This is a genomic window from Streptomyces europaeiscabiei, from assembly GCF_036346855.1.
Classification (GTDB): domain Bacteria; phylum Actinomycetota; class Actinomycetes; order Streptomycetales; family Streptomycetaceae; genus Streptomyces; species Streptomyces europaeiscabiei.
Map to the genome: position 1 here is coordinate 10,567,038 of NZ_CP107841.1, position 57,671 is coordinate 10,624,708.

The following is a 57,671-nucleotide window of genomic DNA, read 5'->3' on the forward strand; positions in this document are numbered from 1 at the left end:
GCCGCGACGGAGGGGTGCCCCGCAGCACATCGAGAACCGACGTGGGCCAAGAGGGCTGGGCGTCCGTGGCCCACGCGGTGGTGGGTGACTTCGACGGCGACGGCCTGGACGACCTGGTGACCAAGGCCGCATACGACGAGGAGGACGTCCGCTTCGAGGAGGACATGCCCAAAGACGTCATCGACGCCGTGTTCTACCGGGGTACAACCCACGGGCTGAGGCCCGCCGGGGCCGTACCCGGCATCACGGGCCAGGCTCCCGGCCTGGCCGACGGCGCCGTCCCCGTAGCCGCGGGGGATTTCGACGGCGACGGCCGCGCCGACATCCTCGCGCAGCGGGGTTACCGGGAAGCCGTTGCCGTCTACGGCAGCGGCAAGGGGCCCGGCCGGGGCAGGACCGAAAGCGGGCTCGGCAAACTGGACGTCGCAGGCGCCCTCGCCGTCGGCGATGTCAACGGCGACGGGCGCGACGACATCGCCACGCAGTCCCCGGGCAACGATCGCCGCATCGGCCAGGTGGCAGTGGTACTCGGCGGCGAGGACGGGCTCAGCGCGGCCCGTACCGTCAAGATCGACCGGTACGCGATCGGTCTCGGCGGCTCCCCGCAACACTCGGGTGACCGCGACTTCTTCGGCTGGGACCTGCACCTCGCCGACCTCGACACCGACGGTCACGACGAGCTGCTCGTCGGCACGTTCGGCTTCAACAAACCCCGCAAGGACGCTGGTTACTGGGTCCTGCGGGGAACGAAGGACGGGCCGTCGAAGACGGACCGCCGCTTCGTCAGAACCAAGGACTTCGGCCGCAGCTGACCTCTCCCGACCGGCCGACGTAACGTCATTGCTTCGCGCGCCATCGCCCGCGGCCGGCACGGAAGGGTACGGCCGACTCACTCACGGTCGGCCGTCCTCCCGGAGATTGCGCAGCGCGCCGAGGGCGACAACGCCACGCCATTCGGCGCTGTGCACGGCATCCAGGGGAGGAAGGGGAAGTCCCCACCTCTGGAGGATGCGGAAGTCCCCACCTCCGTCGTCCGACTGTTCGCCCTCGAACCGCCCGAGATCGGCATCGATCTGAGCGGACATGAAGAGCGCCCGGCTCGGCGGCTCCACCAAGGGCGAGAGTCCGAGTGTGGCATTGCGTGCTCGTCCTCGATGCCACCCGGGACCGGGACGGTGCCGCCGAAGCGGATCGCCGGCCTCAGCCTCTCGATCGTGGCGGCCGCTCGGTTCAGGCCGGCCCGCCGCGTCGAGGAACTGCGAGCCGAACACCACGGAGCAGCCACCCGGGCCTCCTTCTGCGCTTGAGCTCCTGCCTGCTCCAGGCCATCGCGACGCCGAGCCACGCTTGCCAGCGGCCCCCGATCGTGCTGGTCTGACGTCGGCTGCACGGTGCACGCGTACGCTTTCCGAGTCCAGACGACACTGGTTGCGTGATTGTCGAACGCGCGTATGTCCATCTTTCCTCGTACGACGAGGAATCCTGGCCTTGGTCGGTGCCTTGCGTCCGACAGTTGCCCAACGAAGGGCCGGCATCGAGGTGCCGCGCCGTCCTGCCGTGCTCGACGCTGTCCGACGGGCACACGCACGCGGTGCGTGCCTGGTCGGCTTCTGCAGCGGCGCCTTCACACTCTCCGAGGCAGGAGTCCTCGACGGTCGCCGAGCCACCGCACACCGGCAGTGGGCGGATTCCTTCCGGGCCCGCTTCCTCTCTGTCCGGCTCGAATCAGACGTGCTGTTCGTGGATGACGGTGACATCCTCACCGCCGCGGGGAGAGCGGCCGCGCTCGACCTCGGGGTGCATGTGGTCCGCGGTGTCTGACGGGTGCCGGACCCGTGACAGTGAGCGACGTCGGGAGACGTTGGTGAATACTGCGCAACCCGCCCCGCAGTTCGTCCACGAACCGCACATCCCAGCGGCTGGGAGGGCTGAGTCGTCCCACAAGGGGTAGTCGGGCTGAAGGAGGCACTCGCTGGTACCGAGGGATGGAGTCGTATGCCACGCATGATGGAACGTATCAAGCAGTTCGCAAGGAGCCCCCAAGGGCGTCGTATGGCCGAGCAGGCGCGGCGGGCCGCTGCCGACCCCCGTCACCGGAGCCGGGCCATGAGCCTGCTGGGTAAACTCCGCGGCCGTCGCTGACCGCGTCCGCTCCACACAGAGTGCGTTGCGGAAGGTCACGAACAGGCAGCCTGGGCCGGCCATGGGTTGCGTCCGGGGAAGTGGTGTACGGGTTCGACCTGACCCGGGTGTTTGCTCCGGCGTCGGGCTGATGCCCGCATGGATGAACGGCCACCGGCTGATCTTCGAAGAGTCGAAGCCTCGAAGGAGATCAGCACGATGACCGCAACTGACAGTGTGCTCCTGCACGTTCTCGCCGAGGACAACCTGGCCGCGGCGAGCCCTGATTTGCTGCGCGCGATGGTCACGATGTTCGCCGACGCGCTCATGTCCGCAAAGACCGACGCCCTCTGCGGCGCCGAATACGGGCAGGTAAGCGACGAGAGAGTCAACCACCGGGACGGCTACCGCCCACGCGAGTGGCACACCCGCGCGGGCACCGTCGAGCCGGGCGTTCCCAAGCTGCGCCGGGGCGGTTACTTCCCGCACTGGCTCCTGGAACGCCGTCGGCGGGCTGAGCAGGCCCTGATCCGGTGGTCGCCACCGCCTTGATCTGCTGGGCGTCTCAACCCGCCGGGTGGAGAAGCTCGCCGAGTCCCTCGGTGTCACCCAGCTGTCGAAGACCCAGGTCAGCGCGATGGCCAAGCACCTCGACGAGTGGGTCGGACGCAGGACTTGGGATGGCGAGCGGTGTCCCGGACCCGCTCGTCGGCGACCACCGAGCGGGAGATCTCCTCCCGCCCTGCCAGGCTCGGCACGACCTCCGCCCTGTTGCGCTCGGGGGGATGGGAGTCACCCGTTCGCCGCCACCACACCGCGAATCGAGCCGCGACCTTGTCTGGCGTGGGTGACTTGCTGAGCCGTACGGGCAGGAGGTGCCCAAGGCCGGGGCAAGGCCGTGGATTGGCGGTAGGCGGTAGGCGGTAGGCGGTAGGCGGTAGGCGGGAGGCGGGAGGCGTTCGGTTTCGGGGATGGGTTCTTGGGTGCAATGGTTCCTGCCCGTTTCGGTCCTTCCGCCGGGACGGGGCATCCGTTACAACGAGTGTGCGGGGTGGCCCAGTTGGCAGCCGGGCAGGTCAGGCGGTGCAGGGCGGGCGCGGGACGGTGGGGTGTGGTGGAGAGCGGGGCGTTGCAAGGCTCGACGGCCAGTACCCGGATGCGGCACGAGGGCCCGTCCGGCGTGGAGAAGGGGATCGCGCAGTCCGCTCCCGAGGTTTCCGTCGTCGCACGCCTGGCTCATCTTCAGGAATCGGCGGGGAACTCCGCCGTCGTACGGCTGCTGGGCATGGGTGCGGCTGCCGGGGATGACGCCCTGGGGGCACCGGATCCTGCCTTTTAGGTCCTTCCGGTGGAGCGCAGGCTTCGACTACAACGGGTGGCGCGGCAGCTTAGTTGTCAAGGAGGACCATCTGTGAACTCCGTCGGTCGGGAACACCTCAGGGTCGGCGAGCGGGCATCGGGCACGACGCGCCGGACGCAGCCGCCGACGACGACCATGAGCGGTGCGTGGGTACGCCATCTGCAGCGCGTGGCTGAGGGCGGGGCCACCTCGTCGTCCGCCGGAGCCGGTCGGGAGACCGAGGCCGCCGATCGGTCCCAGGTGCAGCGGACCGCGGTGGACGAAGGCCTTCGGTCGCCGACGCGGCCCCTCGATCCCGCGCTGCGCGGCGAGATGGAACAGCGGTTCGGCGGCGCCGACTTCAGCGGCGTACGGGTGCACGACGGGCCCGTGGCGCAACGTGCCGCCGCGGCGGTCGAGGCCAGGGCGTTCACCAGCGGCGCGCACATCGTCGACGGCGGTGAGATGTCCAGGAAGGACTGGGCGCACGAGCTGGCGCACACCCTTGATCAGGCGGCGGGACCGGCACCGGGCACCGACAACGGCGCGGGCCTGCGTATCTCGGACCCGCGTGACGAGGGTGAACGCCGGGCTGTCGCCGCGGCCGACCAGGTCATGAGCGCTCGCGCACCCGTTCAGCGCCTGTCCGCGGAGCACGAGCACCCCAGTGGCCACGCGGAGCACGATCACGCGCACCCATACGCCGGTTCAACGTTCGTCCAGCGGGTCCAGCAGAGCGCCGTGACCGAGGAGCCCGTCGCCGAACAGGCTGAGGGGCCCGAGCAGTCCGGGCAGCAGGCCAAGGGGGCGGAGATCATCACCCGCCTGAGCCAGTCGATCGAACAGCACACGGTCCAGAGCAAGGTGAAGAAGAACGTCTTCGCGCCGGGAACCTGGTGGCCGGAGCAGTGGATGGTCGTCGGGCCGGCCCGGCTCAGGAAGACCCTCGACCGGCGCGTGATGCGCGGCGAGACGTTCAACGACCAGGACCTGGACGACATCAAGCACCTCTCCCAGGCGAATGCCCAGTGGCTCGAAGCGGTAGGCATCGGCACCTACGAGCAGGCCGAGAAGTACGCCCAGGGCCGGTTCGACACCTGGCTGACTCTTCCTGCGGGCAAGCGCGTGCTCACGGCCACCCTGGCCGTTCGCGCCAACCATCCGGACGTACGCGAGGCGGGCCGGCGCACGCCGATCTCGCCGGACTACACGCTCGGCCGGTTCATGCTCACCCAGGCCCCCGACACCTCGCCGGAGGAGAAGCAGAGCCTGGAACGAGAACGCGACCAGCAGATCCGCGAGACGGCCGTCGACACCCTGCACCCGGCAGGGATCCCGTCCGAGCGCCTGCACCCGGCTGGCATCCCCGAAGCGAGCCCCACGACGGCCAAGGGCAAGGGCAGGAGTACGGCGTCGGACTTCGTGGCGAAAGATGCGCGGGCTCGCGAGATGCTCACCAAAGTGCTGCTCATACTGCAGAACGGGCTGAAGCTGTACGACCCGAAGGCCGGGGCACACGTGGCCGACTACGAGAAGGATGTCATCCGAGCCCTTGCCCACGGCGGGCGGGTCAACATCCGTATCCCCGCTCTGCGTTCCGCGGACGAACCGGCCTACTCGCTGCCGGAGTTCCTGGGCGTGACCCAGGACGACCGTACGAACACCCGCGCGGGGGACGTCATCGACCGTGGCTTCGCCACGCACCGCACCTCCATCGGGGCCAACAAGGAGGACAAGCCCGGCGCGTTCAAGGAGAAGGGCGGCCCCTTGGCGTCGGTCACCAACATGCTGTCCGTCGGGTCCGGCCGCCCGGACCTGTGGGGACAGAACATCTCCGGCGGTGGCCTCGGCTCCAAGGACTGGAACGGCGACGTGGTACTGCCGAACGGGTCGTACGGCCACATGCTGCTGGTCCACCACCGGCCGACCATGAGGAAGGACGGTTCGCTGCAGATCGGCATCGAGACCCTCGCGCCGCATGCCACCAGCCCGGTGGGCTACGAGCACGACTTCCGCTCCACCGAGGCCACCGCCAACCCGGAGTCGGTCATGCACGGCCACAAGGGCGACAAGGTCGGCTCGGGCGGCCTGGGCAAGAACGAACGTCTGGTCGAACTCGGGGAGATGGGCAAGGCCCATTCCAGCGGCAACTGGCGCACCTTCCTGGACGAGATCAAGAAGCAGTGGGACGCCGCGCTGGTGGAGACCGAAGACGGCTCCCAGGCACGGCGGGTCTTGTACGAAGGCTTGGTCGGCCCACGGACCCAGCCGAGATCCTGACCACAACAGCCCGGCTGTCGAGAGAAGCCGACGGCGTTTGGGTGCGTCCGCAAGGGGAGTGGTAGTCCCGCCCCGTGGGTGTGTCGACGGGAGCGGCAGCACCGGGCGGGGTACGGCGACGGGCGGGTGTATCCCTCGCGCACTGCGGCCAGGACATGGGCCGGCGTGAAACGCGGCCGTCTTCCGGAGGTGACCTACGGCTACCCTCCTCCATGTCGAGGAGGGGCAACGCGGCAAGGGGTATGGGCGGGCCGCGACGGCGGCCGGTGAGCAGTCCCTCCGCACCGCAGGTGACAACGCGCCGATGGTCACCGGAAGGGGCTGCGACCACGTCGCGATGAACCTCCGCACCGGCGTCGGCCACCACGTCGTCGAGGACAACCGCTTCCTCGACCTCGGTGACGACATGCCCTGAGGCCGTCGGCCGCGCCTCGCCGCAGTAACCCGCCGGGCGCGGCCGGCAGCCTCAGTCCCCGTCCTTGCTGATCGCGTACACCTTGCCCTCGTCGTCGCCCACATAGACCGTGCCGTCGGCCACTGCGGGCGCGGAGCCGGCCGAGGAGGTCGTGGTCGAGGTCCAGTTCGTGTCGCCCGTGGTCGCGTCGACCGCGTACACGTGGTCGCCACTGACCACGTACACGACGCCCTCGGACACGACCGGGGCGTAGGGGGTGCCGTAGCCGACGGAGGTGCTCTGCCATGTGCGGCGGCCGGTCGCCGCGTCCAGGGCCATCAGTTCGCCCTCCCCGGAGACGTAGACGGTGTCACCGACCACTGCGGGCGCGGAGCCCTGCCAGTCGCCGCTGGCCACGGACCACTTCTCCGTGCCGGTCGCTGCGTCCAAGGCGTAGAGCGTCTCGTCCCGGCTGCCGACGTAGAGCGTGTCACCCGACAGGACCGGTGCCGACTCGATCCAGTCACGGGTGGGATACGTCCACTTCTTGTCGCCGGTGGCCGCGTCCAGGGCGTACACCTTGCTGTCGCCACTGCCGACGTAGACGGTGCCGCGCGCCACCACGGGGCGTGTCTCGACGGATCCTTCGGTGCGGTGCGCCCATTTCCGGGCGCCGGTCCGTGCGTCGAGCGCGTACACTTGGGCGTCGCCGCTGCCGACGTACACCGTGCCGCCGACCTCGACCGGTGTGGACTCGACCCCGGCCCCGGTGGTGTAGGCCCACTTCTTGTCGCCGGTGGCCGCGTCCAGCGCGTACACCTTGCCGTCGCGGCTGCCGACGTAGACCGTGCCGCCCGACACGAACGGCGAGGCCTCGATCGCATCGCCGGTGCGGTAGGCCCACTTGCGGGTGCCGGTGGCCGCGTCCAGCGCGTACACCTTGCGGTCGTTGCTGGTCACGTAGACGGTGCCGCCCGACACCACGGGCGCCGACTTGACGGCTCCGGTGGTGGCGAAGGTCCATCGGTTGCTGCCTGCAGGCGAGTCCTCGGAATCGTCGCCGCCGTACACGCCGGAGAGGACCGACATGAGGGTCACCCCGCCGGCAACGAGGCCCGCGACCACGGCTGCGGCTGCCAGGCCACCCACCAGTACCGGGGCCCAGGGGCGGGTGCGCCGGGCTCCCGGCCCGACGGTGACCGACACGGACACCGGGTCCGCGAAGGGGTTGCCGCTGGGCGGCAGGGGTGAGGCCGGGGCGGTCTGCGTGGCCCATCCCGGGATTGCGAACGTCACGGAGTCCGCTGCGGAACGCCTCTGGGGCGGGGTGGCCCACGTCGGCGCGGTCGGTGTGAACGCGGCGACGGTGGGGACGGCCGTAGGGGCGTCATCGTCGACAGCCGGGCCGCGCCCGGCTGATCCATCCGGCGCCCCGGGCGGTCCCGGGCGGCGGGGTCGCGCGGGAGTGGCCGGCTGTGTCGCCGCGGCCGGACCGGCGGGCATCGTCGCGGCGGCCGACCCGGACTGCGGGGAGGCCGGCAGGGCGGCACGCAGTCGGTCACGGACCTCACCCGCCGTAGCGGGACGTTCGTCGGGATCCTTCGCCAGCATCTCCAGCACCAGCGAGTCCACCGCCGGTCCGAGGCCCGGACGCACCTGGCTGGGAGCCGGCGGAACCTGCTGCAGGTGGGCCACCAGCAGTGCGGCGGTGTCCAGATTCCCGAACAGGCGCTCACCGGTGAGGAGTTCGTACATCACGCAGCCCAGCGAGTAAAGGTCCGCCCGGTGGTCGCCCGCCCGGCCGGCCAGCCGCTCCGGCGGCAGGTAGGCCACGGTTCCCACCACCGCGCTGCTAGCCGTGGTCGTGGCCGCGTAGCGCGCGATGCCGAAGTCGAGAATCTTGAGCATGCCGGCGTCGGTGAGCATCAGGTTCGCGGGCTTGAGGTCGCGGTGCACGATCCCCGCGGCATGGGCGGCAGCCAGGGCGTCCGCCGCCTGGGCGATCCAGCCGAGCGCGTCCGCCACCGGCGGCGGACCGTCCTTGCGGAGCACGGTCGACAGATCCCGCCCCGAAAGCATCTCCATGACCAAGAAGAGCGTGCCGTCCGCGTCCTCGCCCAGATCGTGGACGGTGACGATGCCAGGGTGGTTGAGGCCACCGGCTGTCCGCGCCTCGCGGAAGAACAGCCGGGTTCCTTCACCGCCCTCCAGGTGAGACTGGAGGAGCTTGACTGCCACCCGCCGCCGTATACGGGTGTCATGCGCGACCCAGACCTCGCCCATTCCCCCGCGCCCCAGCAACACCTCCAACTCGTAGCGACCCGCCAGCATTCGCCCCGTCATGACGCTCCCTCAACCACACGACCCCGGAAGACCCCCCATGCGGCACCCGGGCCACGCAGGACACGCGGGCGATCGTAGTGCCCCGCCCGCTCGCTCACGGCCCGTAAATAGGCACCCGCGGAAACCGCGCGCCACAAAACCGGACGCATACGCGCGCACCGGTGCGAGTACAGGGGCGATGGAGGCCCTCTGGCCGACTCCGGTGCGCCACCCTGGACTGGCTGCCGATGCCGTCGCTCACCCCTCCCTGGCCGCCGCCAGGTTGCGGGAGACCACTGGTGTACTCGCCTCCCCCCGACCTGGACTCCGAACAGCGCATGCACACCCACTACGCCCGCGCCGCGAAGGCCCTGCACGTCCAGACCGAGTCGGGCGGGGAGTTCTGGGGGTGGTGGTCCGGACGCACCCTGGGCGCCCCGGACCGCACGGCCGCCGGCGCCCCGGTGCCGCTGCGACTGGTGTCCGCCCCGGAGGCCAACGCTTCGGGCTGCCGATGTCCCGCCCCGCAGGGCCGGTGAGGAAGGGGAGGGGCCGGTCCTGCTGTCTGAACGGAGCGGTGCCGGATTCCTCGGATGTACGGCTCGCAGCGTGGGGTTCCTACCGCGGTAGGAACCCCACGCTCGCAGTGACTGGCGCTGGATCTCAGCTCTTGTTCCGGCAGGGCATGCTGTGGTGCGCCCGTTCTCACGGCTGCGTCGGTGGCCGAAGCTCAGGAGTCGGCACCGGCGAAGCCGGATGAACCGGCGGACAGGACCGAGCCAGGCAGCCTGATTCTCACCAGTGAGGCAGTCGACTTGGTACCAGTGGACGACCACCACTGCCACCACGCCCTCAAGCCGATGCCACGCTCACGCCGAGCACATCGCCGGAGCCATCGTGAAACTCCCCCACTCGATGACTCGATGGGGGACTGCACGAGGGCCGATATGACCGCGAGGACGGCTCCTGCGACCGTGCCCAGCTCCCGTTACCCACTACGGATACGGGAAAGCCCCTCAGATCCGCCAGGAGCGGAGCGCGTCCGCGACGTCGTAGATGCTCAGCCGGGTCTCGCGGACCTTTCTGATCAGGTCGGACAGGGCGCCATAGGGAGCGTCGATGCCTTCTCCGGACTGGTCCATGTACTGGCTGGTGACGAAGCCGGCGAAGAGGCTGTTGCGGTGGGGGAGCGGTTCGAGACGCACGATGGTGTGCAGGAGCGCGGCCGCGCGCCATGCGGCGTCGGGGTTGGACGTGGCGAGGGTCGGCATGCGTGTCTTGTGGCGGGCGACAGCCGCTACAAGAGCCGAGTAATCGGTGACCGACACGTCGTCGTGGCCAAGAGCGACGTCCTGGACGTCCAGGAGCCAGGAGACGTCGATGTGCAGGATCTCGCTCATCAGGCGGCGGTGGCCCCTTGGCCGCGCCCGGACGCGGGAATCTCATCCGGGAACGCCTCGTCGAACTCGGAACGCAGCCTGTCCGCCCACGAGGCGGCGCCGGCCACGAACCGTTTGCGATGCATCTCGCGGACACCGAGGTCGTGCAGGTACTGCTTCAGGCTCTTGCCCTCAGCCGCAGCAGCCGCGCGCACGCCTTCCATTTCTTCCTCAGTGAAGGGCACATTCAGTGATGGCATACCGGCATGGTACCTACTTGGTACCTGCTGGGGCGACCCCCAGGCTGATCGCCGAAGGCGCGAGGGCTGTTGGAACGAGTCGGCCAAGGACGTCGCAGCGATGGCCAACACCCGCGGCGGCCTGATCATCTACGGCGTTCAGGACGAGACGTGCGAGCTGGTCGGCATCAACCCAGGTGGACGTGTACACCGAGCAGTACGCCCAGCGGGTTCGCAAACGTCGCCGAGCGCGGCGACGTCCCGCCCTTGTCCGCGGTGAAGCGGACCGTCTGCACCGCCAGCCGGCACAGCTGCTGCGCCAGGCACCTGACGGCCGCTCGAGACCGGCGCCGGCGGCTCCTCCGGCCCGCAGGGCCCCGTCGGCCGCGCTGTGAACCTTCCGCGCGCGGGACGCGAACGGGCTCAGGGCTCTCACTCGGTCGCAGGCAGCCGAGGGTTCACGTCCACGAGGCGCTGCACAGGGCGTATTCGTACTGGAATCCACCCCGGGCCCAGACACGCACTGGTCGCGGGCCTCCATGGCCGCCCGAACCGGGCTGTCGAAGTCCACCATCAGGCGGATCTGGGGGAAGTTCGACCCGCTGCAGCCAGAGCCGAAGCAGAGAGCTGCGTTTCAAGCCGTCTGCGCCTGCCCGGCTCCCAGGGCACCCGCACGCCGCGCGGCCTCAAGAGTGTTGAGCGACCGTGCGATCAGGTGCTGCTGTCCGTCTCAAGGGGGCGGGACTTCGGGTTTCGTACGGAGAGGGCCGCGATGTCGTCGTCCAGCCTTCCGCCGCTGAAGCGGAGCAAGTCCTGGTGAAGCCGGTCGAGCAGTCCGTGGGACGACACCGGGTTCTGCTGTCGCATCCAGTCCTGCAGCGGGAAGAACTCGCCGGCGGAGTCCCGGGTCTCCGTCACGCCGTCGGTGTAGAGCAGGAGCTGGTCGCCCGGGGCGAAGGGCGCGGTGTCGGTGCGGTAGTTGTCTTTGACGAGTGCCGCGAGGTTGAGAGGCGGCGAGGGTTCGCTGGGCTCCAGGACGTGCATCTCGCCCTGGTGCACGAGAAGCGGTGGGGGGTGCCCGCAGTTGAGGAGCCTGACGTGGCCGCCGCCGGGCGGGATCTCGGCGAGCAGAGCGGTGGCGAATCGTTCTGGGAGATCCTGGGAGGGGTAGGCGGCACTGTGACGGCCGATGCTGATCTCCAGGCGCTGGATGACGCCCGTCAGGTCGGGTTCGTCGTGCGCGGCCTCTCGGAAGCAGCTGATCAGCGCAGAGGCCGCCCCCACTGCGGCGAGGCCCTTGCCTCGTACGTCTCCCAGGAGCAGCCGGACGCCGTGAGGTGTCTCGGCCGCCTCGTAGAAGTCGCCGCCGATCCGCGCCTGGGCCTGCGCCGCGACGTACAGCGAGTCGATCTCGATGCCCCCGAGGCGGCTCGGCAACGGTCGCAACAGGACTTGCTGGGCGGCGTCGGCCACGAGCCGGATCTGGAGGAGGGCCTCCTCCCGCCGGAGCCGGACGTGGCTCGCGTAGGCGGCCGCCAGGGTGACGGCGGCGATTGCAGCCGCCGTGTAGGGAGTCCCCAGGTCGGTGTAGACGAGGCTCAGACCGAACATGATCAGCGCACAGAACGCGCCCAGGAGGATCGTGGGGAGCACGGGCCACATCGAGGCGGCCAGAGCGGGCGCGGCAGGCAGGAGGCGGCTGATGGCGATGTCCCTTGGTGTCGCGAACGCCAGCGCGCCGATGAGGATGGTGAGGATCACCGGTGACAGCCGGACAGCGTCCCATCGGTCACCGTGTGGCCGACGGCGTCGCTGTCGCCTCAAAGTAGGCACGAATGAATCGTAACTACAATAAAGCGGTCATCGAGTCAGGCGGGAACGCATGTTCACGCCCGGCTTATTGCCATGATCGCCGGACTTCGCCTCACCCAGGCGGCGCTCGCCGACGAGCAGCCTCACAGGCCTGGCAGGGGAGCTGGCGGGACCGCGCAGCAGCGCCACGCCCTTGGCCTGGGCTGCCTCGACCGTCAGGTTCTCCATCCCGATCATGGCGCGGAACTGCGAGCAGCCCTCGGGCGCACGAGATCGGCCAGCGCACCACGACTGCCGCGTACGTCGAAGCCGCGCAGGAGGGGTGTGCGCTCCTGCGCGGCCCCGCAAAGCGTGCACAACCGCGTTGCTGAGTTCTCCGCGACGTTCAGGACGTGTTCCAGATCGAGCAGTGGCGCGCCCTGCGGGGCTCCCTCAGCACTCATCCCGAAGGCCGAGGAAGTCGCGGACCATCGACTGCGGCGGCGGATGAAGGAGCCCGGTTGCGACCTGGTTGTAGTCGATGCCGTCGACCGGCCGCACATGACTCGGGAGCGCGCACCCATACCCGGTACTCCGCCGCCTCCACATTCCCTTCCTCACAATCTCGGAACGATGGAATCCCCACGAAATAGGCCCAGCCCACTTCCGACCTGTTCCTGGAGCCGCTGCCTGCACCGCCGGGAAGATGGCCGTGCTGCTGCACACTGGAGCGGGTCTCGCTGCGGCGGGACACCAGCCACCAGGGGAGGGAGCGCAGATGGATGTGGGCTCGGTGTTCGGCAACATGGGTCGGGTGGCGGCTGGTGTGGGCCGGCTCCTGTGGGAGGTGATGACCGCGCCGACCACGGGCACGGAGAATGACGCCCGGGACGAGATCGGCAGGCTTGCGCAGAGGATCGCGGACGAGGTACCGGAGGAGCTGCGGGACCGGGCGTGGGGTCTGGTCCTGCAGGCGCTGTACGAGGTGCCTCGGGAGATCGAGCAGTTGGTGCAGGAACACCAGGGCCCGGACGACGAGGAGGCCGAAGAGCCGCCAGCTCCCCGACGAGCATGACCGCCTGGCCGCCGCGCTCTTCGAGGGCGACTGGACGGCCGAGGACACCGCGCTGTCAGTGCCTCGCCGTAGGGTGCCGGGCATGGCCCCTTATCGGCCTCGACCCGCAGTTGAAACCACCCACCGGCCCCCGCACCGCGGCCCGGAAAGCCCGACAGAGAGCAGATCCCGCTGTGTTCCAGGAGACCCCCATCTTCAGCCGCCTCGTCGACGAGCGCGGTGACGTCCCCGCCCAGGTGCGCGGTGAAGCCGAACGCATACGCCGTGGCCTGGACCAGCTACTGCGCCGGTCGCCCGGACCAGACCCGAGCGCACCGCCGAACCTCCCCGGCCCGAAAGTTCCTTCCGCCAGCCTGTAACGCGAAGAAGGCGCCGGGAACCGGCCGCGCCGGGGTTCTCTGGTTGAATCCGGACGCGGCCTGACGCCGTCCGGTCCGACAGCAGACGCCGCCTTGAGGACCCTGTCCGGCCCTTCCCAAGGCGCGGACCCTGGCTGGCGGTTGCTTTCCGTCCTGCGGGACATCTTGTCGGCGACGGCCGCCGCTCTGACCGGGACGCGAGCCAGGCAGGTGAACGGGTTGGCTCACCACTCCAGATGCGCTGCCGTGTCGTAGCGGTCCATTCTCCGAGCGTAGACGCCGGTACTCCCCAGCGGGGCCGCTCGTTGCGCCGAGTACCTGCGGCGCCGAGGGATGTGGCTTCGACGCGGTCGGGACTGACCGGGTTGGAGGCGCTGGAAGGCTGCACGACCCACGCGTCACGGGCGGCGGGACAGACCGATACGGCGGGCCGTATCGCCCTCGGTCACTGCGCCGACCTGACGGCTCTGACCGGGCGCTGCCACCTGACTGTCCCCTCATCCCTCCACGACGGCGGGGAGCGCGAGTGACTCGTCCAGGAACTCACTTACGTACGCCAGGACTTGCTCGCGGCCCGTGCCGCGTAGACCGATGGCCACGTGGATGGAGAAGCCGTCGAGCAGGGCGCGCAGCCGGGCGGCGAAGCGGTCGGGGTCGACGGGGCGGAACTCGCCGTGCGAGATGCCCTCGGCGAGCAGCGCGACGAGGTCGCGGTGCCAGGCGCCCTCGATGGCGGCCTGGCGCTCGCGGGCGTCCGCGTCGGCGGCGGCGCTCTTCGAGCGGTTCCAGACCTCCAGCCAGAGGGTCCAGTGCGGGTCGCGATGGCCCTCGGGGACGTACAGGCCGACGTACGCGTCGAGCCGTTCGCGGGCTGACGATGCCCGCACGAGCAGCCGTCCGCGCTCGGTGCCGAGCTGCCCCTCACTCCACTCCAGGGTGCGCAGCAGCAACTCGTCCTTGGAGTGGAAGTAGTAGAGGAGGTGGCCGCTGCTCATGCCGACCTCGAGACCGAGTGCCGCCATGGTGAGCTTCTCCAGACCACGCTCGGCGATCATTTCCATGGCCGTGGCGAGTACGTCCTCGCGGGGTGGTGCGGTGTTGCGCCGATGGGGGGTCACGGGGCGGACTCCACGCGGACGGCGTCCGGGACGAGCCGGGTCTCGTAGCCGCCCGAGCAGTCGGAGGCCTCGATGGCGACCTCGGCTCCGCAGGAGCAGACGCGATTGACTCCGTGGTACGGACTCAGGCCACAGCAACCGCTGATGCGCGAGGTGTGGGGGTGAAAGCCGAGGTCGACGACGTCGAGCGGGTGCAGGACGTACGTGCCGCACGACCCGGCGGAGACGAGGAAGCCCCGTTCGTCGGACATCCACATCCCGCCTGGCACGATTCCGTCGTACGCGTCCTCGTCCTCGTCCGCGCACGGTTCGAACGGCGCCCCGAACGGCAGCGGATCGACCACGTAGACGCCGCGCGGCACGCTAGCCTGGCCGTGTCGTCGTCCCTCCGCGTCGGGCATGCCGTCCCAGCCGGGGTACTCGGGCATCTCGTCGATGCGCCGGACGGGCTCGGTCAGACGGAGCCCGCAGGCGGCGCAGCACAGTACGTTCACTTGTATGTTCTACCTGACCTTCGTGGTCCTCAGACCTTCGGCTGCTGCTGCGTGATGCAGTGGATGCCGCCTCCACCCGCGAAGATCGCACGGGCGTCGACGAGCGTGACCGTCCGCTCGGGGAACAGCCGGCGGAAGATGCCGGCCGCGAGTTCGTCACGCGGATCGTCGAAGCCGCAGAGCACGACCCCGCCGTTGCAGAGGTAGTGGTTGATGTAGGAGTAGTCGGCCCAGTGGCCGTCGGCTTCCAGGGCCGTCGGGGCGGGGACCTCGACGACCTCCAGGCGGCGTCCCCCCGCGTCGGTCTCCGCCGCCAGCAGTCCGATGATCTCCTTCGACACCTCGTGGTCGGGGTGCGCCGGATCCGGCTGGGAGTGCGCGACGACGACTCCGGGCCGGGCGAAGGCGGCGACGATGTCGACATGGCCGAGTGTCCCGAAACCGTACGGAGGATAGTCGCCGGTCAGTCCGCGCGGCAGCCAGATCGCCTTGCGGGTGCCGAGCAGACCGTGGATCTCGGCTTCCACCTGCGCGCGGGTCCAGCCGGGGTTGCGCTCGGGTCCCAACTGTACGGTCTCCGTGAGCAGGACCGTGCCTTCTCCGTCGACGTGGATCGCGCCGCCCTCGTTGACCAGCTTCGAGGCGTACGTCCGGGCCCCGGCCAGGTCGGACACGTGTGCCGCGATCCTGGCGTCGTGGTCCCAGCGGGCCCATTCCTGGGCGCCCCATCCGTTGAACGTCCAGTCCACGGCGGCCAGTCCACCCTTGCCGTCGGTGAGGAAGGTGGGGCCGATGTCACGCATCCAGGCGTCGTCGAGTTCACGCTCGACGGTGTCGATGCCGGGGCCCAGAAGGGCTCCGGCCCGGGTGGCCTGGCCCGGGCCGCACACGACGGTGACCGGCTCGAAGCGGCTGATCGTCCGGGCGACATCCGCCCAGGCCAGGCGGGCCTCGGCGAGGCCCGCAGGGTTGTCGAAGGTGGGGTTCGGGCCCGGCCACGCCATCCAGGTGCGTTCGTGCGGGGTCCACTCGGGAGGCATGCGGAAGCCGTCGGCGGCGGCAGACGTGTCCATGGGGGTCCTTAGAGGAAGTACAGACGGTTGAGGGACACGGACTCGGCGGGCTCGGAGTGCAGAGGTTCGCCGTCGAGCGTGACTAGGCCGGTGTGCGGATCGACATCGACGATTCCGGTACGGGAGTTGAGGTGCAGGTCGGCGGGGCCGATGCCGCGTGTGCCACGAACGGCCACTCGGCGGCGGCGCGTTGGCATGGCGTCGTTTCCCTGGTCGAGTGCGGCCCGCGCCACGAAGGCCACGGAGATGTCGGCGGGCGTCGTACCGTGTGCACCGAACTGCGGTCCCAGAACGAGGGGTTCACAGGTGTCGGTGGCGGCGCCCGGGTCACCCACGACGCCGTACGCCGGGAAGCCGGACTTCAGCACGAGCTGCGGCTTCGCGCCGAAGTACTCGGGCCGCCACAACACGATGTCGGCGAGCTTGCCCACCTCAATGGAACCCACCTCATGGGCGAGACCGTGGGCGATGGCGGGGTTGATGGTCAGTTTGGCCAGGTAGCGCAGGACGCGCGCGTTGTCGTCGTCGGCGCGGTCCCCTCCCAGGGGGCCCAGCTCCGCCTTCATCTTCCCGGCCATGGCGAAGGTTCGGCGTACGGTCTCGCCCGCGCGCCCCATGCCCTGCGCGTCCGACGAGGTGATGCCGATCGCGCCCAGGTCGTGCAGCACGTCCTCGGCACCCATCGTCCCGGCCCGGATCCGGTCGCGGGCCATGGCGGCGTCACCGGGCAGGTCGGTCTTGAGGTCGTGTACGGAGACGATCATCCCGTAGTGCTCGGCGACCGCGTCCCGCCCGAACGGCAGGGTGGGGTTGGTGGAGGAACCGATGACGTTCGCCACGCCTGCCATCTTCAGCACGTTCGGCACGTGCCCGCCGCCGCAGCCCTCGATGTGGAAGGCGTGGATCGTGCGCCCGTCGAGCACGCGCAGGGTGTCCTCGACGGACAGACACTCATTCAACCCGTCGCTGTGCAGGGCGACTTGGACGTCGTGTTCCTCGGCGACCCGCAACGCCGTGTCGAGGGCGCGGGTGTGGGCACCCATGTCCTCGTGCACCTTGAAGCCGGACGCGCCGCCTTCGGCGAGCGCCTCGGTCAGGGGTGCGTCGTGGGACGACGAACCCCGGCCCAGGAAGCCGATGTTGACCGGCCAGGCGTCGAAGGCGTTGAAGGTGTGCCGCAGCGCCCAGGGCGAGTTGACGCCGACGCCCCACACCGGCCCGAACTCCTGGCCGATGATCGTCGTCACGCCGGAGGCGAGCGAGGCCTCCATGATGCGCGGCGACAGCAGGTGGACATGTGTGTCGACGGCACCCGCAGTGGCGATCAGCCCCTCACCCGACACGATGGACGTACCCGTACCGACGACGACGTCGACACCGTCGAGGGTGTCCGGGTTCCCGGCCCGCCCGATCGAAGCGATCCGACCCTCTCTGATCCCGACCGACACTTTCCGGATACCCTGCACCGCGTCGATCACGACCACATTGCTGATGACGACGTCACAGGTCTCCCGGACGGACGCGGCCTTGAGATGCAGCCCGTCGCGGGCGGTCTTGCCGAAGCCGACGAGGAACTCGTCCCCGTATCGCTGGGCGTCCGACTCGACACGGATCGTCAGCCCCGAGTCGCCGAGGCGGATGCGGTCACCGGCCCGAGGGCCGTGGGCGGCGGCGTACTCGTACGGGTTCACCGCTCGGCCTCTTCGGTTGTCTGGGCCCCGGCTCCCAGATATCCGCAGGCGGCGGCTCTGCGCAGGGCCTCCTCCCGGGCACCGGGTGCGTCCAGGGGGCCGTCCACCAGCCCGGCGAACCCGATGGCGATCCGCTCACCTCCGATCGGCAGCAGTCCGACCTCGACGCTCGCCCCCGGCGCGAAGCGCACGGACGACCCGGCGGGCACGGCGAGTCGCATCCCGTAGGCCACCGCCCGGTCGAAGTCGAGCCGCGGGTTGGCCTCGAAGAAGTGGAAGTGAGAGGTGACGGAGACCGGGACGGTCGCGGTGTTCGTGACCGTGAGGCGCACGACCGCCTCGGGCTCGGCGTGCTCGGGCCCCGGCAGCAGCGCACCGGGAGCCTGGTCCACCAGGCGGCCCCCGATGGGGTCGGTCACGACCGCGAGTCGCGATCCGTCATCGAAGACGGCCTCCACATGCACCTCCGTCACGATGTCCGCGACACCTGGCAGCACGTCGTCCGGCCCGAGCACGGCCCGCGCCGCCTCGACGGCCTCCGCGAGGCGCCGTCCGTCACGGGCGGCCTCACACACGGCGTCGGCGACGATCGCGGTCGCCTCCGGCACGTTCAGCCGGAGGCCCCGGGCCCTGCGCGCCCGAGCCAGTTCGGCCGCTCCGAAGAGCAGTAGTCGGTCACGTTCCGTGGGAGTCAGCCGCACCCTGACGCCTCCTGCCTTCCATACGTTAGAGCGCCACTCTAACTATGGTGCTCTCAGGGCGCACATACTCACGCGCGATGGGCAATATCACATGGAGCATCGATCTAAAACCTGACGGGGTCGTCGCGGTTTCGGGTTCGTCACGCCCCTCCCGCGGTGGCACGAGCAGCCGGGAGTGCGGCGCTGCGCGGCTTCCGCGGATATCGGTCCTCGACCGACTGAAGGTGAGTCGGTGTGGTCCGGTCGACCGGCCGAAGTGAGCTGTGGGGGAGCTCGCCACGCTGGCGTTCTTCGCGCCGGTGGCGTGGATGGTCCTCACGTCCTTCCATCAGGAGGCGGACGCGGCGACCATCTCGCCGCCCCCCTCGCCGCCCTCACCCTCGACCAGTACGAACTCCTCTTCAGCCGGGACATCACCCATTCCTCCTCAACTCGGCAATAGCCAGCATTCTTTCCACGATCCTGGTCCTCGCCCTGGCGGTGCCGGCGGCCTACACGCTGTCGATCAAGCGGACCAGGTTGGCGGGCATTGTCACGTTGTGAGCGGGGTGAGGTGATCTTGTGGTTGATCGCGTCTGGATGGGATCGCCGGTGTCGTCCGCGTCGCCGTTGTACAAGGGCACCGGTACCCGGTCGAGATCATCTCGCACTGCGTGTGGCTGTACTTCCGGTTCCCGCTCAGCTTCCGCGAGGTCGAGGAGCTCATGCTGGAGCGCGGCGTCGTCGTGTCCTACGTGACCATCCGCCGCTGGTGCCTGAAGTTCGGGCAGGCCTACGCCAACTCCCTGCGCCGCCGGCGCCCTCGCCCCGGCGACAAGTGGCACCTCGACGAGGTCTTCATCAAGATCAACGGCGAGCAGAAATACCTGTGGCGGGCCGTCGACCAGGACGGCAACGTCCTGGACATCCTCGTGCAGAACCGACGCGACAAGGCCGCGGCCAGGCGATTCTTCCGTGGCCTTCTCACAAAGACGTGTACGGTGCCGCGGGTGGTCGTCACCGACAAGCTCCGCTCCTACGGAGCCGCCCACCGCGAGGTCATGCCCTCGGTCGAGCACCGCTCCCACAAAGGCCTGAACAACCGGGCTGAGAACTCCCACCAACCGACCCGGCAGCGCGAACGGGCCATGAAAGGCTTCCGCAGCACCGGCGCAGCGCAGAGATTCCTCGCCGCGTTCAGCGGGATCTCACCCCACTTCCGACCCCACCGCCACAGCCTGTCCGCTACCCACTACCGAGCCGAGATGATCATCTGCTTCGCCATCTGGGACCACATCACCGGCCTGCCCGCAACAACCTGACCCAGACCGACACCCGGGCCGGCCACACCCAGCACGCTGTCAGGCACCCACGCACCCAACAACGTGACAGCGCCAGGACAATTCCTCGCGTACGCACCGGCACCGCTCCCCGCGCCATGGCACCCCTGCCCCACCTGGCCATCGGCGCTCTCCGCCTGGCAGGACGGGACAACATCGCCGAGGCACTGCGCCATCACGGGCGAGACATGGCCCGGCCGCTGGCGCCCCTCGGACTCGCGTGATCATTCCCGGCCAATCACGAGAACGACGGAGCCCTGCCCACAGGGGTGACCGAGCGGCGGGGAATGCCTACTCCTTGACCTGCTTCGGGTCGATCGGAATCTCGCGTGCCGTGTTCTCGGCGCGCTCCTCTGCGCCCAGCTTCAGCGTTGCGGTCCCGCAGCAGCGGTCGTACTGGTTCTGCCAGTCCGTCATGAACGCGTCATAGCTGGACTGGCCGACCAGCTTCAGGTCCGACTCGTCGTTGTGCCAGACGCCGTTGCTTGTCCAGTTCGCGGAGCCAACGAACACGATTCTGGAGTTGACCGCACCTGCGTAGCCGCCGCTGACCATCATGTACTTGTCGTGCGTGTAGTGCAGGGCGTTGCCGTTCGCGTCGGTTCCGCGGCTGGTGTCGTGCACGGAGATGTTCGGCCGGTCCTTCAGGTAGTTCTGCACGCTGCTGTCGACCTGACCGGCGGTGAGGAGTATGCGGATCTTGACGCCGGTCTGTGCCAGGCTCACCAGCTTCTTCGGCAGTTCGAGATAGTTCCGGTCGCCCGGCTGCCCGTGAGAGGTCCACTGGAACATGGCTATGTTGATCGTGGCCGGCGCCTTGACGTTGTTCAGGAAGTCGACCCAGGTGTCGCTCTTGGAGCGTGCCTTGGGCCACTGGTAGGAGGGCGGGGACAGTGTCCTGGCGGCCTGGCCGTCGGTGGAGCTGTAGTAGTCGGGCATCAGCGGGCCCGGACCGTTGAGCGCCCCCTTGGCCATGGCGGTGAAGTAGCGGGCGTAGAGGTTGTACAGGTCGACGTTGCCCTTGACGGTGGCGCTGCTGTTCCACGCGGTATTGGCTTGGGCGGACGTGGGGTTGGCGCTGCTGACGGTCACGGTCCTGTTCGCGTCGCTCCCGCCGCTGAACATGTAGTACTTCGCGTGCAGGGAGGAGCCGGAATAGTGGGTCAGGCAGCCGCCCGGGCACAGCGCGGCGAAGCTGGAGGCTTGCGGATCGTTGCCGAGCTCGGTGACCAACGACTGCCAGACCGCGTTGTCGCTGTGCACGTCCATCAGCGCCTTGACGATGACGCCGCGCTGGTGCGCGGCGATCAGGGCGTTGGCGAAGTCCGGGCCCGGCTGCGTGCTGCCGATCGAGTACATGGCGACGCGTATGGTCTGCCCGCAACTGGCGCTGTTGATCGATTCGATGATCGGGTCCATGACGTTCATCCGGGCGTCGGGGTCCTCCGGGTCGTTGAAGCGAGGACCCGGTGTCGAGGTGAACGTCCGGGACTCGCAACTGAGGGGAGTCTTGGCCTTCTTGACCGCAGCGTGCGCCGCGGTCGGCGACAGCGCGGTGACGGCCAGTGCACTGATCAATGTGAACGTTCGCTTCATGGACGTGCCTTTCGCTGAGCTGTTGCCGATGACGAGTCGGGCATTGCTGTGCTGATCGCCCCAGGGTGGCCGCCGAGGCGAGCCCGGCAGCCGGCGTTCACCCAAAACGTCGCACAGCCCTCCCAGTCGACCTCCGCCGTGCGGTCGTGGCGGAGTGGGCCGCTCCGGCCGAGCCGCCGACGCGGCGAGGAGGCCGCCGGTCAGGGGCGCTGCCACGACGTTCGCCGTAAGGACGTGGACGCGTGTCGGGAGCGGGGCCGGGAATGCGCCTGTGCTCGGCCACGCGTTGAGATCCTGCGATGGGACCGGGACATCCGGCGGACATCCCGGTCGATGAAGTGCTGGTCCGTTAGTGTCTGCCCGAAGTTGTTCCATGTATCCCACTGATCCACTGTTCGGCAATCAGGAGACTTGTGAAGGCGTCGAAGGGTTGCACGAGGAGACAGGAAAGCAGGTACGCAGGCAGGGGAGTTGGAAGTGGGGACGGGCCACGGGAGCGGTGCCCTCCACGAGCGCATGGGGCAGGCCGACTGCAGCATGACGGATGACCAACGAGGCCCCGGAGCAGAGTGATCGAGACGTCCCGGGCAGCGCCATCGCCGACGATGAGTTCCAGTTCCTTGTCACCGCGGACGCCCGCCTCGGCACGTTCGCCCACTACGCCGAACAAGCCCTCGTCGTCTTCGGAGATGACCTCATCGAGCAGGTCGCCAATGACTTGGACCAACTGCTCGGCGACGGCGTCTGGACCTTCGGTTGAGCGATCAGATGACGCCCCGTCACCGATCTTTCGAGAATGTCCTGGATGAGCCGCATTCCGTGCCGTGAACCGGTGGAGTGCATCTCTGCAGAGACTGCGGTCGCGCTCGTTGTGCCAGCCCCGGCTATGTGTGCCTCATGTGCCTGCATGGCGATCATGGACTCAAGCTGCGGGACCGCCTCCGTAACCCCAGATGAGGTTAAGAAGTCATCTCAATTGGTGAGTCTGCGGTAGCAGATGAGGGTGCAGGCGATGCTGGTGAAGGCTAGGAAGTGCTCGGCCTTGCGTTCGTAGCGGCGGTGGAGCCGTCGGCAGTCGGCGAGCCAGGACATGGTGCGTTCGATGGTCCACCGGTGTCGTCCGAGCCGCTGTGAGGTCTCGATCCCTTTGTGGGCGATGCGGTGTCGGATACCGGGCTGTGCCAGCCATTGCCGCAAGTGGCGGTAGTCGTAGCCCTTGTCGCGGTGGAGCTTGGCGGGCTTGCGTCGGCGAGGTCCTCGGCGATACCGAATCGGAGGTATGTCTTTCACGAGCGGTATCAGGGCCTGACTGTCGTGGACGTTGGCGATTCGGACCTGTCAGGTCCCCCTTTTCAGGCCCGCATGTTCACCGAGTCGATCGCGCACCTCGACCAGTCCAGGTCACCGCGAGAGCCGAGTTCGTCGAGGACCAGGCGGTGGAGCTTGGCCCACACTCTGGCCTTCGTCCACTCGGTGAACCGGCGGTGGGCCGTCGCCCCGGACGGCCCGAACGACGCCGAGTGCAGCTGCTGCCACGTGCAGCCCGACGTCGCCACGAACACGATCGCCGCCGGCACCTCGCGGTCACCGTGGCGACGCCGGCCACCACCCTGCGGCCGCGATGGCGCTCCCGGAACCACGCGCTGGAATGACTGCCACAACTCATCCGGCACCAGCCGCTCAACGATTCCCACGCCGGGAGGCTACCGACCGCAAAGGTAAGGACCGTAGTCAGTGGCCCATTCGGCGCTGCTCGTCGAATCGAAGCAGCACCCTTACCAGACGCCACACTCCGGCCATCGCCCCGAGCAGCGCGCCCCCTGCCAACACGCCTTTCTCTGCCGAACCGGAGAGGCCAAGGATCAGGACGAGAGTCCAGGCGACGGCAAAGATCGCCCCAGCCAGCACAGTGGCAGTCACCAGGGCGAAAACGATCTCCACCGTCATTGCGTCCTTCTCCCACCGCGACTCACGCCCAATTTCCATGCCGCAAGTTTCCCATCGCGGCCAACCACCGCGCCTACGCCGACCGCCGACTCTCACGGGCGGCCATCCGCTACCACACTGAGCCGGTGAAGCCGGTCCTCGCTGTACCCAACGGCGGGCTGCCCGGGGCTGATCCGTACCGAACAGGCACCGCTTCTGACAACTGTTCCGGAGCCCATGCTTCGTGCGCCGGCCGCAGGCTGACGTTCCTGGCGTGCTGCGAAGAGCCAGTTCCGTCGGCCGCCGCGAGCGTGCCAGCTGTTCGCTGCGGCGGTACGGGGAGGCGAAGCGCCCGTCCTTCCTTGGTGGTGCCGGGGAAGGACGGGCTTCGGTATACAGGGCTCAGTCCTGGAGCTTCATGCCCTTGGGGGAGGTGAGGCCCTTGTCGGGGTGGGCGCGGAATGTTGCCGTCCAGACGGTGGGCAGGCAGGACGTCCCGTTGGGGTGCTGCTCGGCCAGCTTGGCTCGGCTGCTGTCCTCGACGACCTTGTGGCCGTTCTTCACGGAGGTCACGGTGAGCTGTACCGGCACGGTGGCGGCGCCGATGTCGTCGGGGAGTGGGATGGCCAGCGCGGCGAACGGGTCGTCGGGGCTGCCTGATGTCCGCTCCTCGCAGGTGCCGTCCACACACAGCCGGATCCGCGCCGCGTCCCGGATGCCGAAGTCGGCGGGCCGCCACACGGCGGCGACCTGTGAGTCCGCGTCGGCCTCGGTGCACGTGGTGGCCTGGCCCAGGAACGAGCATCCGGTCAGGGCAAGCGCCAGCAGGGGCGTGAGAAGGGCGCGGCGCATGTCAGGACCTCGCTACGGTGCCGGGGAAAGGGCTGTTGGCCAGTCTGATGATGATGAAGACCAGCCCGACGTGGGTCAACAACCCCGCATCTGTGCGCTCTGCGCCCAATTCGCCGACCTCGAGTCGCCGGACTGCTTCGCGGAGGGCCAGTGTGGGGCGGCGCGGGGGTGTGCGCTGATGTGCGAGGGATGGGCGGGCCGGCTATTCGCGCCGTGCGAAGTCCTCGAGGGCGGGTTGGTACCGGGTGACGTACGGGTGGCCGCTGTAGTCGACGGTCACGGTGTGCCGCAGGACTTCGTCGTCGGCGTCGTAGAAGACGTGCTCGATCTCCAGACAGGCCCGCTCGGTGGAGATGACGAAATCCTCCGCCTCCTGGCCGCTCACCTGCCGCGCCCGCGTGCCGGTGACCACCCGCACTGTCCCGGGCGGCGCACCCGGTGGCGGCTCGACAGTGCCGCCCAGCCGTCCCCGCTCCGCCCCGCCCTGCGTCTCGCCTCGTTCCGCCATGGCTGCCACCGTACTGAGCGCTCATCCCGAGGCACAGATGACAGACCACATCGCCTTGCGCAATGCGCACACCCTGCCCCTCTCTAGGCGTGCGCAATGCGCACACCCTTAGCGGATGGCCCCACTGACCGTGGAACCGCCCAACCACCGCCGCTGCCAAGGAGACTGACCATGGGGATGTTCAAGAACAAGGAAGAGGCCCTGCGGATGGCCGACCACCTCATCGAGGCGACGCGGCCGGAGACCGAGCGGATCATCGCGAAGGCCCGCAGCGACCGGGAGAGCACGCCCACCACGACCCACGACAGCGGAACGAACTCCACCACCGTCATCAACGGCGACCACCAGGGCATCACCGGCGGCGTCCACCACGGCGACCTGAACTTCGGCCGCTGAGCCGACTCCCGCCCACGGTCTTGGCCCCTGCAGATCCGGCGAATTCCAGGGGCCGCACCCCTATCCAGCAAGGAAAGCGCTCGGGTCCGTGCACGTTACGAAGACCAGCGGCCACACCGCAGAGCTCACCTGGGACCCCAAGAGCGACGACCCCCAGGGCTGCTTGGCGACAGCCATCGAGGGCGACCAACTCGCCTACGCGCTCGAGGCCCTCGGCGATCCCGACGACGTGGGACTGAAGGGGGCATCGCCGGAGAGCGCACTGCAGGCCGCAGTATGCACGGCCCAGCTGGCAGTACTGCTGGAACGGCGCTCCGCCCTGCAGGTCGTCCGGCTCCGTGACGTTCACAAGCTCTCGTGGCGGCGAATCGCCGCGGCGATCCTCGACGACCCCGAGAAGCAGTCGTCGGTCCGGCGGATGTACGACTCCGGCCGCCGCAACCTGCCCCACTGATCACCACCTGGCAACAACGACGCACCGCCCAGGGAAGGAGAGCACCATGTCCGAGCAGACGTCACCCGAGGTGATGGAGGCCCTGCGGCAGGCGGCCTTGCAGCAGGAGGAAGCCTCGCGACAGCTGGCCGAGCAAATTGCGCGGCTGGCCGAGGAGGGCAAGTAGCCGCCCTGAGCCCCGCCAACCCGAACCCCCGGCCACACGCCGGGGGTTCGCCGTGGGACGGCTTCAGAGCCTGTTTTTCGATCCGAAGATCGCCACTGGAGGGGGATAGCCCTCAGCGGTCTGTCCGGCGGTGCCAGCCATCTGGTGCGCGTGCTGTAGGTACGCCACGCTGGTTCAGCAGCAGGACCAGGGGAGGGCATGATGAGGTTGTTTGCTTGCCTCTATGAACGTGCGGTCGGCTCCGTGATGGCCGATGGGCCGTCTTGCCGGAGGATCGAGCTTGACCGCGGCTGAGCGAAATTCGAACCTGACGCCGCGCGGTGCCATGCGCTGGCCATTGGGACTGCATATCGCTGTCGTACTGGTGCTGGCCGTAGCCGCAGTGATCACCGTCTTGGGACTACTGTGGCTGATGCTCGGGGCGCCCCAGGTTCAGGTGTCTGGACCGCTGAGGCCCGGTGATACATATGACGCCATCAAGATCGCACTGGCTGTTGTTGCGGGTGTCGGCGGGGTCGTGGCACTCGTGGTCGCCTATCGGCGCCAGCATCTGAGTGAAGCGACCGATTTCCGCGAGCATGACAAGGCGCTGATCGAACGGTTCGGCGCCGCCGCCGAACAACTCGGGACAGACCAGCCAGCTGTACGCATGGCAGGCGCCTATGCCATGGCACGGCTCGCCGATGAATGGCCGCAGGAACGCCAGATGTGCATCGACGTACTGTGCGGCTACCTGAGAATGCCGCATGCTCCCGATCCGCCGACCGACGATCAGGCGCTGGCGTCGTGGCAGCGCGAGCGAGAGGTGCGCGTAACTGTCCTGAGGCTCATTGCCGCCCACCTGCGCGACGGTGCGCCCGCATCCTGGCAGGGCCACGATCTCGACTTCACGGGCGCCGTCCTTGTTGAAGCTGACTTCCGTGGCGCCCGCTTCACTGGCGGTGACATCCTCTTCGTCAAGGCCCTCTTCGCTGGCGACGGAACGGACCAGATCATCTTCGATGAGGCCAACTTCGCCGAAGACAGCCACGTCTATTTCCGGCTCGCCGAATTCCGCAGCGGCACCGTCCGCTTCAACCGTGCCACCTTCAGCGGCGGCTGGGTCACCTTTGACCATGCCCGCTTCACCGGTGGTCGCGTGACCTTCCGGGACGCTTCCTTCACAGCGGGCGAAGTCCCTTTCGAGGGAGCTGAGTTCTCCGACGGCATCGTCGACTTCACCGGCGCGACCTTTACCGGCAGCGCCGTAAACTTCGGTGAACGCCACCTCTCTTCCATTTATCGCACGGTGCCGCCCGCTCACTTCAGCGGTGGCACCGTCGACTTGTCCCAGGTAGCCGACCTCAGGCACCCCCCGAAATTCGGCCTGCAGGTGACGCCCTCTGGGCTGCGACTTCCCTCGGGCACCAGCATTTCTGACCTGCCTTGAGCTCGTCCTTGCCCGACGGCGGTCCTGAGAACCGTCTCTCAGCGCGTACGAGATGCCCACCCTGGCCGACTGCGACCGGCGGTCCTTGTAACCGACCCTGCCGCAGCCTCGCATGGGGCGTCTGGAGCCCGGCGAGAGCTGGCAGGCGCGAGCCTTGCCATCACGTCGCTGCCAGCTCTGCCACCGCTTCCAGCGACGATGCCTGTCGATGTTGAGGAACTCTTAGGAACGCTGGTTGCAGACCTCACCGTCCTTCTTGACGGCTCGGCAGTACTCGGCGTGGTCCTTGCACCGGTCCCCATGGCTATGACCGAGTGTCTTGGCCCCAAGGGAACGAGTCCTCTGGCCCCTCTTGGTGATCTTCGCCCCGTGGCGTGACCGAGTGAGTTGGCCCCACCCTGTGCTCGGTTGGCAGAACGGTCAGAGCAGGATGGGTGTTAGCGCGTGTGGTCGGCTGGCAATGTGGCGCCCGTTTGAAGGGCTTTCTCCGGATGCGGCCGAGCTGGGGTGGGGAGGCCGTTTGCGGCCTCCCCACCCGATGTCTGGATCAGTTCCAGGTCATGTTGATCGTGCGTTCGAAATTGACGTATCCGACGCGCTGGAAGGCGTTCGCCATGGGAATGTTGCCAAGATCTGTGGCCGCCCGGATGCGCGGAACGTCCTGCGCGATGAGGATGCGAGTGCCTTCGGCAAGGATCTCGTCGATGTAGCCGTTGCCCCGGTGCGCGGGGAGTACGGCGAGGTAGCCGATGATGGGGTTGTAGTCGTTGCGGGCAGGGGTGACGAACCCCACCGGTTCGCCGTCTGGCAGCGTCGCGATCCGCCACCATTCCCGAGGACTCCGGTAGTGCGCGAGTTCGTCCTCATAGTGCCTGGCCGCCGCCTCGCGGGCGGACATCCGGGTCAGGTCGTCCCTGCTGTGCGCGTCCAGCGTCCCGTCCAGGACCCGAGTCATCAGGGTGAGGATTTCCTCGGTGTCGCGGACCGGCCGGAACGCCAGGCGCCCGCTTGGCTCGGGGAGTGGCGTCCCGGGACGCCACTCCAGACGTAGCCGTTCGACGAACAGGCGGGCGCCGGTCCGTTCCAGGGCAGCCATGCGGTCCTCGACGACGCGCCGGGTCACCCCGCCCTCGCGCCAATCGGGTGGGACGAAGCGGCTGTACTCCGGTGGACGGGTGTCTGCCGGCACAACTTCGGCTGTGGCGGTCTGCAGCAGCCGCGCGCCGATGTCCACGCGGTCGCGATCCGCGCTGCTGTCGTCGATGTCGAGAATGTCCAAGAGGAATGGTGTGGCGTCTCCGGTCCGGCACCACCAGGCGGCCCTGGCCACCAGACGGTCGCCGCGCAGGGCGACCCACATCCATTCCGGCCGACGGCGGCCGGCGGCGAGGTCGTCCGCGAGTTCCTCGTTGAGGACGTAGGGAAGTCGGGAGAAGAGGTTGAGTTCGTCGCGCCCGGTGATCGGGCGCATGGTCAGGTCGTTCTGTTCCACGGTCAAGGCACGCTCCGGTGAAGGCGCCTGTCCGCTCCGGGGTTCAGACGCGGTCTGCGCCCCGGGAGGACACAAGCGCAGTGATCATGGGGATCATGGGCTTATCCCTCCTTTTCGGTGTCGTGGCCCCTCGGTCCTGTCGACAGGGGTCCGGCCGCAAGATCTATCCAATCGCCGTCGCCTGCGCAAACCTATTTTGCGATCACCGGCCCGAGCCCGCTGGCAGCGCCGGGCATGGTGCAGTGTCGGGCGGCATGAGCCGAGCGTCATGCTTCCCTGGCCATCACGGTCTCGTGAAGGGGCCAGGGTTTGTTCGTCAAACCGGTCGTTGTTGCTGGGCAGCTTTGGTGTGAGCAAGGCGGTAGGAGTCGCTGCCGGTCTCGATGATGTTGCCGCCGAAGGTGAGGCGGTCCACGATGGCCGCGCAGAGCCGAGGGTCGGTGAACGTCTTGGTCCACGAGGAGAAGGACTCGTTGGAGGCGATCGCCATGCTGTTCTTTTCCTCCCGCTCGGTCAGCACCTGGAACAGCAGCTCGGCGCCGCGCCGGTCAAGCTCCATATAGCCCAGCTCATCAATACAGAGAAGATCGACCCGTCCGTAGCCGGCGATGGTCTTCGTCAGCAGCTTCTCGTCAGCGGCCTCGACCAACTCGTTGACCAGCTTGGTCGCCAGCACGTACTTGACCCGAAAGCCGGCCATCGCGGCCTCCGTGCCCAGCGCGATCAGCAGGTGCGACTTGCCGGTCCCCGAGTCGCCGATCAGACACAGCGGCAGCCCCTTGCGGACCCAGTCGCAGGAGGCCAGGGTGTGGATGGCAGCCGGGTCGATGGCGGAGTTCGCGGCGAAGTCGAACGTGCGAAGCGCCTTCTCGCGGGGGAAACCCGCGGCCTTGATCCGGCGCTCGGAGCGGCGGCGGTTGCGGTCGTCGCACTCGGCCATCAGCAACTCGGCCAGGAACCCGCGGTAGGTCATCTGGTCGCGGGCCGCGGCGTCGGCGAGCTCGGAGAACTGGCTCCGCATGGTGGGCAGACGCAGGTTGCGGCAGGCCGCGTCGATTGCCGCGTCGGCGGCGGGTTCGGTCAGACCCCGGGGACGGGTGGGCTCATGGCGGGGACTCCCTTAGCTGGTGGGGCGCTCGGCCGATGGCCGGGTGTGACGAAGGAGTTGGTCGTAGGCTGCCACCGAGGGCAGCGGCCTGGGGTCCGGGGGAAGTGCGGCCATCCTGCGCGCGGTCAGCGACACCACCGGAGAGACGATATAGCCCGGCACCGTGTCCGGGCCCGCCTCGGCGGGAGTTTCACGTTCGGCGGCCAGGCGGGCTTCCAGGGCCACCGCGTCCGAGGTCAAAGCGCCGGCCCGTAGAGCGGCGGCGATCCCGGCGACGATGTGGTCGTGGCTCATGTGCCGGTGCAGCAGCAGAACCTCGATCAGCGCACGGGTGCCCGCCGCGTCGCCGTGTGCGCGGCGGGCGGTTTCCCACCAGGCGTCGTGCACGGGGGTGAACTTCCCGGCCGCGCGGGCCTGGTCCAGTGCGGTCGCCCCGGGCAGCGCGCCGGGTTTACGCAGGAGTCCTTCCAGGTAGTGGTCCAGGTCCAGGCGGCTCCCACCGCGTGTGACGAGGCGCTCGTGCCGGGCGACTTCGGCACGGCCGTCGTAGACCACCACCTCGGAGGCGTGCAGCAGGACCCGGACCTGACGGCCGATCAACCGTACCGGCACCGAGTAGTGGTTCTGCCGCACGGTGACCTGCGCGTAGCGGTCCACCCTCGGGGTCAGCAGCCGCCCGGTCTCGAAGTGGTCTTCCGGCAGCGGCTGCAGCAGGGGTTTTTCGATGGCGAAGTACTCGCCGACGGTGCGCGGGCGCTCGCCGATCCGGCGCTGGTCGTCCTGCCGGTCCCACTCATCGATTTGTGCGTTGAGCTCGGCCAGGGTGGCGATGTCGGGAACGGGGACCAAGTGGTTGCGGCGGAAGCGGCCCACTTCACCTTCGACGCCGCCCTTCTCATGGGCGCCGTCGATGCCCGGTTGGCAGTAGAAGGCATCCAGGCCAGCCCAGGAGCGGAACGCAGTCCAGCGGTCGGTCTCGACCCGGGCCCGGGTGAAGCCGAGCACCCGGGCCACCGCGGAGGTGAGGTTGTCGTAGCGGACCTTGCCCCTGGGGACGCCTCTAATATGCGGGTCTCGATGTCAAGGCCGTGAAACTCACTGGGGCGTCAAGATGTGGTGAGGCAAGATGACGGCCGTGATCCACTACCCCTGCGTGTGCTGCGGCCATCTAACTCTGGGTGAGCCACCCGGATCCTTTGAAATCTGTTCGGTTTGTTTCTGGGAGGACGATCGCGTGCAGCTGCGTTGGCCTGACTGGGCTGGCGGAGCGAACCGGACGTCGTTGATCGAGGCCCAGGCGAACTTCAAGGAGTTCGGGGCCTCCGAGCAACGATTCGTGACCAAGGTCCGGCCGCCTCGGGACGACGAGCCGCTGGATCAGAATTGGCGCCCCATCGACCCGGACCGGGACCACTTCGAACCTCGCGGCAGGCAGGAGGCACCGTGGCCCGTCGACTGCACGGTCCTGTACTGGTGGCGCCATCGCGATACCGGATTCTGGCGCCGCAGCAGCTGAGGCGGTCAGCTGGCCTGCTCGTCAAGGCGGGTCAGTAGCCCGTCGAAGATCTGCTCGCGTGCGACCTGACCCTTGGCCACCGCGTCGTCCCGCTGGCGCTCGAGGGTGGGGCGGAACTCGATCGTGGTGACGAAGAACGTGCACGACTCGCAGATCGACTCGAAGTGGCAGTCCATCTCGACCGGGCGCGCGCAGTAGCCGTTGCCGAGCATCCGACGGTGCATTTCCCGGCGGAGCTTGCCCATCTCCGAACCCTCGGCGTCGGCCGGCAGTTGGCGCGGAGCGTCGTAGAGGGCCTCGACCTTCTCCGAGACGGCGAAGTACTCATCCGCGACCGTCCGGTCGGCGATCCGCGCGTAAACACGCGTCATGGACAACGACCGGTGACCGAGCAGTGCGGCGATGGCCTCCAGGGACATGCCTCGGTTGATCGCCTGGGTGGCCAGAGTGTGTCTGAGCTGGTGTGGGGTGACCCGGCCCAGACCGGCCCGCTCTGCGGCCCTGCGGACGGCCGTCTCGATGCGAGATGCGTTGATCGGACGGCCGTGATCGGTGAACAGCAGGTTCGAACGCAGGCCCTCGGGCCGGTGCAGCAGCCAGTCATCCAGCAGCATCTTCAGCTGTGGATGCAAGGGGACGTAACGGTCGGTGTGCATCTTGCCAACCGGGACGCGAAGCCAGTAGGCGGAGCCGATCTGCACCACCGCGTCGACGGTGAGGCCGAGCATTTCGCTGCGGCGCATCCCGGTGCGAGCAAGGATCTCGATCGCGAGCCGGGCGAACGGATCAGTGTCCCGGCGGGCTGCGGCCAGCAACTTGGCGGCTGCGGCGTCGTCGAGGAATCGGGGCAGCGGCTCGTCCGCGATCGGAAAGTCGCTGTCGAATACCAGCTGGCGGGGCGGCCGGTCGGCGGCGTCCCACTCGTCCAGGCGGCGGAAGAAGCCGCGCAGTTTGCTCAGCCGGTCGCGGACGGTATGCCGGTGCAGCGGACCGCCGCGCGCGGCCGGCCGCTCCAGCAGCCATTGCCGATAGCGTTCGACGTGCCGACGCTTGAACTGGGCGACACACGTCACCGCCGGGTCTTCGGCGGCCACCAGCAGAGCGAACTCCCGCAGCGTCAGCTCGGCGTTCTTCACCGTGCCCGGCCGCAGCGTCCCCGCGATCTGCTTCAGGTAGTGCTGCATCGTGGACGCCATCGTGGGTGCGACGCGTGACCATTCGGCGGCGCGGATGTCGGCTCGATCCGGGTGACGTCGGCGCGGGAGCTGGTCGGACAACTCGCAGTGGAAGAGCGTCGCCTCGAGGTTGAACAGAGACGTCGACAGGGCCTTGACCCCGCGATTGGGAATGCGACGGGCTGCCTCCAGCAGCAGATCGCGGCCCTGGTCCCAGTCTGTCTGCTGCAACTCGTGCGGCTGCTTGCCGAAGAGGGCAACGAAGTGGCCCAGCAGATTGAACTGGGACATGGCCAGATAGTCGCGGAAGCCGAGTGTCCGGGCCGTCTCCATGAACCGAAGGTGCAGTTCCGGCTCCGTTCTGGCCAGCACGATGCCCAGCCGTGGGCGCCGCGCGACCAGGTAGTCCGCGCCGGGCTGCAGACGTCCGGTGACCGCGAGCCAGCTGATGAATCGGTGCGTCTCATGGTTGAACGAGAGTTGCCGCTCGATCGGAAGGCGGCAGAAGTCCTCCAGATCGGGCACTGCGGCGAGCAGGGCGCGAGCCCTCCAGCGGACCTTGTGGTCGGTGTTCATTCCCTGCCCGGCCCGGTGGGCGAGGTAGTACTCGACGAGGTCCGGTCGCACGATCGGCAGGGCCGCGGCTCTGGCCCGGCGCATCAGGACTCCGCCCTGTCTGCGTCGATGGCGGCGCTTGCCTGGAGATATTGCTCGGCGAGCCAGCTGTTCGCCAGGTGGATGTAGATCCGGGTTGATTCGATGGAACGGTGCCCGGCCTGGGCCTGCACTGCTTCCAGGGCCATGCCCGCCTCCCGCAGCCGGGTCAGGCAGGTGTGACGGAGCTGGTGGCAGGTCAGCCGCGGCAGTCCTGTCCGCCTCCGGACGCCGTCGAGAATTTCGTCCAGACCGTCGGAGGACAGAGGTCGGCCCCGGGTCGGCCCCCGCAGCACAACGAACAGCTGATCGTGATCGACGGCAGGTCGCTCCTGGTCCAGGTAGTCCCCGACGGCGGTGAAGAAGTGCGCAGAGATCGGTATCAGGCGTTGATGCCCGCCCTTGCCTTCGTTGATGAAGACTCGACGTTCGCCTGGCGAGAGGTCTCCCAGCCGCAGGCCGAGTACTTCGCAGCGGCGCAGGCCGCCCAGCAGCATCGCGAGCACCATGGCCCGGTCCCGTGCAGTGTTCACCGCGCCAAGCACTGCTTCGACCTCAGCCGGTCCGAGGATGCGCGGGAGGGTTCGGGGCGTGCGCAGCAGCGGTGTCCCGCGGTTGCCGCTGCGGCGACGGTTGGCCAGCCCCGTCGGCACCGGGTTGCGATCAATGGCGAGGTCGTCGCGGGTCATGAGGTAGCCGAACAGCCCGGAGATGCTGGCGAGTCGGCGCTTGATGGTCCGAGCCGAGAGTCCCGCTTCACCGTCTTCGAGCCGGACAACCTTCGGCCCTCGCCGCGGCTTCTTCTGCGCGGTGATGAACGCGAAGATGTCGGCGGTGACGACGTCGACCGGCTCCTTGGGCACCGCCGAGAAGAAGACCTTCAGGTCGTAGGCGGTGGCCAGCAGTGTGTTCGGCCGACAGCGTGCCGCCACGAACTCCAGGTAGTCGTCGACCAGGGCGTGCCCGAGCGACGCCGCGGGATTGCCGGCGCCATCGACACGTCGTACCAACTGCGGCTGCCAGGCCATCCGAGCTCCTCGACGGGAGCGACCATCCTGACCGGGAACACGAGATCGCGGAAGAGTTGTCACCCACATAACCTCCCAGCACCTGGAAGGCGTGGAGGTGGCCCTCGAAGAAGGCTTCCTGCCCTTGCGATGCCGAGACGTTTCTCTGTACTACCGAGGATGAACGCGCGGCGTCGTGAAGGGCTAGCGTTCCTGGCCGAGTTCAGTGACGAAGGCTTTAGCGGCTCGTTCGATCTTCGCGCGCTGGGCTTTCAGGAAGGCCGCGTCGTGCCGCGGAGTCGCGTACTGGGCTGACGTCCCCGTCGAGCCGTCGATCTGTTCGCGCAGGATGTCGGCGTGTCCTGCGTGCCGGCTGGTCTCGGTGAGCATGTGGACCAGGATGTTGAACAGCTTCACGTTGGGGCGGGGCCACCAGGGCACGTGGCCAGGGGAGTCGATGGCGAGGGCGGTGATCGTCGCGTCTGAGTGCTCCCAGACGCGACGGTAGCGGTCGGTGATCTCCTCGCGCGTCTCGTGCTCGGTCGCCCACAGGTCGGCGCCGCGCTCCCCGGCGTCGTCCCACCGGGGCAGAAGCTCGGGGAACGGTCGGTTGAAGACCTCGCCGAAGTACCTGGCCTCCCAGATCGACAGGTGCTTGACCAGGCCGAGAAGGTTGGTGCCCGTCGAAGTCAGAGGCCGGCGGATGTCATACTCGCCGAGCCCGTCGAGCTTCCAGAGCATCGTCTTGCGTATCTCTCGCAGATCGCTGTGCAGGTAGTCTTTCGCGAAATCATCGATCATGGCGTACGAGACTGTCACGCGCCGCCGGTGTGCTCAACGTGCGACCGGCACTCCCTGGGTGGTACGTCCTGATAACGGCCGTCAGCTGAGAGCACCGGTTCCTCCCTCTCCGTGTTCGGCATGCCAGCGCAGGCGGTCGGCCTGCTTCTTCTTCTCGGCGATGTGCCGCAGGCTCTCCTGCAGTCCGGCGACCTCGCCCAGCCACTGCATCCGATGGGCCTCTTGGAGCCGTTCGCGGTTGTTGGCCTCGATCTCCAGCAGCCGGGGCTCCTGGGCCAGGTCCAGCCGGAGCATGGGGCACCTGACACAGGCGTTTTCATGCTGGCAAGGGGTCCCGTAGGGCCGGTCGCAGGTGCCGAGCGCGACCTTGCGCAGGCTGAAGTGGTCACGGAAGTCCTGCCACTCGGTGTCGCTGGGCTCGCGGTACTCCTCGCTGGGACGGTGCGTTCGGCGCTGGTCGACGAACTGCCGGTAGCGGCGGATCACTTCCTCGGGATAAACAGCGACGTAAGCCTGAGTGGTGTTGAGATCAAGATGGCCAAGAAGCTTCGCGGCAATGTGGATCGGCAGGCCGCCGTTGACGGTCTCTGTCGAGAAGATTCTGCGGAAGTCGTGCGGCGTGAACCTCAGCGGTGTCCCGTCGACATCGACGATGCCGGCCCGCAGCGCGAGCTCGGTGAGGAACTCGCGGATCCGGTTGGGGGAGATGACCTGCAGCCGGTGCTGGGAAGGACATTGGAACAGGTGCGGCATCGGTGGGCCGAAGACCCGCTCGTAGCCGTCGTACCGGGTCAGCAGCGGCACTCGCTCGCCGGTGCCCTTGATGCGGCGAATGACCCGGGCGAGCACCGCGACCAGGTCCGGGTCGGCGGAGATGACGCGCTCACGGTCGGTCTTGGACGGGCTGATCTGCAACAGCGGCACTGTCTCCCCAGTCGGCGCCTGGTACTGACGCAGACTCAGGTGGGTGAGCTCCAGCAGTTCCTCGATCCTGGCCCCGGTGCGTCGCAGAACCTCGATGCTCGCCCAGGTCCAGAACGCGTTGTTCTCCTCGCATTCGGCATCGAACCGCGGCCCCGGTTCACCGACGGGGGCGAGGAACAGCGCGGTGGGACGCCAATGGCTGCCGTCCCTGCCGGTGCGTCGATACTGCGAGCCCTCAACGGTGAAATCCTCACCAGGCTTCGCGGAGCGGGCTGCCCGCAGCAGCAGCGTGGCACGTTGCAGCCGGGCCTCGGCAGCGCGGACGAGCTGCGGCAGGACGGGGACCAGGGTGCGGGTGCGCTGCTGCATCCGCGCCCGCCGGTGGCGGGTCTCCTTGATGTAGCCGCGGATGTCGGCCTCGCTGATCGGGCAGGGTGCCGCCCAGGCCGCCCAGCGGGCAGGGTCCTCCATCGACCACTGCGAGAGGTCCAGGTAGAAGGAGCGGACGGCCAGGAACACAGCGTGGGCGGTGAGGCGCGGTCGCCCGTCCGGCAGGACCCGGACGCGTTGCTTCCATGCCTGGGCGACCTCGTCGGGCAGGTTGAGCGAGGAATTCGTGGGGTGGTGGCGTTGCAGGTCGCCCCAGAACAGGTCGGCCAGCATCTGGGCGTGGTTGACCAGGGAGCCGTAGTCCAGGACGGCGGATCGCTCGGCGAGGTAGTGGACGAGCACGTCGCGGACCGCGCGGTTGGCGATCGGATGGCGGTCGATCAGCTCGGCGGGGGTGAGCTGGCCGCGGGCCTGGGCCTCACGCAGGGTCGGTGGCGAGTCCTTCAGAGGGCGTTTGAAGTGGGCAGATTGCCGTTTACGCCCTAGTACGTTCCTCGCCAGGTGGGTGTCGTCTCGTCCGTTATGCGCCTGGCGAGGTTGTCGATCGAGGCGATGTGGATCATGGTCTTGGAGCTGGCGGTGAGGGTCTCGTAGTCGCGGGCGAGGCGGCGGTGCATCATGATCCAGCCGATACTCCGCTCCACCACCCAGCGCCTTTTCACGACCTGAAAGCCGCGGCTCTCCGGATTCCGGTTGACGACTTCGACGTCGATTCCGAGGGTGGCGCCGTGCTCGACGACGGCATTCTTGAAGCCGGTGTCGACCCAGCTCTTCGAGATGGTCGGGTACATCTCCTTCGCCTGGTCGAGGAGGCGGATTCCCAGGGCGTTCTCCGAGAGGCCGGCGGCGGTGACGGTCACGGCGAGGATGAGTCCGATCGTGTCGGTGAGGATGCCCCGCTTTCGGCCCATGATCTTCTTCGCGGCGTCCGTTCCCTGGCTGGTCACGGGCATGTTGGTGGAAGTCTTCACGCTCTGCGTGTCGATCACGGATGCGGTCGGCTCGGGCTTGCGCCCCTCTTTTACTCGCGCCAGTCCGGTCAGGTCGTAGTTGAGCTGGGCGAAGATTCCTTCGTCGCGCCAGGCGGCGTAGTAGGCGTAAACGGTGCCGTGGTTCGGGAAGTCGTGCGGGAGGTATTTCCAGGGAATTCCGGTGCGGTTCACGTAGAGGATGGCGTTGAGGACGTCCCGTAAATCGACCTTGGCCGGCTGTCCGGTTGGTCTGCGGTCGAGTCGGGCCTTCCTCCAGGCCGTCAACGTCGGCTTGATCAGGGCCCATCGGGCGTCGGACAGGTCGCTGGGGTACGGCTTGCGCTCGCTCACGGCGTAGCGTGATCACGTGCGAGGCGGAGGGCTCGGTTCCGTCGCTCGCTGGGCGATTCCATGGCAACTTCAAACCAGACGGACTTCCAGGCATGGAAGTGAACGAGACGGATGGCTGAGCATCCGCCCTGGAGACCATCATTCGCCGCCTATGGGATGAAGGCCCCCAAAGCAGGGCAGGGGCGAGAGTCATATTTAGGGCTTGACCTGTATAAACGCCCTCTCAGAGGTGGGTGCCGCCGCTGGCGTCGAGGTGTTGGCCGGTGATCCAGCGGGATGCGTCGGAGGCGAGGAAGGCGGTGATGTCGGCGATGTCGTCGGGTTGGCCGATGCGGTTGTGGGTGGAGTGGGTGGCGAGGTGGGCGGCGGTTTGGGGGGTTTGTCGTTTGTGTTTGTTCATGTCGGTTTCGATGTATCCGGGGTTGATGGTGTTGACGGTGATGTTGCGGGGGCCGAGTTCTTTGGCGAGGGCGAGGGTGAGGGTGTTGAGGGCTCCTTTGGTCATGGAGTAGATGAGGGATTCGGGGTAGGCGATGCGGGTGGCTGCGGAGGAGATGTTGATGATGCGGCCGCCGTCGCGGAGGTTTTTCAGGCCTCGTTGGACGAGGAAGAGGGGGGATCTGGTGTTGACGGCGAAGAGGCGGTCGAAGAGTTCGGGGGTGACGTCGTGGATGCGGGCGGATCCGCTGATGGCCGCGTTGTTGACGAGGATGTCTAGTTCGGGTCCTTTGTGCTGTCTGGCGAGGGTGTCTTCCATGTGGGTGTAGAGGGTTTCGATGTCGCCGGGCACGCCGAGTTCGGCGTGGACGGCGAAGGCTTGTCCGCCGTCCTGGGTGATGAGTTTCAGGGTGTGCTGTGCGGCTTGTTCGTTGCTGCCGTAGTGCACGGCGGTCAGGGCTCCTTCGCGGGCCAGCCGGCGGGCGATGGCCCGGCCGATCCCGCGGCTGGCTCCGGTGACCAGTGCCGTCTTCCCGGTCAGTGTTCCCATGCCCCTGTTCCCCCGTCGTCGGTCGGTGCCGCCGGGTGTGCTGCGGCGGTGTGTGTCTGGCGGTGTTCACCGGCGGGTCGGGATGCTTTTGCGCCGGTGGTGTGCGTCGTTGGCCTCAAAAAAAGGGGGGCGTCTTGCGGGCTGCGGTCAGGTGCGGGCGCGGCCCGCAGGACGCCCGCAGGATGCCCACGGGGTCCGCAGGACGCCCATGAGGGCCCCGCAGGATGCCCGGGGGGCCCGCGGGCATCCTGCGGGGCCTGTGGGGGGTGGGTGTTGCGGGGTGAGGTGCGGGGCCGGCTGTGTGCCGGCTGTGTCAGTCCGCCGTTGCTGCCGCCGTTGCTGCCGCTGCCGCCGCTGCCGTTGCTGGTGCTGGTGCTGGTGCTGGTGCTGGTGTCTGGTTGTGCTGTTGTGTGGGTTGTTCTTTGAGGAGTCGGGTGGCTTCGTGGTAGACGGTTGCTCCGCGGGTGGTGGAGAGGTGGAGTGAGGCGATGGTGGAGGGTTGGGCGAGGCTGGGCAGGAGGTGGCGTAGGAGTTCGCTGGCGCGTGTCATGAGGTCTTGGTAGTCGCTGATGGCCTGGGACATGGATTGGATGCCGGCGAAGGAGCCGACGATCACGTCTGCGGTCCGGGCGGGTTCGACGTGGGGCAGGAGTTCGCCCTGGGTCTGGGCTTTTTCCAGGAGTTCCCGTACGAGGGAGCTCCAGCGCAGGAAGGGGCCGGTGCGGTCCAGGCCGGTGGCCATCTGGTCCATGGCCAGGCGCACGCTGGCGCGGACCATGGGGTCGGTCTGCAGCCGGTGGGAGTGCAGCATGACGACGTCTACGAGTTCCTGGAGTTTGCCGGGCCGGTGGGGGACGGTGAACTGGCTGTCCTGTGCGTCGAGGACGCCCAGTGCCAGTTCCTCTTTGGACCTGAAGTGGAAGTACAGGGCTCCTTTGGTCACTCCGGCTGTGGTGAGGATCTGGGAGATGGTCGCGGCCTGGTATCCGTGGTCCTCGAAGACTTTGGCTGCTGCCAGGAGAATGGTCCGGCGTGTGCGGATGGCTCGGTCCTGCTTGGCCATACGGCCTCCATGTGTCGTGCGGCTGGCACGCGTTCCAGCTCTTCAAAAAAACCGCCCAGTTTGTATATTACCGTGAGGTGGCCGGGGGTGGCCGGTCCGTTGCTGCCGGGTGGGGGCAGGTGGTGTCCGGGCCGGGCGGGTGGGGCCGCGCCGGTGGCCGTGGGAGGGGGCGGTCCCGTGGGGTGTGTCTGCGGGGGGCCGGAGGGGTGCGGTGTGCCGCTGACGGGCGGGAGGCCTGGGGTGGCCCGTGTCTCAGGGGGTGGGCGGTGCTGCGGTCACCGTGCACCGGAACACGCTCTGGCCGTCCTGGTGGCCGCTGACCAGTACGGACCTGCCGGGGCCGGGGCCGGGGCCGGGGGAGGTGGCGGGGGCGGGGTGTGCCTCGATGATGCAGGGTGTGTCGAGTTCGGCGTAGCGCTGGAAGCTGGCGGTGAGGGACTGGGGGACGAAGGGGCGGCCCAGGACGGTGGCCGTGGCCTGGCGGGCGGCCTCCATGAGCACCATGCCGGGCACGTGGTCGACCGGGTGGTCGAAGAGCACGGGGTGGCGGCTGTCGACCCTCAGCTGCCAGCGGTGTTTTTCGGTGAGGGGGGAGAGCACGACGTCCATGGGGGACATCCGTCCGACGCTCTGCGGTGCGACCGGGGCGGTGAGCAGGGGTCTGGCGCACTCGCCGGCGGGCGGGCGGTGGGCGCGCACGCGGCGGTAGACGGCCGGGGACATGCAGGAGAAGGAGGCGCCGGCGGTGGCGACGGGCCGGCCGTCGCGCCGGATCGCGGCCTCGTAGCGCAGGCCTGCCAGGCTGCGGCCGCGCCGCTTGATCTGCGGGCAGCTGATGTCCAGTTCCAGGGAGGCGGGCGCGCCGCCGACGAGGAGGTGTTCGGGGCGCACGTCGACGGCGAGGTCCCACATCAGGAAGTGGTGGCCGAGCGGGACACCGAATTCGGCATGTGCCAGGAGTGCGCCGGCCTGGCGGACGGTCTCGGCCGCGATGAGCGGGTCGTGGCAGCCTTCGAGGGGGGTGAAGAAGCTGTGCCCGCGGGGCCACTGGGCGCTCACCGTGAAGCGGGCCTGCCCGGTGCGTTCCCAGTCGGTGAGCATGACCTCGGCGACGCTGGCGCGGTGGACGAACTCCTTGGGGACCGTGGTGGTCAGGGACGGGTAGCGCATGACGCCGGTCCCGGCCGGTGCCGGGGTGTCCGAAGCGGTGGGCGAAGTGCTGGGTATCGCGCGTTCTGTGCGGAACGTGATCGCAGACATGTCTGATCCCCTTGAGCCGCCATGGCGTGCACTGATGAGTGGTGGTCCCTCGAGCAAGCAAGAAGATACATACCAACCGGTTTAATTTCTAGCGGTATCGCGCAGTCCGCCGGGGCGGGATGCGGAGCAGGCTGCTCCAGATCCGCCACCGGTCCTCGCTCCGCCCGGGGAGTGCTGTCCGACCTGCGGATATCACCCGGTTCCGGGCGGTGGGGCGTGCGTGCCTTCCGTGGGTGCAGGGAGGCTGTGCCCGCCGGTCCGCCCCGGGGCGGCAGGCCTCGAACGCCCTCGTGAGCGCGGTGCGGAGGGCGGGTGGTGGTGAGCGGGCGGGCCCCGGGGGGACGGCCTGCCCCCGCCCGCGGCGCCCGCCCGCCCGGCGTGCGGGAGCCGCGTGCGGGGGCGGCGGGGGAGGGGGCGGGGGAGGGCGGGAAGATCGCGGCATCCGGCGCCGCGCGGACGGCAGCCCGCGCGGCGCCGGATGCCGCCGGCGTGGCCGGGCGCCTCCCGGACCTCTTTCACCGGCCATACAGAGACCGCGTGTGCGGTTTGTTATGGTGGTGTTTCATGGGCCTGAGACGGGACCTCCCCGGCCTTCTTCCAGGAGGGGGCCTGGCATGGCAACGACGGACGCCCGGGATCCGGCGCAGCCGGATCCCCCCGGCCTGCACCCGCACGGGGGGTGCACCCACACACGCGGGGGTGCACCCACACGGGGGGGCATTCACACGCGGGGGTGCATCCATGCGCGGGGGTGCATTCACGTGCTCGGCGCGGCCACGTGTCCGGCGCACCCGGGTGTGCCGGCACGGACGTCCGCCGCCGGCCCGGTCCGGGCCGGGGGGCGGACGTGTGTGCCGTGTCTGTGCCGTGGCCCGTGGCGTTGTTGTTCCTGTCATCGGCCCGTGGCCGGGACCCGGTTGGGGTCCTCGCCGGCTCCCTCACCCTGCCGCGCACGCCGGTCGGTCCGCCTGCCGAGAACGAACAACCCTTCGCAATGACGGAGCACCTCGATGGTCAAACAGGAACGCGCGCTGCGCACGCGCGAGGCACTGATCAAGTCTGCCGCGGTCGTCTTCGACCGGGACGGTTTCAGCGTGGCCTCGCTCACCGTGATCAGCCGTCAGGCCGGTGTGAGCAACGGGGCGCTGCACTTCCACTTCGCCACCAAGGCCGCCCTGGCGGGCGCGGTCGAGGACGCGGCCGCGCACCGGCTCGGCCGGATCACCCTGCGGGAGGAAGAGGCGGCGGGCAGTGCCCTGCAGCTGCTGGTGGACGCCACTCACGACCTGGCGCGCGGGCTCCATGACGATGTGGTCCTGCGGACCGGGTTCGAGCTGAGCGGCGATCACGTCTACGTGGCGAAGCGGGATCTGAGGCACCAGTGGCGTCAGTGGGTCGAGAAAACGCTCCGGCGCGCCGACGCGGAAGGGGCCCTGCACGAGACGATGACGCCGGAGGACGCGGTGATCACCCTCGTGGCGGCGACCACGGGCCTGGAGGTGCTGGGGGCGCAGGATCCCGTATGGCTCTCGTGCCGGACCCTCACCCGGTTCTGGCAGCTGCTGCTGCCACGGCTCGCCTCCGCGTCGGCGCTCGGACGGCTCACCGCGGAAGGACACGGCGCCACGGCCGCGCGGGATCACTGAGGGCTGCCGCTTCCCGGAGTGCCGGCGGGCGGCTGGAGTGCATGCTGTGGCCTGTCCGGCGGAGGCGGGCCTGGCGGGGCGTGCGTGCGGCTGCGCGGATTGCTGAGGGCTGCCGTTTCCCGGAGTGCCGGCGGGCGGCTGGAGTGCATGCTGTGGCCTGTCCGGCGGAGGCGGGCCTGGCGGGGCGTGCGGTGTGCATGGGTGCGCGGATTGCTGAGGGCTGCCGTTTCCCGGAGTGCCGGCGGGCGGCTGGAGTGCATGCTGTGGCCTGTCCGGCGGAGGCGGGCCTGGCGGGGCGTGCGTGCGGCTGCGCGGATTGCTGAGGGCTGCCGTTTCCCGGAGTGCCGGCGGGCGTCTGGAGTGCATGCTGTGGCCTGTCCGGCGGAGGCGGGCCTGGCGGGGCGTGCGTGCGGTGCTCATGGCGCCGTGGGGTGCCCGGACGTCGGCGGCCCGGCGGGCCGTTGATCTGATGGGTCGCCGGGAAACCGGGGCGCGGCGCCCGGGACCGTCCCCGTCTCAGAAATGGTTCCGTCCACCGGGTCACCGGCCTCCGGGAAGGCCCCCTCGCACAGCACCCCGCCCCCGCCCGGCATCGCCCCGACCCCCGCTGTCGGAGCCGGCACCGCCCCCATCCCACCCCCCCTCGGCGTCGGTCCCCTGGGCCGCGCCTTCGGCCGCGGCTTCGGCCGGGCCCTGGCCGTGCCTTCGGCCGGGCCCTGGGATCTGCCCGCACTCTCGTCCTCGGCGTCGGTGGGACGTGGTTGGAGGCGGGTGGGGGTGGCGGTGTTGTGTGCGGTCCGGTTCACCGTTCTTCTGCGGCGGGTTCGGGGGCCGGGTGTCCTGGGGCCGGGCCGCCGGTGTGCGGTGGCCGGTGGTGCGTGCAGTGTGGCGCGGGGCTGAGGGTGGGGCTGAGGGCGGGGTTGTGGGTGGGGTTGTGGGTGGTGGGGGCCGGCAGGGTGCGCAGGACGAGGCCGTGGGCGGTGATCCGGCAGTCGTCGCCGACGGTGACCGGTCCCAGGACGGACGCGCCGGTGCCGATCATCACCCGGTCGCCGATGACCGGGTGACGGCGCCGGCCGGGGCCGCTGTCGTGCAGCCAGCCCCTGGAACCGAGCGTGACGCCGTGATACAGCGTCACGTCGTCACCGACGACGGCTGTTTCGCCGATGACGACGCCGAATCCGTGGTCGATGAACGCGCGCCGGCCGATACACGCTCCGGCGTGGATCTCCATGCCGGTCAGCAGGCGTGCCAGCCGGGTCAGGGCCGCGGCGCTGAAGCGGTGTCCGTGCCGGTGGAGGCGGTGTGCGAGGCGGTGCAGGGCCAGGCCCTGCCAGCCGGCGTGCAGCAGCGCCTGGCCCCGGCCCGGGCAGGACGGGTCGCGCTCGAGGACCGCCTGCAGGTCCTCCCTGATCAGCTCCAGCAGTGTGGGGGTGATCCGGGAGGCGGAGCGGCTCATCGGGCGGGCGCCGCGGCGCCCGCCGGGCCCAGCCGCCCGATCCGGTACATGGTGCGCTGGAACAGCTCGTCCGCGGTGAGGGTGGCGAACCGCTGCGGGCTGTCCTCGGTGCCCGGCAGCCGCAGCGGGGTGAGGGCGGTCCAGGGTGCGGGGTGGCAGAACTGCACGATGGACAGGCGGCCCTGGCGTGCACCGGGCGGGGCCACCACCCGGTGCACGGCGGCGCGCGCCAGCCCGCCGGTGAGCCGTTCCAGGACCATGCCCACGTTGACGACGGCATACCCCGGTGGTGCCTGGACGGCCAGCCACTCACCGTCGAGCTGCACCTGCAGGCCTGCCGCGCTGGCCCGGGGCAGTGTGGTGATCAGGTCGAAGTCCTGGTGCTGCGCCGCCCACACATGCTGCTGGGAGGGGGCCTGCTGCATCGGCGGGTACCAGGCGGCCCGGTTGACGGCGGGGCCGTCCTGCAGCATGTCGCTGAAGTAGTCGGGGTGGACGCCCAGCGCGCCGGCCAGGGCTTCCACCACCTCGTGCTGGAAGCGCAGCATGCGGGTGTGCAGTTCACGCAGTGCCGAGCCGATGCCGGGCACCAGGTGGTCGGGGAAGTAGGGGTCGGGGTAGCGGGCGGGGTAGCGCACGCGCAGCGGGTGCCCGGCGGGCAGCGCGGCCCCCCAGTGGAAGAGCTCCTTGAAGTCCGCCACCGGGCCTTTCTCGGCGTGTTCGGCCAGCGGCGGGGTGTAGCCGGACTGGCCGTTGCTGCCCGGCACCCGGCAGGTCCTCTTCTGCTCGGGCGTCAGGGCGAAGAAGGCGGACAGGAATCCGTACGCCTCGTCCAGCAGGGACTCCGCGACGGTGTTGCGGACGAGGAAGACCCCGTCGTGCAGTGCGCCGCGCAGGTGGAGGCGGCCCTGGGGCCGTCCCAGGTCGATTTCCTTGATCATGTCGGGTCCCCTTCACATCGGGACGGGGCCGGTTGCCGGTCTTTGCGGAATGCCAGCGCCAGGTAGGCCAGCCGGTGGCCCCGGTAGGAGAAGTCACGGTCGATCACCAGGCGGCCTTTCGGGGTGAGCCCGGCGCCGGTGTACAGGCCGGTGACGGCCTCTTCGGTCAGCCACCAGTTGAGCCGGCCGTCGTCCAGGGGCAGTTCGGTGACGGTGCCGTCGGGGCTGAGGAATACGCTGACGACGAGGACTCCGCCGGTGCGCAGCAGGCCGGCGCCGTGGGCGGCCCAGGCCTGCCAGTCGGCGCGCCGCTGGTGGTGCAGACAGCCGTTGTCCACCACGAGGTCCAACCGGGCGCCGGTGAAGTCCAGGAAGTCGCCCTGGCAGAAACGGACCAGGCCCCGGGCGGGCGGAGGTGCGTCCCAGACGTCCAGCAGGTCCAGGCCGGTGCTGTCGGCGTCCAGGTGTTCGGTCAGGGCCGTGATCTGCCGGCCGCGGCCGCAGCCGACGTCCAGGACCTTCGGGCGGCGGCCGGTGACGGCCGGTGCCTGTTCCGCGGCGAAGCGGGTGATCGCGTCGCTGGTGCCGGCGCCGGTCCAGGAGTCGCGCCGGCGGCGGTACCAGTGGCTGAAGGAGCCGGCGACGGTGCGGCGGTAGGCGGCGTAGCCGCGCGGTGTCTCAGTGGCCTGCGGCATGGTCCCATTCCTCCGTGGTTCCCCGGCCTGCGGCGACGGCCACGGCGTGCCCGCCGCGCAGGTCCTCGTCGATGACGCGGGACGCGCTGAGCCAGGCGCCCGCCGCGCTGCTGCAGACGGCGATCTGCTGGGTGCGGCGCAGCAGGCCCATGGCCTTGAGCGCCTGCGGGTAGGAGACGCCGGCGAAGGCGAAGCCGTCCTCGTAGGGGGCCAGCAGCGGCTGCCGCAGGCCGTGCCCCAGGCCCCCGGTGCCGCTCATACGGCGGGTGCCGTCCGGTGCGCGGCTGTCGCCGTAGGGGGCCTCGGCGGGGAACACGGCCAGGGCGCGGCAGCCCGGCCAGCGCCAACGCAACGCCTGTGCCGTGCCGACGAGAGTGCCGGCGGAACCCACCGAGGCCGCCAGCACGGCGGGCCGTATCCCTTCCCGGGCGAGCCGGGCGACGATCTCGGCGCCGGTCTGTTCGCGGTGCACGGCGACCGCTTCGGGCGCGCAGTGCTGCAGCAGCAGGTGGCGTTCCTCGCGTTCGGCGATGCGCGCCGCCTCGTCCATCGCTCCGAGGAATCCTGTGCCCCGGGGCGCGTGGGTGACCTGTGCGCCGTACCGGCGCAGGGCGCCCGTCAGGCGCTCGGGCGAGCCGTACGGCACGGCCAGGTGCACATCGAGGCCGAGCAGCGCGCACATCTCGGCCAGGGCCAGGGCCAGGGAGCCGCCGGAGTACTCGGCGAGGCGGACCGCGGGGGTGCCGGCCCGGGCAACAGCCGCGCACAGCAGCGCGTAGGCGGTACGGGCCTTGACGGTGCCGGTGAGGTTGGCGGCCTCCGCCTTCAGCCACACCGTGCCCCGCCCGCCCCGGCTGGGCACCGCCACCAGCGGCGTGGCGCCCAGGGCGGACCGGATCGAGGCCAGGCGGGGCAGCAGCAGGTGGGCCCGGCGCTCCAGCGGCGCGAACGGCGCTTCCAGCGCGGCGCGGTCGGGACACCGGGCCCGCAGCGCCCGCCCGATGTACCGGTAGCCCACCGGCACCCCCGCCACCGGCACCCCCGCCACGGGTGCGGCTGCCGGCGGTGGGGTGGTCACGGGTGCGGCTGCCGGCGGTGCGGCTGCCGGCGGTGCGGCGGTCATCGGTGGGGTGGTCACGGGTGCGGCTGCCGGCGGTGCGGCTGCCGGCGGTGGGGTGGTCACGGGTGCGGCTGCCGGCGGTGCGGCTGCCGGCGGTGCGGCGGTCATCGGTGGGGTGGTCACGGGTGCGGCTGCCGGCGGTGCGGCTGTCATCGGTGGGGTGGTCACCGGTGCGGCTGCCGGCGGTGGGGTGGTCGTCGGTGCGCTCATGACGGGCGCTCGCTGCTGGCCAGCCGGAACCCCACCGGGTACAGGGGCCCGGGGAAGGGGCCGTGCCGGCGGCGGGTGCGGGTGAGGTCGCCGAACCGGGCGAAGCCGCCGCCGCGGGCGATGCGGTAGCTGCCCATCGACTCCACCAGGTGATCGGCCACCGCCTCGCCGCCGGGGTAGGGCGCGTAGTCGTCGGCGGTGAACTCCTCCACGTTGCCTCCCATGTCCAGGGCGCCGCACGCGGCGGCCCCGGCCGGGAACGCGCCGACGGGCGTGGTGGTGTGCACCCCCGTCTCGCGGGTGTTGCAGGCATCCGGATCGAAGCCGCCCTGCCACGGGTAGGGGCGGTTGTCGGGGCCCTTGGCCGCGTACTCCCATTCCGCCTCGGTGGGCAGCCGCCACGGGTGGCCGGTGCGCTTGGACAGCCACCGCGCGTACGCGTCGGCGTGCTCGGCGCGGATCCCGGCGACGGGATGGTTGGAGCGGTCCCAGGGATAGGCGCCCAGATACCAGGTGGTGGGACGCTCGGTGAGGCCGGTGTCGGCCAGGAACGCACGCCACTCGCCGTTGGTCACCGGGTAGCGGGCGATGAAGAAATCACTGATCCGCACGGTGTGTTCGGGGCTCTCCTTGGCGATCCACGACTCCTGCACACCGCGGTGCGCCCAGTACCGGGTGACGTATTCGACCTCCTCGGCCGGCAGCCCGATACGGACTGCTGCGGCCGCCACGGGGCACACCGCCGGGACGGGGGTGATGCGCGGGTCGCCCAGCAGGGCCAGCATGCCCCCGGCGGCCAGCCGTTCGGCCAGCGCCAGCGACGGGTCCTCCACCGCCCTCGCCAGCCCCGGCCGGTCGGCCAGGACGGGTAGGGCGCCGGGCGAGGGATGGACCAGGGCGGGGTCGGCGAGGTCCGCCTGCTCGGCGAAGTGCGCGCAGGAGGCGACGTCCTTGAGGTTCATGCGCTCGCCTCCTCGAGCAGCGCCAGGGTGTGGCCGCTGCCGGCCTTGGCGGCCAGATAGGCGGCGTTGTCGGGGGTGAGATGAACGGTGGTGGCCACGACCGCGTCCACAGCGATGCCCAGGGCGCGCAACTGGGCGACCTTGTCGGGGTTGTTGGTCAGCAGCCGGATACGGGTCAGGCCCAGCGCCCGCAGCATCGCGGCGGCGGCCCGGTAGTCCCGCTCGTCCTCGCCGCGTCCGATGAGACGGTTGGCGCGGAAGGTGTCGATGTCCTGGTCCTGCAGGACATAGGTGTCGAGCTTGTTGTACAGGCCGATGCCGCGGCCTTCCTGGCGCAGGTAGAGCACGACGCCGCCGGTGTCGGCCAGGGCGGCCAGCGCCTCGTCGAGCTGCGGTCCGCAGTCGCAGCGCGCCGAGCCGAACACGTCACCGGTCAGGCACTCGCTGTGCAGCCGCACCAGCGGCACGGACTGCGGTGCGTAGGGCACGACGCAGGCGATGTGCTCCGCGGCGTCGGGCAGCTGGTGGAAGGTGACCAGTTCCGCCCGGCGGCCCCGCGCACGGTCCAGGGTGATGGGGACCCGGGCGCGGACCCGGGCGGCAGCGGGCAGTGTGACGAGGGTGTTCATGCGGCCCTGCTTTCCACCGTGCGGCCCACCGGTGCGGCCGCGGTCGGTCGGGTCGGGGAGGTCAGCAACTCGCCCAGGTGCAGCGAGCGCTCGACGACGGGCAGGCCGGCGCTGTCGACGCCGACGAGGAGGACGCGGCCGTCCCAGCCCGCGACGGCGACGGTGTCGTCGTCGAGGCGGAGCATGCACGACACACCCTGGGCGAAGTGGTCCACCACACGGCCAGAGGCCAGGGTGGCCGCCGCCTCGTCGAAGTCGACCTGCCAGGCGTACAGGCCGAAGTCGTAGGAACCCGCGAGCACCACGGGCCGCTCGGCGCTGCCCATGAGGGCCACGCACTTGACGGACTCGTCGGGGCCCAGCAGGGTCTGCACGCACTGCGCACGCCAGGTGCCGTCGGGCAGGCGGGCGATCCGGCCGGCCTTGACGGTGTGGTCGCGCGAAGCGCTCGCGGCGACCCCGGCGCCCAGCACGGCGACCGCGTTGACGAGGTTGCCGTGCTCCCACAGCCTGCTGCGCCCGTGCACCCCGCCGGCCTCGACGGTGCGGTCGGTGGCCGCCGACAGGAAACCGCCGGGGACGGCGGCCAGCGACTTCACCGACCCGCCGTGGGCCTCGACCCGCTCCACCACGCCGAGCGTGTCCGGGGCGATGAGGAGGAACTCCCCGTTGTAGGTGCCGGCGACGAGGTGGCCGTCGTGGACGGCAAGGGAAGGCACGGGAGCACCGAGCTGCGCGCTGGAGGTGACGGCACGGCCGTCGTGGCGCAGGACGTGCCCGCAGTAGGTGCCGGCGAAGAGCACCCCGTCATGGACGGCGAGGGACAGCACCGGACTGAGACCGAAGTCGACCAGGCGGACGGGGCCGCAATCGGTGCCCCCGGCCTCGAGGGCGACGGCGACGACGAGACCGGAGTCGGTGCCGATCAGCAGGTCGCCGCCCAGCCGGGCCAGCGCGTTGGGCCCGTGCGTGGCCCCGGCCGGAGCAAAGACCTCCGCGCCCGTCGCGAAATCGTACAGATGCGGGCCGTTCCAGAAACTGCCGGCCGCCACCACACCCCGGGCGGCGCTGACCGAGCGCGGCCACACCCGCCGGTCCTCGATGCGGTGCAGACGCCTGCCGGCCACGTCGAAGCAGTGCAGAGCCCCGTCGTAGGCGCCCACCACGAAGGAGGAGTCGTCCTCGGACCAGGCCACCGAGCGCGCCGCGGACGTGGACACCGCGACGGTGCGGACCACCTCCAGGCCGGCGGTGAGCAGGTCGACGGCGCCGTCGTCGCGGGCCACCGCCAGCAGCCGGCCCGAGTGGGACCACGCACAGCCCTCGATGGAGGAGCCGTAGCGGCGGGTGACGGGCGCGCCGCGGCCGTCCGGATCACTGACGGCGACCAGACCGTCCTCGCCGACCGTGGCAACAAGTCCCTGCGCGCTGACCGACACCATCATGCAGTGCGCCTCGTGCGAGCCGACCTCACACAGGAACGCCCCGTCGGCGGCCGACCACAACGTGGCGCGCCCGTCCTCGGACACACAGATCAGCCGCTTGCCGTCCGGCAGCCAGGCCACCGAGTTGATGTCGTCGGTGTGCCGGGCCAGGACGGTCTGCAGCACCGCCCCGCCCTCCTCGCCCACCCGCCACACGGCCACCGTCTTGTCCGCGGACGCGGTGGCCAGCACCTCGCCGTCGACCGGGTTCCAGGCACAGGCGTTGACCAGACGGCGGTGGCGCAGCCGTGCCAGCACAGCGGGACGGGACGGGTCGCCGGTGTCCCAGACGATGACCGTGCCGTCGTACGAACAGCTGGCCAGCCGCTGTCCGTCAGGCCTGAAGCCCACATGGGTGAGCGGAGCACCATGGCCCGGTCCGCAGGCCGGAAGATCAATGGGTCGCACGCCTCTCGTCCTTTTCCTCGTGTTCTCGAATATGGGATCTTGAATTTCTTCCGTATTTTTGAACATGCGGTGGAAGTCCACCCCGATCCACAGCTTCCAGGGCGCTCCTGACGCCCCGGAATTCCTGGACTTTCCCGCCGCCCGGCGCTGCGCTTCGCATTCGTCCGCCGAACGCCGAAATTAGGCGGGCGGCCCGCCGAACGGCCAGCGGCCGGCACACAATCCGGCAACTTCGACCATTGCCGGCCGCTGACTTGACGATGCGGCACCTGCCTGGCAGAAGGCGCCCGGCCGACACCCGCCCGGCCGGTGCGCCACCTGCCCCGTGCGCCACCTGACCGGTGCGCCACCTGACCGGTGCGCCACCTGACCGGTGCGCCACCTGACCGGTGCGCTACCTGACCGATTCCGCCGGACGCGGTTGAGGCATTCGCCGCGACGGGCGGACGCTTGCCCGAATGCAGGGACCGGCCGGGGAGCTGAGCGGCGTGCACATTGTTCTGGTGGAGACGGCATCCGTCCGTGGATTCGACATGATCGCGGAGATGGCCGACTCGGGCATCGAGGTCAGTTTCGTCACCGAGACGCTCGATGCCCATCGAAAGAATCCGGGGTTCGAACTGTCCGCGCGGGCGGCACGCATCGTCGAGGTTCCGCACCTGGCGAGAGGCGTCCTCGCGGACCGGCTGCGCGGCCGGCTCGGCCCCCTTGCGCCGGACGGGGTGATCTGCCGGGACGAGGTGCATCTGCCGGCTGCCGCCGCACTGGCCCGCGACCTGGGACTGCCCCACGAATCGCTGTCGGCGGCCCGGATCCTGAGCGACAAGGCGGCCGTCCGCGCGCGGCTCACCGAGCGCGGCATCGGCTCGCTCGCCTGGCGGGTGGCCGCCACCGCATCCCAGGGACTTGCGGCCGTCGACGAGATCGGGCTGCCCGTGGTGGTCAAACCGACCGCGGGCGGATGGTCGGTGGGAGTGAGCATCGCCTGGAGCCGGGCGCAGGCGGCCCACGCGCTGGCCGAGGTGCTCGGCGTGCCGGCCGGCCCCGACGGCACACCACCGCGCGCGCTCATCGAGGAGTACGCGGTGGGCCGGCACGTCAGCGCCGAACTGCTGGTGCAGGACCAGCGCACCGTGCTGCTCGGGTTCGCCGAACGGCTGCCGGCACCGCCCGGCCAGACGGCGGAGCTCGGCGGCCACTTCCCGGCCCGTATCGAACAGGAGGCAGCCGCGCGCGCCTTCGTCCTCGACGCCGTGCGGGCGATCGGTGTCCGCTCCTCGGCCGTCCACGCCGAACTGCTGCTCACACCGACCGGTCCGGAACTCATCGAGATCAACGGCCGGGTGGCCGGGCATGTGGTGGCCCGTCAGATGTCGCTGGCGCTCAAACGTTCACTCACCGCCGACCTGGTGGCCCTCGCCGTCGGCGACCCGGTGCGCGAAGCCGCGCCGAAGGAGACCGTCGTCGCCCTGCACCACCTCTTCTCTCCCGTGGACGCCGTGGTGCGGGGAGCGAAACCGCAGGACGTGCTCACCGACGAGGTGATCGAGTCCCACGTCACGGCCGGCACCGGCGACCGGGTGGCCGCACTGCGCACCAACCACGACCGGATCGGCTACGTACTGGCCCGTGGCCGCACCGGCGACGAGGCCGCCCGCCATGCCGCCCAGGCCGCCCGGCGCATCCTGAAGTCACTGGAACTGCACCCGGTGCCGGGCACGACCAGGACGGCCGACGCCCTCCCCGCCGGCCCGAAACCTCAGAACTCCCGACCGGACCGCCTGCCGGTGCCGAGGGAGTCCCCGACGGGCTGCCTGCTGGTGCCGGGGGAGTCCCCGACGGGCCGCCTGCTGGTGCCGGGAGACTCCCGGACGCACCACCTGCCGGTGCCGGGGGAGTCCCGACCGGATCACCTGCCAGCAGCAGGGGAGTCCCCGACGGGCTGCCTGCTGGTGCCGGGGGAGTCCCCGACGGGCCGCCTGCTGGTGCCGGGAGACTCCCGGACGCACCACCTGCCGGTGCCGGGGGAGTCCCGACCGGATCACCTGCCAGCAGCAGGGGAGTCCCCGACGGGCTGCCTGCCGGTGCCGGGGGAGTCCCCGACAGGCCGCCCGCCGATACCGGAGAACTCCCCGACGGGCCGCCCGCCTGCAGCAGGGGACCTGCGAACGGGCCGCCCACCACGCCAAGCCGGCGAGCCGTCCGGTCACACCCCGCACGACGCCCCGCACGACGTGCCGCACGACGCCCCGCACGACGTGCCGTGCGGCGAGCATGTGCTGGTGCTGCTCGGCGCCGAGGATCCCGCCGACCGGATCATGGCCGCCCTGGGAGCGGTGACGGCCCGGGTCAGCGTGATCTGGACCTCGGGGCCCGACGGCGAACGCCGGGCACGAACGCGCTGGCAACACCAGTGCCGTGGCCAGTGGCACACCGCCTCCACCGGCCCGGACATCCGCGCCGCCGCCCGCCGCATCCACGCCGCCGAGCCGGTGCGCGCCATGCTGACCTTCTCCGCCGCCCCCGCCGCACGGCAGTTGCGCGACGGAGCCCCCGCCGCCCGGCCCCCCGCCGCCGCCACGCCCGGACACACGGTCGTGGTGGCCGCCTACCGCGGCGAGGTACGGGCCCTGGCCGTCATCGACGAGGAACCCGGCACCCGCCTGTGCCCCTCCGGCCTGGACGGGCCGTCCCGCGACGAACTGACCGACCGCGCCGTGCACGCCGTGCGCGCCGCACACATCGAAGGCGTGGTGCGCTGCGTCCTCACCCGGGACACGGCCCGTCCGGGCCCCGGCCGGCCGGAACCCGTCCTGCTGCCCGGCCTGGACGCCGCGACCATCGACCTCTACGACGCCGTCCACACCCGCGGCCTGGTCACCGCCGTCGCGGAGTCGGCCCTCGGCCGCGCCCCGCGCGCCCGCAGCCGCCCCGCCGTCGCCCTGCAGCGCGCGGTGACCACGCCCGGCGGCCGCTTCCGGGTCCTGGAGGCCACCACCGAAGAACAGCTGCAGACCTTCCCCGGCCTGTTCCGGGCCCAGGTGTTCACCCGCGCCGGCCACGTCCACCAGGACCCCCGGCCCACCGTGTGGCTGCGCCACACCGTGGTCGCGGCCGGCCGCGAGCAGGCACGCAGGACGGCACGGAAACTGGAGCACTCGCTGGTCTGGCGCACCACAGCACAGGAACGCACCCATGTGCTCCTGCTGGACCGGATCGGCGCCGCCACCTGGACCCTCGACGACAAAACACCGGTACTGCCCGCGGACCGCTTCCGGCTGAGCGTGCTGTCCTCCACGCCCGGCCCCCACCCCGCCGACCTCGCGGCGCGCACCGACCTGAGCGACGACCTCATGCTCGGCCACCTCGCCCGCACCCTCGACGCCGGCCACCCGGTGCACCGGGTGGCCGCCCTGTCCGAGCGGCTGCTCCAGCCGGCCGCCCGGCTGCGCGCCCTGCTCGGCACGGCCGGCGAAGGACCCCACGAGGTAGCGCGCTGGGTGGACAAGGCCGTCATGAAACGCATCGCCCGCAGCCACCGCATCCGCTGCGCCGACGGGCTGCTCGCCCACACGGCCCAGGACATCACCGAGATGTTCGACCGCCACGGGAAGATCGTCCTCAAACCGCGGGCCGCGTCCGGCTCCCGGGGCGTGACCGTCCTCGCCTCCTGGCCCGGCCTCCAGGCCTGGCTGGACACGCAGTTCACCCCCGGCACCCACCTGTGCGAGGAGTTCGTCGACGCCCCCCTGTGCCACATCGACGCGGCCGTGCACGACGGCGAACCGGTGTGGGACGTCTCCCTCTACGAGCGCGACACCATGGCACTTAGGCACGGCCTGCCGCTGTCGTCGGCCACGGTGGCCGACCCGGCGCTGCGCACGGCGGCCGCACACCTCCTCAACCAGGTCCTGCACGCCTGGCAGATGGACTCGGGCGTGCTGCACCTGGAAGCGTTCGTCACCGGTGAACACCTGACGTTCTGCGAGGTGGCCGCCCGGCCCGGCGGCGCCGGAGTCGCCCAGGCCTTCCGCGCCACCACCGGCATCGACCTCGACCACGCCAAACTCCTCGCCGACGCAGGGCTGGACCCCCGCCACCGCCGCCGGGACCCCGTGGCCGCCCACGCCGGCTGGACCGTGCACTACAGCGGCGGCGGGAAACTCCTGGAGTACGACGACTCCGCGGTGGCCCCGCACGCCTACTTCCGCTCCGTCAACGCCCGCGTCGGAGACACCCTCCCCGCCTCACAGTTCTCCGGCACCGGCATCAGCACCCACGTCTTCGCCCACGACTCGCACACCGAGGTGTCCCGGCTGCTGCACCGCGCCGAGCACGACATACACATCGTGTGCGCACCGGCCCCCGCCGCCCCGGGCCGGCCATGATCCTCGCCCTGCTCGGCAGCGCCGCCAAGGACTCGGTGACCCGCGAGGTCCTGCTCAAGGCCGGCGAGCGCATCGCCCGCGCCGGCCACCCCTTCGAACTCATCGACCTGGCCGTGGAGTTCCCCCGGCCGCACGCACTGGCCGACTACGACGACCCGCCCGCCGGCAGCCAGACCGCGCTGCTGCGCGCCCGCATCGCCCGCGCCGGCGGCGCCCTGCTGGCCACCCCCGTCTACCACGGTTCCTACAGCGCACTGCTCAAGAACGCCCTGGACCACCTCACCGGCGACGCGCTCAGCGGCCGGCCGGTCGGCCTGATCGCCGCCGGCGGCGGACCACGCGGCGCCGGCACCGCCTGCGACCAAATGCGCACGGTCGTGCGCGCGCTCAGCGGATGGGCCGCACCCACCCACATCGCCACCACCGCCGCCGACCTGACACCCGGGGCGGCACTGGACTTCCTCCACCTCAGACTCGACGACCTCGTCGCGGAACTGCTGTCCTTCCGCACCCCTTCCTCTTCCTCGCCCTTCCCCGGATGAAAGGCCCCGTCATCATGGCTTCCCCCCACCTTCTGCTCCTCGCCGGGATAGGCGGCCACGCCCCCGACGAGGCCCTCGACTCCCTGGCCACCCTCAGCGACACCGTCAGCGTCGTGTACGTGACCGCCTGGCAGCCCTCCAAGGAGGTACGCGCCGACTGGGAACGCCGCGGCCTGCACGGCGAGTTCCTGGACGCAGCCGACCTGGACGCGGCCGTCGAGGCGGCCGCCGCGCTGCACGCCCGGCTGCCGCTTAACGGCGTGGTGACCTACTCCGAACTGCTGCTGCGCCCCCAGGCCGAGATCGCCGGCAGGCTGGGCCTGCCCGGCAACACCCCCCAGGCGGTGAGCGTCGCCCAGTCCAAGGCACGCCAGCGCCTGGTCTTCGCCGAGCACGGGGTGCCTTCACCCGGCTTCGAGGTCATCACCAGCGACCGGGACCTCGCCGCGGCCGCCGCACGCGTCGGACTGCCCGGGGTGTTCAAACCGTCACTGGGCGCGGGCAGCCAGTGCGTGCGCCTGGTGTCCACCTACTCGGAACTGATCCACGCCTTCACCGTGGCACGCGCCGAGAAAACAGCCTTCCTGCAGTCCGACGACTCCTATCTGCTGGAGGAGCGGATGGCGCTGGAGGCCGACGGCGACAGCGGATACGCGGCCTACTGCAGCGTGGAGTCCCTGCTCGCCGCCGGCGTCACCCACCACCTCGCCGTCTCCGACCGGCTGCCCCTGGAACACGGCTACGCCGAAGAGGGCGTCGTCCTGCCCACCCGGCTGGACGCGGCGAGCGTGAAAGCCGTCGTCGACGTCGCCGACCAGGCCATCCGGGCGATCGGACTGACCTGCGGCGCCGTGCACACCGAGATCGCCCTGAGCGCCGATGGCCCCCGGGTCATCGAGGTCAACGCCCGCGCCGGAGGCCCGCTGCCCACCATGTTCGAGGTGGCGGCCGGCTACGACTACGCCGCCCAGATCGGCCGCAGCGCACTCGGCCTGCCACCGACCGGGCTGCCCGACTTCACCCGGGTGGCACTGCTGCGGTTCCTGCCCATCCCGGCCGGCCTGTGGCGGGTGGCCGCGCAGAGGCCCGTCGAGGAGGTGCTGCGGGACTTCCCCGAACTCGTCTACCTCTCCCCCCGCTTCACCCCCGGCCAGCGGGTGAGCCGGCAACGCACCCTGCACCTGGCCAGCTTCATGGTCGACGCCCCCGACGTGTCCGCGGCCCGGGCCACCACGGCACGCGTGGAACGCGCCCTGGGCATCCGGCTGGTACCCGGCTACGGCGCCACGACAGGAGCCGACCGTGACTGACCGCCCCGCCGCCCCGCCCGCCACGTCCTCGGCCCGCCGCTTCTACGCCGTCGGTCTGTGCGACGCGGTCGGCCTGGGCACGTACCTGTCGCTGTCGGTGCTCTTCCTGGACAAGGCGGCCGCCCTGTCCAACCAGCAGATCGGCGTGGTCCTGGGCGTGTCGGGAGTGACCTCGCTGCTGGGCGCCATGCCCATCGCCCGGGCCGCGGAGCGCTACGGCATCCGCGGCGTGCTGTGCGTGCTGTTCCTGATCCGCTGCGCGGCCTTCCTCGCCCTGGCCATGGTCGGCTCCTTCACCCAGGCGCTGGGCGCCGCGGCGGTGGCCGGACTCCTCAGCCGCGGCATCGGCCCGCTCATCGAGTCCGGACTGATCAGCCGCGTCCCCAACGCCGCGGCCGTCGGCGCGCTGGCCCGGCTGCGCACGCTGCGCAACGCCGGGATGGCCGCCGGCGCGCTGCCCGCGGGCGCCGCGATCGCCGCCGACCAGGCAGGGGCCTACCGGGCGGCGATGGCGGCCTCGGCCCTGCTGTTCCTGTGCTGTGCCGCGATATGCCGGGGCTTCGACGCCGTGGCGGCCACCCCGGCGGGCGGACAGGGCGGACGGGCGCGGATCCTGCGCAACCGCGCCTTCCTGGGCATCACCGCCCTGTACGGGGCGTTCACCCTGTCGGCACTGCTGCTGGGCATCGGCGTCCCGCTGTGGATCGTGCAGCAGACCCAGGCCCCCTCCTGGAGCGTGACGGTGATCCAGCTGCTGAACACGGTGCTCGTCGTCGTGCTCCAGGTGCGGCTGAGCCGGGGCTCGGAGCGGCTGGAGCGGGCACGGGTGCTGATGCTGCGCGGCGGACTGCTGTCGGGGCTCGGCGCTCTCGTGGTGCCGCTGACGATGCTGGGCGGCGGGCAAGGGGACGTCGCGGTCGTCGTCGTGGCCGCGGTGCTGCTGTCGCTGGGCGAACTGCTGATCATCGCGGGCACCACGGGAGCGGCGCTGCTGCACATCCCACGCGAGCAGACCACCAGCCATCTCGCCGTGTTCAACCTGGGCTTCGCCATGACCACGGTGGTCGGGCCGCTGCTGATCAGCACCACCGTCGGCTGGTCCTGGCAGGGCTGGGCCGGCTGGGCGGTGTTCTTCACCGCCCTGGGACTGATCGC

The 57,671-nt window shown here is 70.0% G+C and carries 49 protein-coding genes and 3 pseudogenes (2 of these 52 cut by a window edge); 18 read left to right on the forward strand and 34 right to left on the reverse strand.

From position 1 onward, the window contains the following. Window positions 1–812: the 3' portion of an FG-GAP-like repeat-containing protein gene (locus OG858_RS45955; protein ID WP_086747041.1), read on the forward strand. Its footprint begins 634 nt before the window's first position; 812 of the gene's 1,446 nt are visible here — the last part of the coding sequence; the start codon falls outside the window, past its left edge; it ends in the stop codon at window positions 810–812. An 81-nt stretch (window positions 813–893) separates the two neighbouring features. Here OG858_RS45955 and OG858_RS45960 read toward each other — a convergent pair whose 3' ends face one another. Then, complete coding sequence (locus tag OG858_RS45960; protein ID WP_319268963.1) at window positions 894–1,085, reverse strand: hypothetical protein; 192 nt, start codon at window positions 1,083–1,085, stop codon at window positions 894–896. A gap of 343 nt (window positions 1,086–1,428) precedes the next feature. On the opposite strand from OG858_RS45960, the pseudogene OG858_RS45965 reads away from it, so the two are divergent. The 3 genes and pseudogenes from OG858_RS45965 to OG858_RS45975 all read left to right on the forward strand — a co-directional run. Next, window positions 1,429–1,812 (forward strand): annotated as a pseudogene (locus OG858_RS45965) (DJ-1/PfpI family protein); the annotation flags it as partial. A gap of 528 nt (window positions 1,813–2,340) precedes the next feature. Next, window positions 2,341–2,785, forward strand: a pseudogene (locus OG858_RS45970) (transposase); the annotation flags it as partial. 747 nt (window positions 2,786–3,532) lie between these two features. Continuing rightward, window positions 3,533–5,740 carry an eCIS core domain-containing protein gene (locus OG858_RS45975; protein WP_319315827.1) on the forward strand — a complete coding sequence of 736 codons (2,208 nt, stop codon included), beginning with the start codon at window positions 3,533–3,535 and terminating at the stop codon, window positions 5,738–5,740. A gap of 466 nt (window positions 5,741–6,206) precedes the next feature. Here OG858_RS45975 and OG858_RS45980 read toward each other — a convergent pair whose 3' ends face one another. Beyond that, window positions 6,207–8,477, reverse strand: coding sequence for an outer membrane protein assembly factor BamB family protein (locus OG858_RS45980; protein ID WP_319315824.1), 2,271 nt, complete (start codon window positions 8,475–8,477; stop codon window positions 6,207–6,209). Window positions 8,478–8,755: 278 nt separating this feature from the next. Between OG858_RS45980 and OG858_RS45985 the strand changes: the two genes are divergently transcribed. After that, window positions 8,756–8,995: a hypothetical protein gene (locus tag OG858_RS45985; RefSeq protein ID WP_319269276.1), complete on the forward strand. Its 240-nt coding sequence runs from the start codon at window positions 8,756–8,758 to the stop codon at window positions 8,993–8,995. A gap of 477 nt (window positions 8,996–9,472) precedes the next feature. On the opposite strand, the gene OG858_RS45990 is transcribed toward OG858_RS45985, so the two are convergent. Then, window positions 9,473–9,856 carry a toxin Doc gene (locus OG858_RS45990; RefSeq protein WP_086746720.1) on the reverse strand — a complete coding sequence of 128 codons (384 nt, stop codon included), beginning with the start codon at window positions 9,854–9,856 and terminating at the stop codon, window positions 9,473–9,475. Then, the gene (locus OG858_RS45995) at window positions 9,856–10,095 is read right to left on the reverse strand and encodes a hypothetical protein (RefSeq protein ID WP_060905160.1); all 240 of its coding nucleotides are present in this window, start codon (window positions 10,093–10,095) and stop codon (window positions 9,856–9,858) included. The genes OG858_RS45990 and OG858_RS45995 overlap by 1 nt, the downstream gene beginning before the upstream one ends. Here OG858_RS45995 and OG858_RS46000 point away from each other — a divergent pair. Then, complete coding sequence (locus OG858_RS46000; RefSeq protein ID WP_319315823.1) at window positions 10,070–10,354, forward strand: AlbA family DNA-binding domain-containing protein; 285 nt, start codon at window positions 10,070–10,072, stop codon at window positions 10,352–10,354. The two genes, OG858_RS45995 and OG858_RS46000, sit on opposite strands and share 26 nt — an antisense overlap. A gap of 431 nt (window positions 10,355–10,785) precedes the next feature. Here the strand turns inward: OG858_RS46000 and OG858_RS46005 are convergent, their stop codons facing one another. Together OG858_RS46005 and OG858_RS46010 are read right to left on the reverse strand one after the other, a co-directional pair. Continuing rightward, complete coding sequence (locus tag OG858_RS46005; protein ID WP_086746724.1) at window positions 10,786–11,835, reverse strand: PP2C family protein-serine/threonine phosphatase; 1,050 nt, start codon at window positions 11,833–11,835, stop codon at window positions 10,786–10,788. Window positions 11,836–11,934: 99 nt separating this feature from the next. After that, complete coding sequence (locus OG858_RS46010; RefSeq protein WP_086746725.1) at window positions 11,935–12,123, reverse strand: hypothetical protein; 189 nt, start codon at window positions 12,121–12,123, stop codon at window positions 11,935–11,937. A gap of 520 nt (window positions 12,124–12,643) precedes the next feature. Between OG858_RS46010 and OG858_RS46015 the strand changes: the two genes are divergently transcribed. Further along, on the forward strand, window positions 12,644–12,940 hold the full coding sequence (locus OG858_RS46015; RefSeq protein WP_256960199.1) for a hypothetical protein: 297 nt from the start codon (window positions 12,644–12,646) through the stop codon (window positions 12,938–12,940). 856 nt (window positions 12,941–13,796) lie between these two features. On the opposite strand, the gene OG858_RS46030 is transcribed toward OG858_RS46015, so the two are convergent. Genes OG858_RS46030 through ureA form a run of 5 tightly spaced genes read right to left on the reverse strand, consistent with a single transcriptional unit; the run spans window position 13,797 to window position 18,376 of the window. Beyond that, window positions 13,797–14,360, reverse strand: coding sequence for a TetR/AcrR family transcriptional regulator (locus OG858_RS46030; protein WP_319269323.1), 564 nt, complete (start codon window positions 14,358–14,360; stop codon window positions 13,797–13,799). A 53-nt stretch (window positions 14,361–14,413) separates the two neighbouring features. After that, entirely contained in the window at window positions 14,414–14,911 is a 498-nt protein-coding gene (locus tag OG858_RS46035) for a hypothetical protein (protein WP_086746727.1), read from the reverse strand. 29 nt (window positions 14,912–14,940) lie between these two features. Continuing rightward, a complete protein-coding gene (locus OG858_RS46040) occupies window positions 14,941–15,984 on the reverse strand; it encodes an agmatine deiminase family protein (RefSeq protein WP_327747650.1) in 1,044 nt (347 codons plus the stop codon). 8 nt (window positions 15,985–15,992) lie between these two features. Next, window positions 15,993–17,717, reverse strand: a complete 1,725-nt coding sequence (locus OG858_RS46045; protein ID WP_373420770.1) for an urease subunit alpha — start codon at window positions 17,715–17,717, stop codon at window positions 15,993–15,995. Next, entirely contained in the window at window positions 17,672–18,376 is a 705-nt protein-coding gene (gene ureA, locus OG858_RS46050; RefSeq protein WP_086746730.1) for an urease subunit gamma, read from the reverse strand. Before ureA ends, OG858_RS46045 begins: the two co-directional genes overlap by 46 nt. Window positions 18,377–18,960: 584 nt before the next feature. Here ureA and OG858_RS46055 point away from each other — a divergent pair. Then, entirely contained in the window at window positions 18,961–19,677 is a 717-nt protein-coding gene (locus OG858_RS46055) for an IS6 family transposase (protein WP_327726155.1), read from the forward strand. 309 nt (window positions 19,678–19,986) lie between these two features. On the opposite strand, the gene OG858_RS46060 is transcribed toward OG858_RS46055, so the two are convergent. Continuing rightward, window positions 19,987–21,291 (reverse strand): phospholipase D-like domain-containing protein, encoded by a 1,305-nt coding sequence (locus OG858_RS46060; protein ID WP_086746732.1) that lies wholly within the window; start codon window positions 21,289–21,291, stop codon window positions 19,987–19,989. A 544-nt stretch (window positions 21,292–21,835) separates the two neighbouring features. On the opposite strand from OG858_RS46060, the gene OG858_RS46065 reads away from it, so the two are divergent. After that, window positions 21,836–22,051 carry a DUF2716 domain-containing protein gene (locus tag OG858_RS46065; protein ID WP_037691762.1) on the forward strand — a complete coding sequence of 72 codons (216 nt, stop codon included), beginning with the start codon at window positions 21,836–21,838 and terminating at the stop codon, window positions 22,049–22,051. A gap of 212 nt (window positions 22,052–22,263) precedes the next feature. Here OG858_RS46065 and OG858_RS46070 read toward each other — a convergent pair. From OG858_RS46070 to OG858_RS46085, 4 genes and pseudogenes are all read right to left on the reverse strand, one after another. After that, a pseudogene (locus tag OG858_RS46070) lies at window positions 22,264–22,985 on the reverse strand (transposase). Between the two features lie 37 nt (window positions 22,986–23,022). Next, a complete protein-coding gene (locus OG858_RS46075; RefSeq protein ID WP_327745705.1) occupies window positions 23,023–23,277 on the reverse strand; it encodes a DUF6332 family protein in 255 nt (84 codons plus the stop codon). A 342-nt stretch (window positions 23,278–23,619) separates the two neighbouring features. Beyond that, window positions 23,620–24,069 (reverse strand): hypothetical protein, encoded by a 450-nt coding sequence (locus OG858_RS46080; protein WP_319269293.1) that lies wholly within the window; start codon window positions 24,067–24,069, stop codon window positions 23,620–23,622. Window positions 24,070–24,271: 202 nt separating this feature from the next. Beyond that, window positions 24,272–24,577 (reverse strand): hypothetical protein, encoded by a 306-nt coding sequence (locus tag OG858_RS46085; protein ID WP_319269296.1) that lies wholly within the window; start codon window positions 24,575–24,577, stop codon window positions 24,272–24,274. A 171-nt stretch (window positions 24,578–24,748) separates the two neighbouring features. Here OG858_RS46085 and OG858_RS46090 point away from each other — a divergent pair, with 171 nt between their 5' ends. The 3 genes from OG858_RS46090 (at window position 24,749) to OG858_RS46100 (ending at window position 27,022) form a co-directional block, all read left to right on the forward strand. Further along, on the forward strand, window positions 24,749–24,973 hold the full coding sequence (locus OG858_RS46090; RefSeq protein WP_327725947.1) for a hypothetical protein: 225 nt from the start codon (window positions 24,749–24,751) through the stop codon (window positions 24,971–24,973). An 88-nt stretch (window positions 24,974–25,061) separates the two neighbouring features. After that, a complete protein-coding gene (locus tag OG858_RS46095) occupies window positions 25,062–25,427 on the forward strand; it encodes a hypothetical protein (RefSeq protein WP_328543763.1) in 366 nt (121 codons plus the stop codon). Window positions 25,428–25,873: 446 nt separating this feature from the next. Beyond that, the gene (locus tag OG858_RS46100; protein WP_327725948.1) at window positions 25,874–27,022 is read left to right on the forward strand and encodes a pentapeptide repeat-containing protein; all 1,149 of its coding nucleotides are present in this window, start codon (window positions 25,874–25,876) and stop codon (window positions 27,020–27,022) included. 547 nt (window positions 27,023–27,569) lie between these two features. Here the strand turns inward: OG858_RS46100 and OG858_RS46105 are convergent. The 3 genes from OG858_RS46105 to OG858_RS46115 form a co-directional block, all read right to left on the reverse strand. Further along, window positions 27,570–28,493, reverse strand: a complete 924-nt coding sequence (locus OG858_RS46105) for a GNAT family N-acetyltransferase (protein WP_319269328.1) — start codon at window positions 28,491–28,493, stop codon at window positions 27,570–27,572. A gap of 337 nt (window positions 28,494–28,830) precedes the next feature. Continuing rightward, complete coding sequence (gene istB / locus OG858_RS46110; protein ID WP_455681703.1) at window positions 28,831–29,598, reverse strand: IS21-like element helper ATPase IstB; 768 nt, start codon at window positions 29,596–29,598, stop codon at window positions 28,831–28,833. Window positions 29,599–29,634: 36 nt separating this feature from the next. Next, entirely contained in the window at window positions 29,635–30,636 is a 1,002-nt protein-coding gene (locus OG858_RS46115) for a Mu transposase domain-containing protein (RefSeq protein ID WP_328543762.1), read from the reverse strand. A 112-nt stretch (window positions 30,637–30,748) separates the two neighbouring features. Between OG858_RS46115 and OG858_RS46120 the strand changes: the two genes are divergently transcribed. Continuing rightward, entirely contained in the window at window positions 30,749–31,138 is a 390-nt protein-coding gene (locus OG858_RS46120) for a CPCC family cysteine-rich protein (protein WP_319269307.1), read from the forward strand. A 5-nt stretch (window positions 31,139–31,143) separates the two neighbouring features. On the opposite strand, the gene OG858_RS46125 is transcribed toward OG858_RS46120, so the two are convergent. The 8 genes from OG858_RS46125 to OG858_RS46160 form a co-directional block, all read right to left on the reverse strand. Beyond that, window positions 31,144–32,973 (reverse strand): tyrosine-type recombinase/integrase, encoded by a 1,830-nt coding sequence (locus tag OG858_RS46125; protein WP_319269310.1) that lies wholly within the window; start codon window positions 32,971–32,973, stop codon window positions 31,144–31,146. Continuing rightward, complete coding sequence (locus OG858_RS46130; RefSeq protein WP_319269312.1) at window positions 32,973–33,995, reverse strand: tyrosine-type recombinase/integrase; 1,023 nt, start codon at window positions 33,993–33,995, stop codon at window positions 32,973–32,975. Before OG858_RS46130 ends, OG858_RS46125 begins: the two co-directional genes overlap by 1 nt. 183 nt (window positions 33,996–34,178) lie before the next feature. Continuing rightward, the gene (locus tag OG858_RS46135; protein ID WP_319269315.1) at window positions 34,179–34,775 is read right to left on the reverse strand and encodes a DinB family protein; all 597 of its coding nucleotides are present in this window, start codon (window positions 34,773–34,775) and stop codon (window positions 34,179–34,181) included. A gap of 81 nt (window positions 34,776–34,856) precedes the next feature. Next, entirely contained in the window at window positions 34,857–36,431 is a 1,575-nt protein-coding gene (locus OG858_RS46140) for a tyrosine-type recombinase/integrase (protein WP_328543761.1), read from the reverse strand. Between the two features lie 140 nt (window positions 36,432–36,571). Next, a complete protein-coding gene (locus tag OG858_RS46145) occupies window positions 36,572–37,411 on the reverse strand; it encodes an IS5 family transposase (RefSeq protein WP_327725950.1) in 840 nt (279 codons plus the stop codon). Window positions 37,412–37,634: 223 nt separating this feature from the next. After that, entirely contained in the window at window positions 37,635–38,399 is a 765-nt protein-coding gene (locus OG858_RS46150) for an SDR family oxidoreductase (RefSeq protein WP_319068620.1), read from the reverse strand. A gap of 313 nt (window positions 38,400–38,712) precedes the next feature. Next, window positions 38,713–39,462: a ScbR family autoregulator-binding transcription factor gene (locus tag OG858_RS46155; RefSeq protein ID WP_327723102.1), complete on the reverse strand. Its 750-nt coding sequence runs from the start codon at window positions 39,460–39,462 to the stop codon at window positions 38,713–38,715. A gap of 252 nt (window positions 39,463–39,714) precedes the next feature. Continuing rightward, a complete protein-coding gene (locus OG858_RS46160) occupies window positions 39,715–40,722 on the reverse strand; it encodes a ScbA/BarX family gamma-butyrolactone biosynthesis protein (protein ID WP_328543760.1) in 1,008 nt (335 codons plus the stop codon). Between the two features lie 1,010 nt (window positions 40,723–41,732). On the opposite strand from OG858_RS46160, the gene OG858_RS46165 reads away from it, so the two are divergent. Beyond that, window positions 41,733–42,368, forward strand: coding sequence for a ScbR family autoregulator-binding transcription factor (locus tag OG858_RS46165; RefSeq protein ID WP_319068623.1), 636 nt, complete (start codon window positions 41,733–41,735; stop codon window positions 42,366–42,368). Window positions 42,369–43,170: 802 nt separating this feature from the next. Here OG858_RS46165 and epsC read toward each other — a convergent pair. The 7 genes from epsC to OG858_RS46200 all read right to left on the reverse strand — a co-directional run bounded on the left by epsC (window position 43,171) and on the right by OG858_RS46200 (window position 50,276). Continuing rightward, on the reverse strand, window positions 43,171–43,827 hold the full coding sequence (gene epsC, locus OG858_RS46170) for a serine O-acetyltransferase EpsC (protein WP_319268876.1): 657 nt from the start codon (window positions 43,825–43,827) through the stop codon (window positions 43,171–43,173). Further along, entirely contained in the window at window positions 43,824–44,768 is a 945-nt protein-coding gene (locus OG858_RS46175; protein ID WP_319268873.1) for an isopenicillin N synthase family dioxygenase, read from the reverse strand. The genes epsC and OG858_RS46175 overlap by 4 nt, the downstream gene beginning before the upstream one ends. Beyond that, entirely contained in the window at window positions 44,765–45,463 is a 699-nt protein-coding gene (locus OG858_RS46180) for a class I SAM-dependent methyltransferase (protein ID WP_327723099.1), read from the reverse strand. Before OG858_RS46180 ends, OG858_RS46175 begins: the two co-directional genes overlap by 4 nt. Next, window positions 45,447–46,586, reverse strand: a complete 1,140-nt coding sequence (locus OG858_RS46185; protein WP_327742891.1) for a pyridoxal-phosphate dependent enzyme — start codon at window positions 46,584–46,586, stop codon at window positions 45,447–45,449. Before OG858_RS46185 ends, OG858_RS46180 begins: the two co-directional genes overlap by 17 nt. Before the next feature lie 203 nt (window positions 46,587–46,789). Then, a complete protein-coding gene (locus tag OG858_RS46190; RefSeq protein WP_319268869.1) occupies window positions 46,790–47,755 on the reverse strand; it encodes a formylglycine-generating enzyme family protein in 966 nt (321 codons plus the stop codon). Continuing rightward, window positions 47,752–48,384: a GTP cyclohydrolase II RibA gene (ribA, locus tag OG858_RS46195; protein WP_086751981.1), complete on the reverse strand. Its 633-nt coding sequence runs from the start codon at window positions 48,382–48,384 to the stop codon at window positions 47,752–47,754. The genes OG858_RS46190 and ribA overlap by 4 nt, the downstream gene beginning before the upstream one ends. After that, window positions 48,381–50,276: a WD40 repeat domain-containing protein gene (locus OG858_RS46200; protein WP_328543759.1), complete on the reverse strand. Its 1,896-nt coding sequence runs from the start codon at window positions 50,274–50,276 to the stop codon at window positions 48,381–48,383. The genes ribA and OG858_RS46200 overlap by 4 nt, the downstream gene beginning before the upstream one ends. A gap of 488 nt (window positions 50,277–50,764) precedes the next feature. On the opposite strand from OG858_RS46200, the gene OG858_RS46205 reads away from it, so the two are divergent. The 4 genes in view from OG858_RS46205 to OG858_RS46220 are tightly spaced (at most 14 nt apart) and all read left to right on the forward strand, a layout consistent with a single transcriptional unit that may run on beyond the window. Beyond that, complete coding sequence (locus OG858_RS46205; RefSeq protein ID WP_328543758.1) at window positions 50,765–54,664, forward strand: ATP-grasp domain-containing protein; 3,900 nt, start codon at window positions 50,765–50,767, stop codon at window positions 54,662–54,664. Beyond that, entirely contained in the window at window positions 54,628–55,206 is a 579-nt protein-coding gene (locus OG858_RS46210) for an NADPH-dependent FMN reductase (protein WP_086750768.1), read from the forward strand. Before OG858_RS46205 ends, OG858_RS46210 begins: the two co-directional genes overlap by 37 nt. Before the next feature lie 14 nt (window positions 55,207–55,220). Beyond that, window positions 55,221–56,516: an ATP-grasp domain-containing protein gene (locus OG858_RS46215; protein WP_179201257.1), complete on the forward strand. Its 1,296-nt coding sequence runs from the start codon at window positions 55,221–55,223 to the stop codon at window positions 56,514–56,516. Beyond that, a protein-coding gene (locus OG858_RS46220) for an MFS transporter (RefSeq protein WP_319067553.1) crosses the window boundary here: on the forward strand, window positions 56,509–57,671 show its 5' portion. 64 nt of this gene lie beyond the right edge of the window; the window shows 1,163 of its 1,227 coding nt (coding positions 1–1,163); the start codon lies at window positions 56,509–56,511; the stop codon falls past the right edge of the window. The genes OG858_RS46215 and OG858_RS46220 overlap by 8 nt, the downstream gene beginning before the upstream one ends.

Bases quoted from the DNA above. Each gene is read 5' to 3' on its own strand.
- OG858_RS45960 (WP_319268963.1), bottom strand. From the start codon at position 1,085: ATGTCCGCTCAGATCGATGCCGATCTCGGGCGGTTCGAGGGCGAACAG.
- OG858_RS45980 (WP_319315824.1), bottom strand. From the start codon at position 8,477: ATGACGGGGCGAATGCTGGCGGGTCGCTACGAGTTGGAGGTGTTGCTG.
- OG858_RS45990 (WP_086746720.1), bottom strand. From the start codon at position 9,856: ATGAGCGAGATCCTGCACATCGACGTCTCCTGGCTCCTGGACGTCCAG.
- OG858_RS45995 (WP_060905160.1), bottom strand. From the start codon at position 10,095: ATGCCATCACTGAATGTGCCCTTCACTGAGGAAGAAATGGAAGGCGTG.
- OG858_RS46010 (WP_086746725.1), bottom strand. From the start codon at position 12,123: ATGATCGGGATGGAGAACCTGACGGTCGAGGCAGCCCAGGCCAAGGGC.
- OG858_RS46015 (WP_256960199.1), top strand. From the start codon at position 12,644: ATGGATGTGGGCTCGGTGTTCGGCAACATGGGTCGGGTGGCGGCTGGT.
- OG858_RS46030 (WP_319269323.1), bottom strand. From the start codon at position 14,360: ATGGAAATGATCGCCGAGCGTGGTCTGGAGAAGCTCACCATGGCGGCA.
- OG858_RS46040 (WP_327747650.1), bottom strand. From the start codon at position 15,984: ATGGACACGTCTGCCGCCGCCGACGGCTTCCGCATGCCTCCCGAGTGG.
- OG858_RS46060 (WP_086746732.1), bottom strand. From the start codon at position 21,291: ATGAAGCGAACGTTCACATTGATCAGTGCACTGGCCGTCACCGCGCTG.
- OG858_RS46065 (WP_037691762.1), top strand. From the start codon at position 21,836: ATGACCAACGAGGCCCCGGAGCAGAGTGATCGAGACGTCCCGGGCAGC.
- OG858_RS46075 (WP_327745705.1), bottom strand. From the start codon at position 23,277: ATGGAAATTGGGCGTGAGTCGCGGTGGGAGAAGGACGCAATGACGGTG.
- OG858_RS46080 (WP_319269293.1), bottom strand. From the start codon at position 24,069: ATGCGCCGCGCCCTTCTCACGCCCCTGCTGGCGCTTGCCCTGACCGGA.
- OG858_RS46085 (WP_319269296.1), bottom strand. From the start codon at position 24,577: ATGGCGGAACGAGGCGAGACGCAGGGCGGGGCGGAGCGGGGACGGCTG.
- OG858_RS46090 (WP_327725947.1), top strand. From the start codon at position 24,749: ATGGGGATGTTCAAGAACAAGGAAGAGGCCCTGCGGATGGCCGACCAC.
- OG858_RS46105 (WP_319269328.1), bottom strand. From the start codon at position 28,493: ATGCGCCCGATCACCGGGCGCGACGAACTCAACCTCTTCTCCCGACTT.
- OG858_RS46120 (WP_319269307.1), top strand. From the start codon at position 30,749: ATGACGGCCGTGATCCACTACCCCTGCGTGTGCTGCGGCCATCTAACT.
- OG858_RS46125 (WP_319269310.1), bottom strand. From the start codon at position 32,973: ATGCGCCGGGCCAGAGCCGCGGCCCTGCCGATCGTGCGACCGGACCTC.
- OG858_RS46130 (WP_319269312.1), bottom strand. From the start codon at position 33,995: ATGGCCTGGCAGCCGCAGTTGGTACGACGTGTCGATGGCGCCGGCAAT.
- OG858_RS46135 (WP_319269315.1), bottom strand. From the start codon at position 34,775: ATGATCGATGATTTCGCGAAAGACTACCTGCACAGCGATCTGCGAGAG.
- OG858_RS46150 (WP_319068620.1), bottom strand. From the start codon at position 38,399: ATGGGAACACTGACCGGGAAGACGGCACTGGTCACCGGAGCCAGCCGC.
- OG858_RS46155 (WP_327723102.1), bottom strand. From the start codon at position 39,462: ATGGCCAAGCAGGACCGAGCCATCCGCACACGCCGGACCATTCTCCTG.
- OG858_RS46160 (WP_328543760.1), bottom strand. From the start codon at position 40,722: ATGTCTGCGATCACGTTCCGCACAGAACGCGCGATACCCAGCACTTCG.
- OG858_RS46165 (WP_319068623.1), top strand. From the start codon at position 41,733: ATGGTCAAACAGGAACGCGCGCTGCGCACGCGCGAGGCACTGATCAAG.
- epsC (WP_319268876.1), bottom strand. From the start codon at position 43,827: ATGAGCCGCTCCGCCTCCCGGATCACCCCCACACTGCTGGAGCTGATC.
- OG858_RS46175 (WP_319268873.1), bottom strand. From the start codon at position 44,768: ATGATCAAGGAAATCGACCTGGGACGGCCCCAGGGCCGCCTCCACCTG.
- OG858_RS46180 (WP_327723099.1), bottom strand. From the start codon at position 45,463: ATGCCGCAGGCCACTGAGACACCGCGCGGCTACGCCGCCTACCGCCGC.
- OG858_RS46185 (WP_327742891.1), bottom strand. From the start codon at position 46,586: ATGACCGCCGCACCGCCGGCAGCCGCACCGCCGGCAGCCGCACCCGTG.
- OG858_RS46190 (WP_319268869.1), bottom strand. From the start codon at position 47,755: ATGAACCTCAAGGACGTCGCCTCCTGCGCGCACTTCGCCGAGCAGGCG.
- ribA (WP_086751981.1), bottom strand. From the start codon at position 48,384: ATGAACACCCTCGTCACACTGCCCGCTGCCGCCCGGGTCCGCGCCCGG.
- OG858_RS46215 (WP_179201257.1), top strand. From the start codon at position 55,221: ATGGCTTCCCCCCACCTTCTGCTCCTCGCCGGGATAGGCGGCCACGCC.